Source organism: Sphingomonas asaccharolytica NBRC 15499, assembly GCF_001598355.1.
Lineage (GTDB): Bacteria > Pseudomonadota > Alphaproteobacteria > Sphingomonadales > Sphingomonadaceae > Sphingomonas > Sphingomonas asaccharolytica.
On sequence record NZ_BCYU01000032.1, the window covers coordinates 1 to 50,453 of the forward strand.

39 protein-coding genes and 1 tRNA gene are annotated in these 50,453 nt (G+C 64.7%); 16 read left to right on the plus strand and 24 right to left on the minus strand.

Features of this window, described 5'->3' with window-relative positions; genetic code table 11:
• Positions 1 to 191, minus strand: a 191-nt coding sequence (locus tag SAS01S_RS23055; protein WP_218016285.1) for a hypothetical protein, incomplete at its 3' end; no start/stop codon positions are given.
• Between the two features lie 154 nt (positions 192 to 345).
• Between SAS01S_RS23055 and SAS01S_RS10490 the strand changes: the two genes are divergently transcribed.
• From SAS01S_RS10490 to SAS01S_RS10530, 9 genes are all read left to right on the plus strand, one after another.
• Positions 346 to 810: a hypothetical protein gene (locus SAS01S_RS10490; protein WP_066807637.1), complete on the plus strand. Its 465-nt coding sequence runs from the start codon at positions 346 to 348 to the stop codon at positions 808 to 810.
• 306 nt (positions 811 to 1,116) lie between these two features.
• A complete protein-coding gene (gene rpoB / locus SAS01S_RS10495; RefSeq protein ID WP_066807638.1) occupies positions 1,117 to 5,268 on the plus strand; it encodes a DNA-directed RNA polymerase subunit beta in 4,152 nt (1,383 codons plus the stop codon).
• 181 nt (positions 5,269 to 5,449) lie between these two features.
• Positions 5,450 to 9,727, plus strand: a complete 4,278-nt coding sequence (gene rpoC / locus SAS01S_RS10500; protein ID WP_066807639.1) for a DNA-directed RNA polymerase subunit beta' — start codon at positions 5,450 to 5,452, stop codon at positions 9,725 to 9,727.
• 244 nt (positions 9,728 to 9,971) lie between these two features.
• Positions 9,972 to 12,275 carry a TonB-dependent receptor gene (locus SAS01S_RS10505; protein WP_066807640.1) on the plus strand — a complete coding sequence of 768 codons (2,304 nt, stop codon included), beginning with the start codon at positions 9,972 to 9,974 and terminating at the stop codon, positions 12,273 to 12,275.
• A gap of 154 nt (positions 12,276 to 12,429) precedes the next feature.
• Entirely contained in the window at positions 12,430 to 13,353 is a 924-nt protein-coding gene (locus SAS01S_RS10510; RefSeq protein ID WP_066807641.1) for a metallophosphoesterase family protein, read from the plus strand.
• A gap of 18 nt (positions 13,354 to 13,371) precedes the next feature.
• Positions 13,372 to 13,773, plus strand: a complete 402-nt coding sequence (locus SAS01S_RS10515; protein WP_218016286.1) for a cupredoxin domain-containing protein — start codon at positions 13,372 to 13,374, stop codon at positions 13,771 to 13,773.
• Between the two features lie 16 nt (positions 13,774 to 13,789).
• Positions 13,790 to 14,395, plus strand: a complete 606-nt coding sequence (locus SAS01S_RS10520; RefSeq protein WP_245656835.1) for a sigma-70 family RNA polymerase sigma factor — start codon at positions 13,790 to 13,792, stop codon at positions 14,393 to 14,395.
• Entirely contained in the window at positions 14,392 to 15,126 is a 735-nt protein-coding gene (locus SAS01S_RS10525; RefSeq protein WP_066807643.1) for an anti-sigma factor family protein, read from the plus strand. The genes SAS01S_RS10520 and SAS01S_RS10525 overlap by 4 nt, the downstream gene beginning before the upstream one ends.
• Before the next feature lie 112 nt (positions 15,127 to 15,238).
• Complete coding sequence (locus tag SAS01S_RS10530; protein WP_066807644.1) at positions 15,239 to 15,742, plus strand: DUF1993 domain-containing protein; 504 nt, start codon at positions 15,239 to 15,241, stop codon at positions 15,740 to 15,742.
• Between the two features lie 40 nt (positions 15,743 to 15,782).
• Here the strand turns inward: SAS01S_RS10530 and SAS01S_RS10535 are convergent, their stop codons facing one another.
• The 5 genes from SAS01S_RS10535 to SAS01S_RS10555 all read right to left on the minus strand — a co-directional run bounded on the left by SAS01S_RS10535 (position 15,783) and on the right by SAS01S_RS10555 (position 20,012).
• Complete coding sequence (locus tag SAS01S_RS10535; RefSeq protein ID WP_066807645.1) at positions 15,783 to 17,540, minus strand: phospholipase D-like domain-containing protein; 1,758 nt, start codon at positions 17,538 to 17,540, stop codon at positions 15,783 to 15,785.
• Between the two features lie 62 nt (positions 17,541 to 17,602).
• Positions 17,603 to 18,214: an ATP-binding cassette domain-containing protein gene (locus SAS01S_RS10540; RefSeq protein WP_066807646.1), complete on the minus strand. Its 612-nt coding sequence runs from the start codon at positions 18,212 to 18,214 to the stop codon at positions 17,603 to 17,605.
• Positions 18,204 to 18,878 carry a molybdate ABC transporter permease subunit gene (gene modB / locus SAS01S_RS10545; RefSeq protein ID WP_066807647.1) on the minus strand — a complete coding sequence of 225 codons (675 nt, stop codon included), beginning with the start codon at positions 18,876 to 18,878 and terminating at the stop codon, positions 18,204 to 18,206. The genes SAS01S_RS10540 and modB overlap by 11 nt, the downstream gene beginning before the upstream one ends.
• Positions 18,875 to 19,663: a molybdate ABC transporter substrate-binding protein gene (gene modA, locus SAS01S_RS10550; RefSeq protein WP_084238811.1), complete on the minus strand. Its 789-nt coding sequence runs from the start codon at positions 19,661 to 19,663 to the stop codon at positions 18,875 to 18,877. Before modA ends, modB begins: the two co-directional genes overlap by 4 nt.
• A 31-nt stretch (positions 19,664 to 19,694) precedes the next feature.
• Positions 19,695 to 20,012, minus strand: a complete 318-nt coding sequence (locus SAS01S_RS10555; RefSeq protein WP_066807648.1) for an antibiotic biosynthesis monooxygenase family protein — start codon at positions 20,010 to 20,012, stop codon at positions 19,695 to 19,697.
• A gap of 106 nt (positions 20,013 to 20,118) precedes the next feature.
• Between SAS01S_RS10555 and soxR the strand changes: the two genes are divergently transcribed.
• Positions 20,119 to 20,568, plus strand: a complete 450-nt coding sequence (gene soxR, locus SAS01S_RS10560; RefSeq protein ID WP_066807649.1) for a redox-sensitive transcriptional activator SoxR — start codon at positions 20,119 to 20,121, stop codon at positions 20,566 to 20,568.
• Here soxR and SAS01S_RS10565 read toward each other — a convergent pair.
• The 8 genes from SAS01S_RS10565 to pnuC all read right to left on the minus strand — a co-directional run bounded on the left by SAS01S_RS10565 (position 20,565) and on the right by pnuC (position 30,870).
• Positions 20,565 to 23,948, minus strand: a complete 3,384-nt coding sequence (locus SAS01S_RS10565) for a trifunctional glycoside hydrolase family 18/polysaccharide deacetylase/glycosyltransferase family 2 protein (RefSeq protein ID WP_066807650.1) — start codon at positions 23,946 to 23,948, stop codon at positions 20,565 to 20,567. The genes soxR and SAS01S_RS10565 overlap by 4 nt on opposite strands.
• A 72-nt stretch (positions 23,949 to 24,020) precedes the next feature.
• Complete coding sequence (locus SAS01S_RS10570) at positions 24,021 to 25,190, minus strand: glycosyltransferase (protein ID WP_066807651.1); 1,170 nt, start codon at positions 25,188 to 25,190, stop codon at positions 24,021 to 24,023.
• Positions 25,190 to 26,137 (minus strand): hypothetical protein, encoded by a 948-nt coding sequence (locus SAS01S_RS10575; RefSeq protein WP_157082773.1) that lies wholly within the window; start codon positions 26,135 to 26,137, stop codon positions 25,190 to 25,192. The genes SAS01S_RS10570 and SAS01S_RS10575 overlap by 1 nt, the downstream gene beginning before the upstream one ends.
• Positions 26,138 to 26,184: 47 nt before the next feature.
• Positions 26,185 to 26,943: a DUF2334 domain-containing protein gene (locus SAS01S_RS10580; protein ID WP_066807653.1), complete on the minus strand. Its 759-nt coding sequence runs from the start codon at positions 26,941 to 26,943 to the stop codon at positions 26,185 to 26,187.
• A gap of 109 nt (positions 26,944 to 27,052) precedes the next feature.
• The gene (locus tag SAS01S_RS10585) at positions 27,053 to 27,733 is read right to left on the minus strand and encodes a spermidine synthase (RefSeq protein ID WP_066807654.1); all 681 of its coding nucleotides are present in this window, start codon (positions 27,731 to 27,733) and stop codon (positions 27,053 to 27,055) included.
• A gap of 56 nt (positions 27,734 to 27,789) precedes the next feature.
• On the minus strand, positions 27,790 to 29,601 hold the full coding sequence (gene lepA, locus SAS01S_RS10590; protein ID WP_066807655.1) for a translation elongation factor 4: 1,812 nt from the start codon (positions 29,599 to 29,601) through the stop codon (positions 27,790 to 27,792).
• 67 nt (positions 29,602 to 29,668) lie between these two features.
• Entirely contained in the window at positions 29,669 to 30,202 is a 534-nt protein-coding gene (locus tag SAS01S_RS10595; RefSeq protein ID WP_066807682.1) for an AAA family ATPase, read from the minus strand.
• Positions 30,199 to 30,870 (minus strand): nicotinamide riboside transporter PnuC, encoded by a 672-nt coding sequence (gene pnuC, locus SAS01S_RS10600; protein WP_369405737.1) that lies wholly within the window; start codon positions 30,868 to 30,870, stop codon positions 30,199 to 30,201. Before pnuC ends, SAS01S_RS10595 begins: the two co-directional genes overlap by 4 nt.
• 184 nt (positions 30,871 to 31,054) lie before the next feature.
• Here pnuC and SAS01S_RS10605 point away from each other — a divergent pair, with 184 nt between their 5' ends.
• The 3 genes from SAS01S_RS10605 to SAS01S_RS10615 all read left to right on the plus strand — a co-directional run bounded on the left by SAS01S_RS10605 (position 31,055) and on the right by SAS01S_RS10615 (position 33,561).
• Positions 31,055 to 31,801: a penicillin-binding protein activator LpoB gene (locus SAS01S_RS10605; protein WP_066807656.1), complete on the plus strand. Its 747-nt coding sequence runs from the start codon at positions 31,055 to 31,057 to the stop codon at positions 31,799 to 31,801.
• A 293-nt stretch (positions 31,802 to 32,094) separates the two neighbouring features.
• Positions 32,095 to 33,396 (plus strand): FAD-dependent oxidoreductase, encoded by a 1,302-nt coding sequence (locus SAS01S_RS10610; protein WP_066807657.1) that lies wholly within the window; start codon positions 32,095 to 32,097, stop codon positions 33,394 to 33,396.
• An 88-nt stretch (positions 33,397 to 33,484) separates the two neighbouring features.
• Positions 33,485 to 33,561, plus strand: a tRNA-Pro gene (locus SAS01S_RS10615).
• A 161-nt stretch (positions 33,562 to 33,722) separates the two neighbouring features.
• Here the strand turns inward: SAS01S_RS10615 and SAS01S_RS10620 are convergent.
• Genes SAS01S_RS10620 through SAS01S_RS10640 form a run of 5 tightly spaced genes read right to left on the minus strand, consistent with a single transcriptional unit; the run spans position 33,723 to position 40,998 of the window.
• The gene (locus SAS01S_RS10620; protein WP_066807658.1) at positions 33,723 to 36,224 is read right to left on the minus strand and encodes an ABC transporter permease; all 2,502 of its coding nucleotides are present in this window, start codon (positions 36,222 to 36,224) and stop codon (positions 33,723 to 33,725) included.
• Positions 36,225 to 36,234: 10 nt separating this feature from the next.
• Positions 36,235 to 38,742, minus strand: coding sequence for an ABC transporter permease (locus SAS01S_RS10625; protein WP_066807659.1), 2,508 nt, complete (start codon positions 38,740 to 38,742; stop codon positions 36,235 to 36,237).
• Between the two features lie 26 nt (positions 38,743 to 38,768).
• Positions 38,769 to 39,449, minus strand: coding sequence for an ABC transporter ATP-binding protein (locus SAS01S_RS10630; protein ID WP_066807660.1), 681 nt, complete (start codon positions 39,447 to 39,449; stop codon positions 38,769 to 38,771).
• Between the two features lie 5 nt (positions 39,450 to 39,454).
• Positions 39,455 to 40,777, minus strand: a complete 1,323-nt coding sequence (locus tag SAS01S_RS10635) for an efflux RND transporter periplasmic adaptor subunit (protein WP_066807661.1) — start codon at positions 40,775 to 40,777, stop codon at positions 39,455 to 39,457.
• Positions 40,774 to 40,998 (minus strand): hypothetical protein, encoded by a 225-nt coding sequence (locus SAS01S_RS10640; RefSeq protein WP_066807662.1) that lies wholly within the window; start codon positions 40,996 to 40,998, stop codon positions 40,774 to 40,776. The genes SAS01S_RS10635 and SAS01S_RS10640 overlap by 4 nt, the downstream gene beginning before the upstream one ends.
• Positions 40,999 to 41,141: 143 nt before the next feature.
• Here SAS01S_RS10640 and SAS01S_RS10645 point away from each other — a divergent pair, with 143 nt between their 5' ends.
• Positions 41,142 to 42,521: a sigma-54-dependent transcriptional regulator gene (locus tag SAS01S_RS10645; protein WP_066807663.1), complete on the plus strand. Its 1,380-nt coding sequence runs from the start codon at positions 41,142 to 41,144 to the stop codon at positions 42,519 to 42,521.
• Positions 42,511 to 43,827: a sensor histidine kinase gene (locus SAS01S_RS10650; RefSeq protein ID WP_066807664.1), complete on the plus strand. Its 1,317-nt coding sequence runs from the start codon at positions 42,511 to 42,513 to the stop codon at positions 43,825 to 43,827. The genes SAS01S_RS10645 and SAS01S_RS10650 overlap by 11 nt, the downstream gene beginning before the upstream one ends.
• Before the next feature lie 136 nt (positions 43,828 to 43,963).
• Here the strand turns inward: SAS01S_RS10650 and dinB are convergent, their stop codons facing one another.
• Positions 43,964 to 45,058: a DNA polymerase IV gene (gene dinB / locus SAS01S_RS10655; RefSeq protein ID WP_066807665.1), complete on the minus strand. Its 1,095-nt coding sequence runs from the start codon at positions 45,056 to 45,058 to the stop codon at positions 43,964 to 43,966.
• Between dinB and SAS01S_RS22180 the strand changes: the two genes are divergently transcribed.
• Entirely contained in the window at positions 45,014 to 45,955 is a 942-nt protein-coding gene (locus SAS01S_RS22180; protein ID WP_084238813.1) for an Arm DNA-binding domain-containing protein, read from the plus strand. The genes dinB and SAS01S_RS22180 overlap by 45 nt on opposite strands.
• Positions 45,956 to 45,984: 29 nt before the next feature.
• On the opposite strand, the gene SAS01S_RS23270 is transcribed toward SAS01S_RS22180, so the two are convergent.
• From SAS01S_RS23270 to SAS01S_RS10680, 4 genes are read right to left on the minus strand one after another with little or no spacing between them, the layout of a single operon-like run.
• Complete coding sequence (locus tag SAS01S_RS23270) at positions 45,985 to 46,113, minus strand: hypothetical protein (protein WP_281179318.1); 129 nt, start codon at positions 46,111 to 46,113, stop codon at positions 45,985 to 45,987.
• Position 46,114: 1 nt separating this feature from the next.
• Positions 46,115 to 48,232: an acetate--CoA ligase family protein gene (locus SAS01S_RS10670; RefSeq protein WP_066807672.1), complete on the minus strand. Its 2,118-nt coding sequence runs from the start codon at positions 48,230 to 48,232 to the stop codon at positions 46,115 to 46,117.
• A gap of 10 nt (positions 48,233 to 48,242) precedes the next feature.
• Positions 48,243 to 49,079: a p-hydroxycinnamoyl CoA hydratase/lyase gene (locus SAS01S_RS10675; RefSeq protein ID WP_066807674.1), complete on the minus strand. Its 837-nt coding sequence runs from the start codon at positions 49,077 to 49,079 to the stop codon at positions 48,243 to 48,245.
• Positions 49,080 to 49,106: 27 nt separating this feature from the next.
• Positions 49,107 to 50,444, minus strand: a complete 1,338-nt coding sequence (locus SAS01S_RS10680; RefSeq protein WP_084238815.1) for an aldehyde dehydrogenase — start codon at positions 50,442 to 50,444, stop codon at positions 49,107 to 49,109.
• Between the last annotated feature and the right edge of the window lie 9 nt (positions 50,445 to 50,453).

Consider the following 50,453-nt stretch of genomic DNA (forward strand, 5'->3'; position numbering starts at 1 on the left):
CCGTCGGGCACGGTACGCACTACCGGCGGGATCGGCACCGTCGCAGTCGCCGGCGGCGTGACGATCACCGGTTGGGCGGGCGCGGCCTGCGGCGTCGTATCTTGCGCGAAGACGGGGGTTGAGACGAGCGCAGTGGCGACGAGGAGGGGCGCCAGTGCGCGGGCTTTGCGGGGGGCAAAATGCTGTTTCATGACGGTGTCACAATGAGTGGAACCCGTCCGCGGTTCCTCGTTTCGTCGCCGTCCGACCGACCGGTTTTTCGCGACGAGACGAGCAACCCATTGATTCATTGTTATAAACCAAGGACAATTTTGCACTTACTTTTTTCGGGCATACAGTCCCGAAATGACTATCGGCCTTATTCTGGGCGCCATCATGGCCTCCGGCACCCCTGCCCCGCAGACCGTGTTCACCTGCCGCGCCGATGCCAAGCGCATTGCCGTGACCCTCAGCGGCGATCGCCTGACCTATAGTTTCGGTCCGCCCGGCCGACCCGAGATCAGCCTAAAGGGTGGCCCGCAAGGCGGCGTCTTCTATCACCGCACCATGTACAACCGCGGCGAGGACCAGACGCTCCGCTTCGTCAGCGGGCAGTGGAATTACGTCCTGTTCAACCGCTGGCAGGCGCCGCAGCAATTAAGCAGCGAGCGGATCGAGCCCGAATATAATGTCTCCGGCGTGCTGGTGATGAGAGATGGGAAGCTGGTGCGGCGGATCGACTGCAATAAGGGCAGCGGAAACCTGACCGAATGGCCGATCTTCAAACAGCTCAAGCAGGATGAGGAGAATGTAACCCCAGACGATGCCTGAAGATCGGGCCTGAAGATTGGACTTGAAGATTGGGCCTGAACTTTGGTCCGAAAAAAATGCGTCGGGCGTTTGACACTCTCCAACACGCTACCTATATCGCGCCCCTCACCACAGCTTTCGGGAAATGACACGGCGTCGCGCACCGGGTCGATCGAATTGGAGGCTGTCGGTTCACACGACGCTAGAAGCTGCACCGTCCACGGCCGGAAACGGAAGTAGGATGGAGCGGCTTTTTTGCGTCGCGATGCGTGCCCGCCTCGGGGATCCGGGGCACGAAGTTCTAAGCTGACGAGGCAAAAAACCCACATGGCGACCAAGGCGATCGAAGGCACCGCAAAGCGGCGCATCCGCAAGGTTTTCGGCAATATCCACGAAGTCGTGCAGATGCCGAACCTGATCGAGGTTCAGCGCGAATCCTACGAACAGTTCCTGCGCAGCGATCCATCGATCGGCTACGTGTCCGGCCTGGAAAAGACCCTGCGCTCGGTCTTCCCGATCCGCGACTTCGCCGGCACTGCCGAGCTCGACTTCGTCAATTATGAGCTCGAGCCGCCCAAGTTCGACACCGACGAATGCCGCCAGCGCGGCATCACCTATGCGGCGCCGATGCGCGTTACGTTGCGCCTGATCGTGTTCGAGGTGGATCCCGATACGGAAGCCCGCTCGGTGCTCGATATCAAGGAGCAGGACGTCTACATGGGCGACATGCCGCTCATGACCGAGAACGGCACCTTCATCGTCAACGGTACCGAGCGCGTGATCGTCAGCCAGATGCACCGGTCGCCGGGCGTGCTGTTCGACCATGACCGCGGCAAGACCCACGCCTCGGGCAAGTATCTGTTCGCGGCGCGCGTGATCCCGTATCGCGGCTCGTGGCTCGATTTCGAGTTCGACGCCAAGGACATCGTCAACGTCCGTATCGACCGCAAGCGCAAGCTGCCGGTCACCGCATTGCTCTATGCGCTTGGCCTGACGTCCGAAGACATCCTCAACTATTTCTACAACCGCGTGACCTTCGTCCGCGGTCCCAACGGCTGGCAGATTCCGTTCGCGCCCGAGAATTGGCGCGGCGCCAAGCCGATGTTCGACATCGTCGACGCCAAGTCGGGTGAGATCATCTTCCCGGCCGGCCAGAAGGTTTCCCCGCGCGCTGCCAACAAGGCGCAGAAGGACGGCCTCGAGACGCTGCTGATCCCGACCGAGGAAATCTACGGTCGCTATTCGGCATATGATCTGATCAACGAGAAGACCGGCGAGATCTACATCGAGGCGGGCGACGAGTTCGGGATCGAGAATCTCGAGAAGCTCGACGCCGCCGGTATCGACCGCGTCGAACTGCTCGACATCGATCACGTGTCGACCGGGCCGTGGATCCGCAACACGCTCAAGGCCGACAAGGCCGAAGAGCGCGAGCAGGCGCTGTCGGACATCTATCGCGTCATGCGCCCCGGCGAACCGCCGACGCTCGAGACCGCGGAATCTTTGTTTGCGGGTCTGTTCTTCGACCCCGAGCGCTATGACCTGTCGGCGGTCGGCCGCGTCAAGCTCAACATGCGCCTCGATCTCGATGCCGAGGACACGGTCACGACGCTCCGCACCGAGGACATCCTCGCGGTGGTCAAGACTTTGGTCGACCTCAAGGACGGCAAGGGCGAGATCGACGATATCGACAATCTCGGCAACCGCCGCGTGCGCTCGGTCGGCGAATTGCTCGAGAACCAGTATCGCGTCGGGCTGCTGCGCATGGAGCGTGCGGTCAAGGAGCGGATGAGCTCGGTCGACGTATCGACCGTCATGCCCAACGATCTGATCAACGCCAAGCCCGCGGTCGCCGCGGTGCGTGAGTTCTTCGGCTCGTCGCAGCTGTCGCAGTTCATGGACCAGACCAACCCGCTCTCCGAAGTGACGCACAAGCGTCGCGTCTCGGCGCTCGGGCCGGGCGGCCTCACCCGCGAGCGTGCGGGCTTCGAGGTCCGCGACGTCCATCCGACCCATTATGGCCGTATCTGCCCGATCGAAACGCCGGAAGGCCCGAACATCGGTCTGATCAACAGCCTGGCATCGTTCAGCCGCGTCAATAAGTACGGCTTCATCGAAACGCCGTACCGCAAGGTCATCGACAATAAGGTGACCACCGACGTCGTCTATCTGTCGGCGATGGAAGAGGCCAAGCACACGATCGCGCAGGCCAACGCCGAAACCGATGCCGACGGCAAGCTGACCGAGGAGCTGGTCTCCGCGCGTCAGGCCGGCGAATTCCTGATGGCGCTGCCTGAGAACATCACGCTGATGGACGTGAGCCCCAAGCAGCTCGTGTCGGTCGCGGCGTCGCTCATTCCGTTCCTGGAAAACGACGACGCCAACCGCGCGCTGATGGGATCGAACATGCAGCGCCAGGCGGTGCCGCTGGTCCAGGCCGAGGCGCCGTTCGTCGGCACCGGCATGGAAGAGACGGTGGCGCGGGACTCGGGTGCGGCGATCGCCGCCAAGCGCGCGGGTATCGTCGACCAGGTTGACGCCACCCGTATCGTGATCAGGGCGACCGGAGAGGTCGAGGCCGGCAAGTCGGGCGTCGACATCTACACGCTGATGAAGTTCCAGCGCTCGAACCAGAACACCTGCATCAACCAGCGTCCGCTGGTGAAGGTGGGTGACGTGGTCAACACCGGCGACGTGATCGCCGACGGCCCGTCGACCGAGTTCGGCGAGCTGGCGCTCGGCCGGAATGCGCTCGTCGCGTTCATGCCGTGGAACGGCTATAACTACGAGGATTCGATCCTCATCAGCGAGCGCATCGTCAAGGACGACGTCTTCACCTCGATCCATATCGAGGAATTCGAAGTCATGGCCCGCGACACCAAGCTCGGGCCGGAAGACATCACCCGCGACATCCCGAACGTCGGCGAGGAAGCGCTTCGCAACCTCGACGAGGCGGGCATCGTCTATATCGGTGCTGAGGTCGAGCCGGGCGACATCCTGGTCGGCAAGATCACGCCGAAGGGCGAGAGCCCAATGACGCCGGAAGAAAAGCTGCTCCGCGCGATCTTCGGTGAGAAGGCGTCGGACGTTCGTGACACCTCGCTGCGTCTGCCCCCGGGCGTCGCCGGCACGGTGGTCGAGGTCCGCGTGTTCAATCGCCACGGCATCGACAAGGACGAGCGCGCGATGGCGATCGAGCGCGAGGAGATCGAGCGCCTGAAGAAGGACTCGGACGACGAGCGCACGATCCTCAACCGCGCGACCTGGTCGCGCCTGCGGGAAATGCTGATCGGTCAGGTCGCCACGGCGACGCCGAAGGGTCTCAAGAAGGGCTCGGAGATCGATCAGGACCTGCTCGACAGCGTCGACCGCCACGAATGGTGGAAGTTCGCGGTCCAGGACGACAAGGTCCAGTCGGACCTCGAAGCGGTCAAGGGTCAGTATGATGACGCTGTGAAGCTCATCAAGGACAAGTTCGAGGACCGCCGCGAGAAGCTCGAGCGGGGCGACGAACTGCCGCCGGGCGTGCTCAAGATGGTCAAGGTCTTCGTCGCGGTGAAGCGCAAGCTGCAGCCGGGCGACAAGATGGCCGGCCGTCACGGCAACAAGGGCGTCATCAGCCGCATCCTGCCGGCCGAGGACATGCCGTTCCTGGCGGACGGTACCCCGGTCGATCTGGTGCTCAACCCGCTGGGCGTGCCGTCGCGCATGAACGTCGGGCAGATCTTCGAGACGCATCTGGGCTGGGCCGCGCGCGGCCTGGGCCAGCAGATCACCCAGGCGCTCGAGGATTGGCGCGACGCCAATCCCGATGCCAAGGCGGGTGCGATGCCGGAAGCGGTCAAGGAGCGTCTGAAGACGATCTATGGCGAGCATTACGTGGCCGATATCGACGCCCGCAGCGGCGCCGAGATCGTCGAGCTGGCGCAGAACCTGAAGGCCGGCGTCCCGATGGGCACCCCGGTGTTCGACGGCGCGCACGAAGGGGACGTGACGGCGATGCTCGAACTGGCGGGCCTCGACCCGTCGGGTCAGTCGGACCTGTTCGACGGCCGCACCGGCGATCAATTCGATCGCAAGGTGACGGTGGGCATCATTTACATGCTGAAGCTCCACCATCTGGTCGACGACAAGATCCATGCTCGTTCGATCGGCCCCTACTCGCTCGTCACCCAGCAGCCGCTGGGCGGTAAGGCGCAGTTCGGCGGCCAGCGCTTCGGCGAAATGGAGGTCTGGGCACTGCAAGCGTATGGCGCCGCCTATACGCTGCAGGAGATGCTGACGGTGAAGTCGGACGACGTGGTCGGACGCACCAAGGTCTATGAGGCGATCGTCAAGGGTGACGACACGTTCGAGGCCGGCATCCCGGAGAGCTTCAATGTGCTTGTCAAGGAAATGCGCTCGCTGGGGCTCAACGTCGAACTCAAGAACGACGAGCCCGGCGTGGATTCGGACGGCGTGGTGATCGCGGCCGAGTAAACCATTGGCCCTCTCCCGTTTGCGGGAGAGGGTTGGGTGAGGGTCTTCCTGCTTCTTCTTTCCCGTCGCTGCGATCGAAGAAGGAAGAAGGCCCTCACCCTCCCACCGCCTGACAGCGGCGGGCCCCTCCCTCTCCCGCAAGCGGGCGAGGGGAAAGAATTTCAAGGAAGGGTTCATTCCCATGAACGAACTGACCAATTTCGCGAACCCGGTCGCCAAGCCGGAAACCTTCGACCAGATCCAGATCGGCATCGCGTCGCCAGACCGTATCCGCTCCTGGTCGTTCGGCGAGATCAAGAAGCCCGAGACGATCAATTACCGCACGTTCAAGCCCGAGCGTGATGGCCTGTTCTGCGCGCGCATCTTCGGTCCGATCAAGGATTACGAATGCCTGTGCGGCAAGTACAAGCGCATGAAGTACAAGGGCATTGTCTGCGAGAAGTGCGGCGTCGAGGTTACCGTCTCGAAGGTCCGCCGCGAGCGGATGGGCCATATCGAGCTGGCCGCCCCGGTCGCGCACATCTGGTTCCTGAAGTCGCTGCCGTCGCGCATCGGCCTGCTGCTCGACATGCAGCTCAAGCAGCTCGAGCGCGTGCTGTACTTCGAAGCCTATATCGTGATCGAGCCGGGCGTGACCCCGCTCGAGCGCTTCCAGTTGCTGACCGAGGACGAGCTCCTCGAGGCGCAGGACGAATATGGTGAGGACGCTTTCACTGCCGGCATCGGCGCCGAAGCGGTCCGCATCATGCTCGAGCAGCTCGACCTGGTCGGCGAGCGCGAGCAGTTGCTGCAGGAACTGGCGACGACCAAGTCGGAGCTGAAGCCCAAGAAGATCATCAAGCGGCTGAAGGTCGTCGAGAGCTTCATCGATTCGGGCAACCGCCCGGAGTGGATGATCCTCGAGGTCGTGCCGGTCATCCCGCCCGAGTTGCGCCCGCTGGTGCCGCTGGACGGCGGCCGCTTCGCGACGTCCGATCTCAACGATCTGTATCGCCGCGTGATCAACCGCAACAATCGCCTCAAGCGACTGATGGAACTGCGCGCGCCGGACATCATCGTCCGCAACGAAAAGCGCATGCTGCAGGAAGCCGTCGACGCTTTGTTCGACAACGGCCGCCGCGGCCGCACGATCACGGGTGCCAATAAGCGCCCGCTGAAGTCGCTGTCCGACATGCTCAAGGGCAAGCAGGGCCGCTTCCGCCAGAATCTGCTCGGCAAGCGCGTCGACTATTCGGGCCGTTCGGTCATCGTGACCGGTCCGGAACTCAAGCTGCACCAGTGCGGCCTGCCCAAGAAGATGGCGCTCGAGCTGTTCAAGCCGTTCATCTACGCGCGCCTCGACGCCAAGGGTCTGTCGATGACCCTGAAGCAGGCCAAGAAGTGGGTCGAGAAGGAGCGCAAGGAAGTCTGGGACATCCTGGACGAAGTGATCCGCGAGCATCCGGTTCTGCTGAACCGCGCACCGACGCTCCACCGTCTCGGCATCCAGGCGTTCGAGCCAGTGCTGATCGAGGGCAAGGCGATCCAGCTTCACCCGCTGGTCTGCTCAGCGTTCAACGCCGACTTCGACGGCGACCAGATGGCCGTGCACGTCCCGCTGAGCCTCGAGGCCCAGTTGGAAGCGCGCGTCCTGATGATGTCGACCAACAACATCCTGTCGCCGGCCAACGGCAAGCCGATCATCGTGCCGTCGCAGGACATGGTGCTGGGTCTCTATTACCTGTCGATGCTCAAGGAAAACGAGCCCGGCGAGGGTATGCTGATGTCAGACATGGCCGAAGTGCATCAGGCGCTCGAAGCCGGTGCGGTTACCTTGCACACCAAGGTTATCAGCCGCGTCCCGCAGACCGATGAGGACGGCAAGACGTACCTCAAGCGGTTCGAGACCACGCCGGGCCGCATGCTCCTCGGCGAGTGCCTGCCCAAGTCGCACAAGGTGCCGTTCGACACCGTCAACCGCCTGCTGACCAAGAAGGACGTCGGCGACGTGATCGATGAGGTCTATCGTCACACCGGCCAGAAGGAGACCGTGCTGTTCGCCGACGCGATCATGGCGCTGGGCTTCAAGCACGCGTTCAAGGCCGGCATCTCGTTCGGCAAGGACGACATGATCATCGCGCCGGACAAGGACAAGCTGGTCGACGAGACGCGCGATCAGGTGAAGGACTTCGAGCAGCAGTATCAGGACGGCCTGATCACGCAGCAGGAGAAGTACAACAAGGTGATCGACGCCTGGTCGCGTTGCGGTGACCAGGTCGCCAACTCGATGATGAACGAGATCAAGGCGGTGAAGAAGGATCCGGAGACGGGTCGTGAAATGCCGATCAACTCGATCTACATGATGGCGCACTCGGGTGCCCGCGGTTCGCAGGCGCAGATCAAGCAGCTCGCCGGTATGCGCGGCCTCATGGCCAAGCCGTCGGGCGAGATCATCGAGACCCCGATCATCTCGAACTTCAAGGAAGGCCTGACCGTCCTTGAGTACTTCAATTCGACCCACGGCGCCCGCAAGGGCCTCGCGGACACCGCGTTGAAGACCGCCAACTCGGGCTACCTCACTCGCCGCCTGGTCGACGTGTCGCAGGATTGCGTCGTCATGGAGGAGGATTGCGGTACCGAGCGAGCGCTCGAGATGCGCGCGATCCTGCAGGGCGGCTCGACCATTGCTTCGCTCGGCGAGCGCATCCTGGGTCGCACCACGGCCGAGGACGTGGTCGATGCCAAGACCGGAGAGGTCGTCATCCCGTCGGGCACGTTGCTCGACGAGGCGGCGGTCGCACGGATCGAGGCCACCGGCATCCAGGGGATGAAGATCCGCTCGCCGCTGGTCTGCGAAGCCAAGATCGGCGTCTGCGGCAAGTGCTACGGGCGTGACCTCGCCCGCGGTACTCCGGTGAACATCGGCGAAGCGGTCGGCGTCATCGCGGCGCAGTCGATCGGTGAGCCGGGCACCCAGCTGACCATGCGTACGTTCCACATCGGTGGCGCGGCGCAGCTCAACGAAACGTCCAACCTCGAGGCGCATGCCGACGGTACGGTCGAATTCCGCGACCTGCGTCTGATCGTCGACCAGCGTGGCCGCCGCGTGGTGCTGAGCCGCTCGGGCGAGATCGCGATCAAGGACATGGACGGCCGCGAGCTGTCGGTCGATCGCATCCCGTACGGTGCGTACGTCATGTTCGACGATGGACACATCGTCAGCAAGGGCGACCGTATGGCCGAGTGGGATCCGTTCACCATGCCGCTGATCACCGAGACCGGCGGTACGGTGAAGTATCAGGACCTGATCGAAGGCAAGACGCTTACCGAACAGGCCGACGAAGCGACGGGTATCACCCAGCGCGTCGTCACCGAGTATCGCGCCGCCACCAAGTCGAAGGAGGACCTCCGTCCGCGCATGACGCTGACGGGCGCCGATACCAACGAAGCCGCGCGCTACATGCTGGCGCCGGGTGCGGTGCTGTCGGTCGAGGACAATGCCACCGTCCAGGCCGGTGACGTGCTTGCCCGTGTTGCTCGCGAGTCCGCCAAGACCCGCGACATCACCGGTGGTCTGCCGCGCGTCGCCGAGCTGTTCGAAGCGCGCAAGCCCAAGGAAAACGCGATCATCGCGAAGGTCTCGGGCCGCGTCGTGTTCGGCAAGGACTACAAGGCCAAGCGCAAGATCGGGATCCAGCCCGAGGACGGCGGCGAGGTCGTGGAGTATCTGATCCCGAAGTCGAAGGTGATCGACGTTCAGGAAGGCGACTACGTCAAGCGTGGCGACAATCTGATCGGCGGCTCGCCCGATCCGCACGACATTCTCGAGGTGCTCGGCATCGAGCCGCTCGCGGAATATCTCGTGTCGGAAATCCAGGAAGTCTATCGACTCCAGGGCGTGAAGATCAACGACAAGCACATCGAGGTGATCGTTCGCCAGATGCTGCAAAAGGTCGAGATCACCGACGGCGGCGACACCACCTTGCTCGCCGGCGAGCAGGTCGACCGCACCGAGATGGACGAGACCAACGAGAAGTTGCCCCCCGGCCAGGCCCCTGCACAGGGCAAGCCGGTCCTGCTCGGCATCACCAAGGCGTCGCTGCAGACCCGCAGCTTCATCTCGGCGGCGTCGTTCCAGGAGACCACCCGCGTCCTCACCGAGGCGGCGGTCCAGGGCAAGCAGGACACGCTGATCGGCCTCAAGGAGAACGTCATCGTCGGTCGTCTCATCCCCGCCGGTACCGGTGCGGGCATGAACCGCCTGCGTGTGGCCGCCTCCAGCCGCGACGCCGCGCTCCGCGTCCAGCAGCGTGCGCTGCAGGAAGTGCTGATCGCGCCCAACTCGGCAGCCGAAGAGCGTGCCGCCGAAAAGCTGCGTGACATTGCCGACGATACCGGCAGCGATGCGCTGGCCAGCGTCACCCCGAGCGGCCACGGCACCGACGCCGATGCCGGCGAGTATCTGAACGAGAGCGAATAAGCTCCTCGTTCGGCACTCTCGGCCGAAACGAAACAACCGCCGTCCGGGCAACCGGGCGGCGGTTTTTCGTTGTGGTGGCTGTTGCGCAACAGCATCACCGCGCGGCTTTTCGTCGCGTCGCCCCAGACCTGGCGATCGCTCGGCCTTTTTGAGCCATGACGGTCATGTTACGACTTTGCGCAAGATCCGGGACACACGGAGTCGTCAAACGGCGAGGATGCCGATCTTCGATTCAGGGGGATACATGAACTCGTTGTCCAACCGCTCGCTGGCGCACTGCCTGCTCTTGGGCGCCTCGCCCGCATTGCTCATCCTTGCCGCATCACCCGCCATGGCGCGGGCCGACGAGCCCAAAGCGCCGCCGGCAGCCGACGCGCCCGCCCCGCAGGACGATGCCGCCAAGCCTGCCGACAAGGGCCTGGGCGATATCGTCGTCACCGCGACGCGCGTGTCCGAATCGTCGAAGGACGTGCCGGTCGCGGTGACCTCGATCAGCGGCGAAAAGCTTGCCGTGATCAACTCGGGCGGGCTCGACATCCGTTTCCTGTCGTCGCGCACGCCGAGCCTCCAGGCCGAATCGTCGTTCGGCCGTACCTTCCCGCGCTTCTACATTCGTGGCCTCGGCAACACCGATTTCGATCCCAACGCCGCGCAGCCGGTGTCGGTGGTCTATGACGACGTCGCGCTTGAAAACGCGATGCTCAAGTCGTTCCCGGTGTTTGATCTCAAGTCGGTCGAAGTGCTGCGCGGGCCGCAGGGCACCTTGTTCGGTCGCAACACCCCCGCCGGCGTGATCAAGCTCGATTCGGCGAAACCGACCGACGACAAGATCGGCGGCTATGGCAGCGCGAGTTGGGGCACGTTCAATACCGTCAATGCTGAAGCCGCGCTCAACCTGCCGCTCGGCGGCGGTTTCGCCTTCCGCGCCTCGGGCCTGCTCCAGCGGCGCGACAATTGGGTGACCAACACCTCTGCCACCGGCTTTGCCGACAAGAAGCTGGAAGGGTATCGCGACCTCGCCGGACGCTTCCAGCTCGGTTATTCGAGCGGCAATTTCAACGCGCTGATCAATTTCCACGTCCGCGACCTCGATGGCACGCCGCGCGTGTTCCGCGCCGGCCTGTTCAAGCAGGGCAGCAACGATTTCTCGCCCGGCTTCGAGCCGAGCAAAGTCGCGCTCGACGGCTATACCAGCCAGAGCATGACCCAATGGGGCACCAACCTGCGGCTGGATTACCATTTCGACGGCGCCGGTACGCTTTATTCGGTCACCGCGTACGAGAAGGCCAAGGTCGAGAGCACCGGCGATATCGACGGTGGCAACAACTACGTCTTTCCGGCGCTCGGCCTGAACAACGCTTTGTTTCCGTCGAATACCGGCGGGATCACGCGGCCGGCGGAATTCAGCCAGGAATTGCGGTTCGTCAGCGACGAGTTTAACGGCTTCCGCCTCCAGGGCGGTCTCTATTATTTCCACCAGACGCTCAAATATCACGAATATGACTATAAATTCCCGGCCACCGGCAGCCGCGCCGCCGATCTCGACCAGGATTTGTTCCACGACAACAAGAACGAGAATTGGGGCGCGTTCGCCTCGGTCGAATACAAGCCGGTCGAGAAGCTGACGTTGCGCGCGGGCGGGCGCTATTCGCACGACCACAAGGAAGACCTGATTACGGGCTATTCGCCCAATTTGTTCGGCGCCGTGCTGCCGAGCCTCGCCAAGGTGAGCGGAGGCGATTTCACCTGGGACGTCAGCGCGACCTATGCGGTATCGCCCCAGGTCAATCTATATGCGCGCGCCGCGACGGGCTATCTAGGCCCGGCGATCCAGGACCGCGTGACGTTCGGCAGCCGGCAGACCACCGCGGGCAAGCAGACCACCCTGTCCGGCGAGGCAGGCATCAAGGGCGAGACCGCGGACCGCACTGTCCGTTTCTCGGTCGACGGCTATTGGTGGCGCACCAACGATCTGCAGATCACCGCGGTCGGTGGCTTGTCCAACTCGGCACGTCTGCTCAACGCCAAGCGCGCGATCGGTTACGGCGTCGAGGCCGAGCTCGATATGCGTCCGATCCCGCAGCTGACGCTGACCGCGAGCGGCAGCTACAATTTCACCGAGATCCAGGACCCGAGCATTACCGTCGGCGTGTGCGGGTCGCTTTGCACCGTGACTGATCCGCTGGCGAGCCCGGGGCAGGCGATCATCGACGGCAACCGCCTCCCCCAGGCGCCGCGCTGGGTGGCGAACTGGACCGCGCGTTATTCGATCCCGCTCGGCGACGGCCGCGAAATCTACGCCTATACCGACTGGGCGTACCGCAGCAGCATCAACTACTTCCTCTACGAAGCGAAGGAGTTTCGCGGCAAGGCGCAGCTCGAAGGCGGCCTGAAGATCGCCTATTCGACGCCGCGCTACGAAGTGAGCGCATTTGCGCGCAACATCACGAACCAGTTCCGTGCGATCAGCGCGATCGACTTCAACAATCTGACCGGCATGATCAGCGAGCCGCGGATCATCGGCGGCGCGTTCCGCGTAAAGTTCTGACGCGGCGGATTGTATCCAATATCCAGTATCCAATCGCTGACTGGGCATCCTAGACCGAACGCCGTCCGGAAATTTTCCGGGCGGCGTTTCTTTTTCCGGGAATAATCCGCCGTATCCCTCAGTCCTGATCCTCGAACCGCAATGGAGCGAGGACATGGGACACGAGATCGAGCGCCGCGAGGCGTTGAAATGCATGGCCTGGGCGGGCACCGGCGCACTCTATGCGCTGAGCGGCGGCATCGCCCGCAGCGCGATCCTGGACGGCGCCGGCAGCGGCGTCGCGCCAGCGGCTGGCTTCACTTTCCTTCAACTCAGCGACAGCCATATCGGCTTCGACAAGGCGGCCAATCCCGACGCGCGGGCGACCTATCGCGAGGCGATCGCCAAGGTGAAGGCGCTGGCGGTCAAGCCCGACTTCATCATCCACACCGGCGACATCACCCAATTGTCGCGCGACAACGAATTCGACGACGCCGACCAGATCCTGCGCGAGACGGGCATTCCCGCTTTCTTCGTGCCGGGCGAGCACGACATGGTCGACGAAGGCGGCGGCAAAGCGTTCCTCGATCGCCACGGCAAGGGCAGCAAGGGCGCCGGCTGGTTCAGCTTCGACCATCAAGGGGTGCATTTCGTCGGGCTGGTCAACGTCGCCGACCTCAAGCCCGGCGGCATGGGCAATCTCGGTGCCGCGCAACTCGCCTGGCTCAAGGCTGACCTGGCAGGCCGCGGCGCGTCGACGCCGATCGTGGTGTTCGCGCACATTCCGCTCTGGACGGTCTACGAACAATGGGGTTGGGGCACCGGCGACGCGCAGGCGGCGCTGGCGCTGCTCAAGCGGTTCGGCTCTGTGACCATCCTCAACGGCCATATCCATCAGATCGTGCAGAAGGTCGAAGGCCGGATGACCTTCCACACCGCGCGCTCGACCGCCTTTCCGCAGCCGGCGCCGGGCACCGCCCCCTCGCCAGGCCCGCAAGTCGTTCCGCCCGGCCAGCTTCGCTCGATGCTCGGCATCACCGACGTGACCGTCCGCAGCGGTGACCAGCGGATCGCGCTGATCGATTCCACGCTCGCTTAGAACCTTTGGAGAAACCAGATGCACTCCCGTTTGATGATTGCCGTGCTCATTCCTGTCGCGGCGGTCATGACCTCACTTGCCTCGGGCCGTGCCCATCCCCCTGTCACGGCATCGGCCCGGGGCAAGACCTTGTCGGCCCGCCCCGCGGCACCGGCAGCTGCCGCCGGTCCGGTTGCGGTTCACATCTCCAACTTCACCTTCGGCCCGAAAATGGTGACGGTGAAGATCGGCCAGACCGTCACCTGGACCAATGACGACGACATCCCGCACACGGTGGTCGCGACCGACAAGAGCTTTCGGTCGAAGGTGCTCGACACCGGTCAGTCGTTCAGCTTCACCTTCGCCAAGCCGGGCCAAATCGCCTATTTCTGCTCGCTCCATCCGATGATGACGGGCAAAGTGACCGTCGTGGCGCGCTGAGGCGGGGAGCGGAGAAGTGATCGGCGGCTTTCGCCCAAGACTGGTCGGCGGTCGGGACGTGAAACCCGGCCCCGAGCTGCGCTTTCGCGAACTGATGCTGCCGCATCTCGACGCCGCCTATAATCTGGCGCGCTATCTGACCAATGATGCGACCATCGCCGAGGACGTGGTGCAGGAAGCTTTCCTGCGCGCATTCCGCGCGTTCGAGACCTATCGCGGCGGGCCGCCTCGCGCGTGGTTGTTCGCGATCCTGCGCAATTGCTGGCGCGATCGCGTCGGCGAGCAGATCCGCCGCGAGCGGGTCGTCGTGTCGGACGCGAGCTTGTCCGAAGCGCAGTCCGAAGCGGTTGCCGCAACTCCGGCGGATAGCGACACGCCGGAGGAATCGCTGGCCCGCGCGCGCGAGGTCGATACGGTGCGCGGGGTGATCGCCGCCCTGCCCGAACCGTTTCGAGAAACCCTGATCCTGCGCGAGATGGAAGACATGTCCTATCGCGAGATCGCCTCGGTGACCGGCGTGCCGATCGGCACGGTGATGTCGCGGCTGGCGCGCGCCCGCGAGATGCTGGCGAAGCTGCTGCTTCCGGCACGAGCCACCGGGCAACAGGAGCGCCAGGCATGAGCTGTCCCGATCCGATGCTGCTCCACGCCTTGCTCGACGACGAGCTCGACGCCGCCAATGTCGCGGCGGTCGAAGCGCATTTGCGCGCCTGCCTCAATTGCGCCGCCGAATTCGAGCAATTGAAGCAGCTCCACCAGATCATCGCCGATCCGGCGCTGCGCCATGCCGCGCCCGCTGGCGTGCGCGATCGCATCGATGGCGCGCTGCCCACCACTCAGCGCACCACCAATCCCTGGCCCGCGCGGCTCGGCTGGGGCGCCGGCGGGGCGATCGCCGCGGGCCTGGCGCTGACGCTCGGCATTCCGCAGCAATCGGCGACAACCGGGCTCGAACAGCAGATGGTTGCGAGCCATGTTCGCTCGCTGCTCGCCGACCATCTTGTCGACATCCCGACCTCGGACCGCCATGTCGTCAAGCCGTGGTTCAACGGCAAGATCGACTTCTCGCCGCCCACCCCCGACCTCAAGGCGGCCGGATTTCCGCTGGTCGGCGGGCGGCTCGATTATATCGGCGGCCGCGTCGTTCCAGCAATCGTCTATCGCCGCAATCTCCACACGATCAACGTCTTCGCCTGGCCGGCGGGCAGGGCGCCGACAGGCGAGACGATGGCGACCGATGGCTACACGCTCATCCATTGGCGCCAGGGTGACCTCGATTTCTGGGCAGTGTCGGATGTCGCCGGCGGCGATCTCGGCCAGTTTCGTACGGCGTTCATCGCCGCCACGCGCTGAATTTTAGCGAAACGGTAAAAAACTGACCGAGACGGGTTTTCATTCGCAACCCGAGTCTTATGTCCTGCTCGCGGGCGCCGATCGGCCGCCCGTTTCTCTAGGGGAGAATCCAGTGGCTACCGAACTTTACGCCCTCACCGCGCCTGTCTTCGTGCGCGCGCTGATCAATCTCGACAAGATCATCGACAAGGCCCGCGCCTTTGCCGCCGACAAGGGAATCGACGAGCAGGAACTGCTCGACGCGCGGCTGATCGAGGACATGGGCAATTTCATCTCGCAGATCCAGCGCGCGAGCGATTCGGCCAAGGGTTGCATGGTGCGCCTCGGCGGGGTCGAGAACGTCGTGATGGAAGACAATGAGGCGAGCTTCGACGACGTCAAGGCGCGCATCGCCAAGACGATCGACTTCGTGAAGTCGGTTCCGGCCGACGCGATCAACGGCAAGGAAGATGCCGAAGTCGTGCTCAAATTCCCGAATGGCGAGTTCAAGTTCCCCGGGCGCGATTTCCTGCTCGGCTTCGTCCATCCCAATTTCTATTTCCACGTCACGACTGCTTATGCGCTGTTGCGCATGAAAGGCGTACCGATCGGCAAGATGGACTTCCTGGGCGGCTGACCGCCGCGGAACGCGGCCGGCCCCTGCTTGGCGCCGGCCGTTAGTGCCCGAACAACAACCGGTCGCGTAGATATTGGCTATCCGCCCGGTAATAACGTTCGAACCAGGCTGGCTTGCCGCTCAGCGCGGTCGGCTTGCCGAGGGTCAAGGGTGTCGCCTCGGCGGGCTTGGCACCTTTCGGCTTGACCTTCGCGTCCTTCATTTTCGAGCGGAAGTGCAGATGGTCGAAAAGGCGCACCGCCTCGATCGCATAAGCGGTGGCGACGATCGGGTCCTGGATCATCACCAGGTGATCGCCGTTACCGCCCTCGCCGCTCGGTGACAGGTTGGACGACCCGGTGAACACCTTGGCGGTCGGCAGGCCGAAATCGGTGACGACGAACTTGTTGTGCAGGTTGATGCCTTTGCCGCCCTGCCACTCGGCGCCGAACGGCGGGGGCGCGTTCTTGGCGAGATAGCCGAAATCGACCACGCCGATCGTGCCGTCGGGCTTGTAGACGTCGAGCCTGCTCGGCTTGGCCTCTGCTCCAGGCTTGGGCTCCGCGCTCGCTTTGTCGACCACGCCGTAGCTGAACAAGGGCCGCGTTGCGAGGCGATCGATTGCGGTGCGCACCGATCCGCTCTTGGTCTGGTTGAGAAAGGCGATCGAGAAGAACACCGACGAAGTCGCCTGATCGATCGCCGCGCCGACAGGGGACAGCCCGATCTCTTTATCGGAATGCGGTGACAGCGCTATTTGAACGATCGGCTTGCCCGGCGTTGTGAAGGCATACCATTTGCGGGCCATCTCCGATGCCGAGAATGTCTCCGGCTGGTGGAACGCCGCGTCGAAATAATCGCCGAACAGCCCGGCGATATCGGGATCGCTGAACAGCAGCGCGTTGTTCGCCTGGATGTAGAAGCCACGGTAGCTGAAGTTGGTCGACCCCAGCAGCACACGCTGGGCCACTCCATTGCGCCGCAGGATGATCACCTTGTTGTGCTGTAATCCCTTGAAATGCATCCGGACGACCTGGCCGCCAGTACTCGCCAGCAGCCGCACGGATGCCTCCCCTTCGGCGCCGTCGGGCTGATTATGGTCCTTGGGGCTGTCGTCGATCACCGCGCGTAGCCGCGGCCCGAGTTTTTCGAGACGGTCGACCAGCCAGCCGAGATTGAGGTCATAGGCGAAGAAATCCACGGTCAGCGTCGGGTCCGCGACTGCCTCGTCGACCAGTGATTGCACCATCGCCGCCGCCTCGAAGCCGAGCCAGGTATAGGGATTGGCGTCGCTCGCCGCTGACGGATCGAAGGGCGGCGAGAAATTGAGACCGACCGCGTTGGTTGCCGGCAGGATGTCGGCACGGTTCCCGAACTTGTCGCGATAGGCTTGCGACGACGCGAATGCGCGAGTGAAGCCGATGTCGAGGAAACCCGGATGCGTGACGGGATTGAGGTTGATGGTGGCGACGAGTTGCGTGCCGGCGACCAGCGGCCCCTCTGCCGGCATATGCATCTTGGTCACGCGATAGGAATAGAGCCCGTCGATCGGATCGTAAGGGAAATGCACCCAGCGGAATTTCTGAAAGGGCGCCTCGGTCGAGGGGAATTGGACGTCGCCGTTGACCTTGCTTCCTGCCGGATAGGAAAAGGCCAGGCGGTTGCGCAGCGGCGCGAACTCGGTCCCACCCGGATGGAGGACCTCGATCGCGAAACCGACGAAATCTGGTTCCGGCGCGTCGACGTCCATGCCGATCAAACACATGCGCTCGCCGCGCCACAATTTCAGGTGAAATCCGTCCTTGCTGGCGCTGTCCATCGCGTTGCCCCTGCCCAAGTGAGATAGCTTTTATCGCATCGCACGATGACAAACCCGCGAATTCACGTCCGCATCGGATCGATCTCGACCATTGTCGTCGCCAGCCGCTCCGCCTGGCTACGATCATGCGTCACCATCAGGATCGGCAGCTTGAGCCGATCACGGATGTCGAGAACGGCGTGCTCCACCTCGGTGGCTCGACCACGATCAAGCGACGCGGTTGGTTCGTCGAGCAATAGAAAGGCGGGATCGCTGAGCAAGGCGCGGCCGATCGCGACGCGTTTCGCCTCTCCACCCGATAAGGTCCGCGGCCAGCGGTCGAGCAAATGCCCGATGTCGAGCAATTGGACGGCGTCGTCGATCGCCGCACTCCGCCCCGCGCCGTAGCGCAGGTTCGCCGCAACTTTCAGGTGAGGAAACAGCCGCGATTCCTGGAAGACGTATCCCGCGCGCCGGCGTTCGGGCGGTACGTCGATGTCCTCGCCGAACAGTTCGACGCCGCCAACCCGGATATGACCGCGATCGGGCCGCAGCAGCCCCGCCACCATATGGAGCACGCTAGTCTTGCCCGCGCCGGATGGGCCGAACAGCACGGTCAGGCCTTCGCCTGCCTCCAGCCGCAGTGCGATCTCGGCATCGCCGAGCCGCTTCGAGACCTGGAGATCAAACGCCATGGACCATCGCCGCGCGCATCCGCCGCGCGAGCAGTTCGGAGGCGACCAATGCCGCCAGCGCCACCGCGACCGACAGCGCCGATAGCCTGAGCGCGATCGCATCGCCGTCGGGGCGTTGCAGCGCGGCGTAGATCGCCAGCGGCAAAGTCTGGGTCTGACCCGGCACGTTCGAGACGAAGGTGATCGTGGCGCCGAATTCGCCGAGCGACCGCGCGAAGCCAAGCACGGTGCCGGCCAACAGGCCAGGCAGGCTCAACGGCAAGGTGATCGTCCAGAAGACGCGCCATGGCCCCGCGCCTAACGTCCGCGCAGCGCCCTCGAGCCGGCGGTCGACCGCCTCGATCGACAGCCGGATCGCGCGCACCATCAGCGGCAGCGCCATGATTCCGGCGGCGATCGCTGCACCGGTCCAGCGAAACAGCACGCCATCGCTCAAGAAACCGAGCGGCCCGCCCGGTGCGAAGGCCAGCAGCAGGACCCAGCCGGTGACCACCGGGGGTACGACCAGCGGCAGATAGACGATGGCCTCGATCAGGATCTTGCCGGGGAAACGTCCGCGGGCGAGCAGCCAGGCGATGGCGAAGGCGACCGGCAATGCCGCTATCGTCGCGACAAGCCCGACGCGTAGCGACAGCGCGACGATTCCCCATTCTTCGGGGGTCAGCGCTGCCTCCCCGGCGCAGTGAAACCGAACCGCGCGAAGATCGCGCGGCCGCGCGGCGAGAGCAGGAAGCGGCGGAAACCCTCGGCCTCAGGATTGGTCGATCGCGCCAGCCGGGCGATCGGATACAGGATTGGCGGATGGCTGGTCGGCGGGAATACGCCCGCCACGCGCACTTTGGACGATGCCTTGGCGTCGGTCAGATAGACGATCCCGAACGGCGCCGCGCCGCGCTCGACCAGTGCCAAGGCCGCGCGGACATTCTCCGCGCGCGCCACCTTCGGGGCGACCGCGGTCCAGGCGCCGAGCTTCTCGAGCGCGGTCTTGCCGTATTTGCCCGCTGGCACGCTATCAGGGTCGGCCATCGCCAAGGGCCCCGCGCTCAATATCCGCGCCAACCGGACCCCGCCTGCCGGTATCGCCGAATGCCGGCCGCCGGGCTCGACCACGACCAGCCGATTGCCGACCAGATCGGCGCGCGTCCCTGTCGCAAGCAGAGCCTTGGCGGCGAGCGCATCCATCCAGTCCTCGTCGGCCGAGGCAAACAAATCGCCCGGCGCCCCCGCTTCAACCTGGCGCGCTAACGTGGACGACGCGGCGAACGAGATCACCGGACGTGGATGCCCCGCCTTTGCCCAGGCATCCGCCGCGGCGGTCAAGGACTCCTGCAGGCTCGCCGCAGCCAGCACGATCGGCGCCTGGGCGGACGGCGCCGCGCCAATCAACAGCGCAGCAAATCCGGCGAGGACAAGGCCCAATACCGGGCGGCGCGTGAACGACTGGATCATGCCGCCGCGCATACACCGCGCGGCGAGCGCCTCAAAGCGCGCGATAGGTCGCGATGTCGGCGCGGATGCCGTGCGCGGCGAGAAAGGCGTTGCGGTCGAACCGCCGCTTCGCCTGGTGGCGCGCGATGGCGGCGGCGACGATCGGGATCACCTCGTCGCTTTCCCATTCGGCGACGGTAACGAAATTATACTCGCCCGGCCCACCAACCTGTTCGAGCAGATCGTGGCGGACGAAGCCGGGCTGCTTGCGCATCACGGCGTCGGTTTCGTCGACCGCATCGATGAACGCCTGGCGCGCCGCATCGGGCACGATGAACTTGTCGACGCGATAGAAGGGGGCGGTAGCCATGGATGATGTCTCCTGAGGGTCGTGAACCCGGCGCCGGAGCGATTGCCGGCGCCGCGAGACACGCCTATGCAACCTCAAGCTTGGTTCAGGTCAAGGGACTTTTCGCATGCAAAATATTCCCGCGATGCTGTCGGTCGGTGAGGTCGCGCGGCGCAGCGGCGTCGCGGTGTCGACGCTCCATTTCTATGAGGCGAAGGGTCTGATCAGCGCCGAGCGCTCGGGCGGCAACCAGCGCCGGTTCCGCCGCGGCGTGCTGCGCCGGGTAGCGGTGATCAAGGTAGCGCAACGTACCGGCATTCCGCTCGGCGAAATCAAAGCGGCGCTCGACATGCTCCCAGCCGATCGCCCGGTGTCGGGGGAGGATTGGCGGCGCATGTCGGCGGCATGGCGCGACGATCTCGACCATCGCATCGCGCAGCTGACGGCGCTGCGCGATCAACTTGGCAGCTGTATCGGCTGCGGATGTCTGTCGATGGAGGACTGTCCGCTGCGCAACCCGGCCGACCGGCTGGGCAAGGATGCGAGCGGCGCGCGGCTGATCGCGCAGGACTCCTAACCTGACGCTTGCACCCGTCCCGTGCGCTGCAATTTGCCCCAGCCGACCAGCGGGCCGCGCAGCGCCTGGGTGATCGCTTTCAGCACGACATAATACATCACTTGGCGGTACCCGATCCGCTGCGGGATCAGCAGCCACAGCAACGACCATTTCTCGCGGCGTTCGAGCGCGAAACCGACGATCGCCGAAAGCAGATCGATCGCGGTAAAGATCAGCCAATAAGCCAGCATCTTCTCGATACTGTGCTGGGTCTGGTCCCAGCCATGCTGTTCGACCGCGAGCCAGGTCAGCGCGAAGCTGACGATCAGCGCAAGGTCGATGATCGGGCTGATCGCCGCGAGCACGATCTGGAACACGATCGCCTGGGGCAGGCCGATCCAGGCGAGGCCACGCGGCTTGCCGCGGCCGATGATCGTGCCGTGCTTCCACAGACATTGCAGCGTGCCATAGGCCCAGCGGAAGCGCTGTTTGGCGAGGCCCTTGAAATTCTCCGGGCTCTCGGTCCAGGCGACGGCGAATTGATCGTAATGGACTTTCCATCCGGCGCGCTGGATCGCGATCGTCAGATCCTGATCCTCGGCCAGCGTGTCGTCGGGATAGCCGCCGACCGACCGAACCGCTTCGAGCCGCCATGCCCCGACCGCGCCCGGCACCACGGTCATCGCATTGAGGCTGGCAAGCGCGCGGCGCTCGAGGTTCTGCGCGGTGATATATTCGAGCGCCTGCCATCTGGTGACCAGATTGACCCGGTTACCGACCTTGGCATTGCCCGCCACCGCGCCCAATTTCGGATCGCCGAACCAGCGAGCCAGCCGCGCGATGGTGGTCGGTTCGAACTGGGTATCCGCGTCGAGCGCGATGACGATCTCGCCGGTCGCGAGCTCCAAACCCCGGTTGAGAGCGCGTGCCTTGCCACCATTTTCGAGCGTCAGCAATCGGACGCGGGGGTCGCCGGCGAAAGCGTTGCGCACGATCTCGCTGGTCCGGTCCTTCGACCCGTCGTCGATCACGATCACTTCGATCCTGACATCGGTCGAGGCGAGCACAGTCCGGATCGACCGCTCGATCACCGCTTCCTCGTTATAGGCGGGGATCATCACCGTCACGAAGCGATCGGGATCGATCGCCGGGAACACCGTCCGCCCCTCGCGCCGCGCCTGGATCAGCGCGAGCGCCGACAGGACCACCGCGCGCAGGATGCCGATCGAGATCGCGAAGAAGAAAATCCAGCCGAGCGCGGTGACCACCGCGCCGATCGTGCCGAACAGGAAGAGATCGACCTCCGCCGCGGCACGGTCGCCGGGCGAGATCAGCGGCATCGTCTGGTCGCGCGACAGGCCGGCGAGCGACGATACCGGCACCAACGTGAACCCCATGGCGCGCAGTTTTTCGATGATCGTCGGCAGCGCCTCGACCGTCTGCTGACGGTTGCCGCCCGCATCGTGGAGCAGCACGATATTGTGGCTGCACTGCAAATCGTCGCCCGACGCGCAGCCGGTGCCGCGCTTGGCAACGCCGTCGATGACATTGTCGATGATCGCCTGGACGCCCGGCCGCTGCCAGTCCTCGGCATCGACATGGAGACCAACCGAAATATAGCCGCGTAGTTGAGCCTGATAAACGGGCCCGAGTTCGTCCGCCGTGGTCGGCTCGGCGTCGCCGAAATAGGGCGCGCGGAACAGGCGCAGCGAGCGCCCGGTGAAGGCCTGGAACAGCCGCTGGTTGGCGTTGAGTTCGATATCCGTGTCGGTCGCCGAGGCGCCGGCGAGATTGGGATGGGTATAAGTGTGGCTGCCGACCTCGTGACCCTCGCGCACGATCCGTTCGAGCAGGCCGCGTTCGGTCAGGCCGTTCTCCCCGACCATGAAGAAGGTCGCGGGCACGTTGTAGCGCTTCAGGATGTCGAGGATCTGCGGCGTCCATTGCGGATCGGGGCCGTCGTCGAAGGTCAGTGCAACTTGGTTCGGACTATAGCCGGTCCGCTGAACCTGATATTGGCTGGGCAGCCGATCGAACGTGACTCCCGCTATGTCGCCGCTCCGCGTCGTGGCGACGCGGCGCTGACCCGATGCCGGAGTCGCACCGATCTTGAGTATCTCCCCCCTGCCTTCGATATCGACGTCGGTACCATTGGGAATTGTCTCGATGACATTGGCCGGCGGCAGCGTCGGATGCGACTTGCCGAAAATCGACCAGATGCCCGGATCTTCGGCACCCAGCCGCCACAAGGCGATGCCGCCCAGGCCGGCGCGACGCAGGAAATTGATCTGGTTGTAGGCCGACGCCGCATCGAGGAACCAGACGACGTGTTTTTTGCCGTCCTCTTCATAGGAGAAGCCCGAATTGCCGCTGGCGCGATCGAACGTCGGCATGGCGTCCGATTCGCGCGCGACCTGCCACGCTTCTTCGACCGTGATCGGATCGGCGCCGCCGGGATACCAGTTATAGCCATAGCTTCCGATCGTCACGACCAGTTTCGACGCCGAAACTCCGCGCGCCGCATCAGCGACCGCTCGTGCGAACCAGGCCTGAGACGCGACCGGCCCGGGAGCGCTCGACGTCTCGTGCTCGTCGTACGACATCAAGAAGATGCGATCGACGATCTTGGCATAAGCCGGCAGGTTCCACGATTTGTCCCCGACCGGGACTGCCATGGTAATCAGCCAGCCGTGCCGGTCGAACCGGGTATTCGCCTCGTTGAGGAACGCAAGGTAATCGCGTTGTGCCGACGGCGGCAGCGCCTCGAAATCGAACATCGCACCTGCCGCGTGATTGGCGACCAGCCAAGGCTCGAGCTTGTCGAGAAATTGCTTGCGTAGCTTCGGGTCGTGCAGCAGCGCGGCCATACCGGGGCCGTCGAATTGCCCCTGAATGGCGTTCTGGATCATCGGCAGGATCAAGGGACGATGGGCCGCCCCATTGATTACGGCGCGCCCCGCAGTGTCGCTGAACGTGGTGATCGTATGCCTGGGGCCAGTTACTGACACCCATCCGGGAATCACCCAGTCGAGATCGTTGATGTGCCGGCGCAGCGATTCGGCGCTCTGCCCGTCCCACGGCACGTGGAAGGCGATCGCCAGCGGCACATTGCCGACGGTCTTGGCTTCCTTCGAACGCGTCTCGCCGGTCAGCTTACGCCCATACCAGTCGATCGTGCGGCCGGTGGTTTTGAGCAGGGTGTCGTGCGGCGGCGCCAGCCGGTGCAGCGGCCGTTCGGTGTTGATCGGCAGCAACGGTTGCGACGGCACGATCCCGATCGAGGCGCCGAACACCACCACGGACAACAGCAACAGCGCGATGAACGCCGCGACGCCGAGCGCGAAGCGCCGCCGCCGCCGGCCCGAGGGATCATAGAAGATTGGGGCGCCGGCTGCGGTCATTGGATGCGCGTCGTGGCACTGCCCGCGTCCGCCTTCAAGTGGGTCCGTTCGATCGGCGCGATCGGCCGCGTATCAAGCCGCCGCACGCGCGACCGATCGCTCATACACCGCGAACAGATCGCTGAAATGCGCGTCCATCATCCGCACTTGCGGTGCAAGTGCCGCGGCTCGCCGGCGGTCCTCCCGGAGGTCGCAGCCAAGATAATCCGTCAGCCGCTCGCCGAGATCGCGCGCATCGCACGCGGCATAGCGGATACCGCATCCCGCCCGGTGGTGGTCGGCGGCGCCGCCGCGATTGGGCAGGATCAACGGCAGGCCGCTTGCCGCGCCCTCTGCCGCGACCATGCAGAACGTCTCCGCCTCGCAGCCGTGGATCAGCGCGTCGGCGCTGGCCAGCATCCGTGCCAGCCGGGCACGATCGGTGATCGCCGGCGCGACAATGATATGCGGCGACCCTCGCGTCGCGCGAATCACGCGCGCGCGATCGCGCCCGGCGCCGAACAGGACCAGCCCGACAGCGTGGTGCGATCCCGCCGCCAGCACTGCCTCGCAGATCATCGGCCAGCGCTTCTCGGGCGCCATGCGGCCGAGCCCGACCAGCAACGTCGCCTCGGGCGGCAGGCCGCATTGTTCGAGCATCTCGCGCCGTAGGTCCTCGTCGCGCAGGTCGGGCGAGAAGACGTCCGGCTGCACGCCCATCGGAATGGTCTGGGCCTTGGCCACGCCACCGGCACGCAATCGCTGCGTGAGGTCGTCGCTCGCGCTCACCACGAAATCGAACTGGCGATCGAGCTTGCGCAAATGCCGCCAATACCATTCGAGTCGGCGGTCGATCGTCGGGATCGAGAACATCCCCTGCAGCCAGCGATAGGGATAGGCCGATAGGAAATCGCAATGCATGATCAGCGCGCGTGGGGCGTCGCCGCGCCACTGCCCGACCATCGACGCGCTGGTCCAGGGTGAGGCGACCTCGACCAGATCGGGCCGCCACTGGTCGAGCGCGGCGTGGAGCCGGTCCTGATCGTCGAAATAATGATAATTGCGGTCGAGCGGAAACGGCGCCGCGGCGATCGTCGCGAGGATCGCGCCCGGGGCTACTTCCTCGATCCGGTCCTCGTCCCCCGGCGCCAGGATGATCATTTCGTGCCCCGCCGCTGGCGCCGCCTGCAGCTTGCGCTCGACATAGGTTTTCACGCCGCCGCCAGCGGGAGTGTAGAAGGCGCAGACGTCGACGATACGCATCAGCGTGCCTCGACGTGCAGGGCTTCGCGCGCCAGGTCGGCGACGGCAAGCGCTGCGCCGATCACGACCTGCCCGGCAAAGAGCACGCCCGCGACCAGAGCGACCGTATCGGCGACGTTCGGCACGTCGTGCAGCATGCCGGCGGCGAGCCCGGCGAATACCAAATCCTTATTGGGCAGGAACGGCAGGCGAGTGACGAATTGGCGCGCCGCCGACAGTAGCAGCCACCAGCCGAGCGACACGCCCGGCATGACCATTGCCCATAGCAATCCGAACATCACCGTCACCGCGATCGACCGCGCCGTGTGGATCGCAGCGATCCGCCAGAATTGCGCACGTGACAGCGCGAACAGGCGATGGCGGAACAGCATCACGGCCATCGACGAGGCGACCAGGAGCACGCCCGACCATAATATGTGCGCGTTCATCGCGCCGAATTCGAGCGGCCCCGGCACCGCGATCGCCGCCAGCAGCAGGGCCAGGGTGACGATATTGCCGGCCAGCGCCGACAGCACCGCGACGTCGCGCACTGCCCCGAATGGCGAGCCGGGGATCGATGCGTTGCGGCGCGCCCAGAGATAGAATTGCAGCTCGCCCGAATAGCCGAACAGCAATTCGTTCGATGCCGATTTGCGAAGCAAGGCGACGAGTCCGCCGCCCAGCGGCAACGGCCACAGCCCGCGGAAAATAATATAGTCGGCGATCGGCTGGATCGCGAGCAGCAACGCCATGCCCACCCAGAAGCCGGCCGATACCGGCAGCAGCTGATCGAGCGTGATCAGGTCGGCCCGACCCAGAACGCGTGCAACGACGAAAATGATCGCGATCGAGAGGATGGGCCCCGTCCAACGGAGCCAGGGGGCAGCGGCGCGATCCCCCGCGCTTCGTGCCCAATCGGCAACCGTGGCGGCCTCCATTCCGCGTACGGCCCGTGACATGTCGTTCATTCGATCGCTACCTTATCCGTCCCTTTCCCGTGTTGGTTCTTGACCGTCTACGCCCCCGCGGCCGGCAAAAGTTCGCTATATCGGGCAAAACGCGCCCCGCGCGACAGACTGGCAACCGTGCGCGCGATACTGTCCGTCAGTGCCGGTACGTTGGTGTCTCCAGGATGAACGGCGAGGCGCATCCATGGACGACGCGGCAAAGCAGCGCGTGCCACAGCCGCGACGGCGAGCGACGACGCGATCCGCCAGCGGCTGCGGCTGGCCCAGGTGATCACCGGTCCCTTGGCGACTACCTCACCTGTCGCGGGGCGCCACACCTTGATATGATCCTCGGCGAGCGCGAAGCCTTCCTCACCCAGCGCCCGCATCGCGTCATCGCCGTAGAGCCAGGCCGGGGCGATGAATCCCACCGCGGGCCGCCCGATAATGTCTTCGATCAGCTTGCGCCCATCGGCCATTCGCGCGCGCGCGGTATCGTGATCGAGACCCAAGAACTCCCCCTCGCCGGCCGTCATCCGCTTCGCCTTGAATTTGGCGAGCGCACCGTCATGCTCGCTGCGGTCGAGGTGGAACCAGCCATGGACGAACATGTCGACCCCGGCGTCCGACCAGGCTCGCAGCCGCGAGGCGAACGGTGTGCCGGCGCGGATAGGCGAATCCCCCCAATGATCGGGCACGACCAGCATCGCGTAATGCGGCGCCGGCATGTCGCGCGATACAAGGTCGGCGAGGCGATCGACTTTCCCCTCGAACTTCGGAGAAACGTCGTGGATTGAAACCAGCAGGGAGGGTTCTTGGCGGGGCATAGGGAATGGGCAACAGCGTCGCGTCGGGTTGCGCGCCGCTAGGCCCGTTCCGGACGGACCGCAAGTGCAGGAATGTCGCAATCTGTCGCCGTCATTTGCACGCGGAAAGCTAGGCGGCGCTGCGCGTCCCGAACCAGAGCACGTGCCGCGGCCCCTTGCCGTTGCTGCGGGCGCGAGTCACGATCTCATCCACCGTGAAGCCGCACGAGGCGAATTTGCGGGCAAAGCGCGGGTCGGGCGCCGCCGACCAGATCGCCAGGATGCCGCCCGGGCGTAGCGCGCGCCACGCCGATTCCAGCCCGCGCTCCGAATAGAGCCGGCCGTTGCTCGCGCGAGTCAGCCCGTCGGGGCCGTTGTCGACGTCGAGCAGGATCGCGTCATATTGGCCTTGCCCGGTGTCGATCAGTGCCGCCACGTCGTCGCCGACGACGCTGACCCGCGGATCGTCGAGACAGCCGGCGGCGAGCTCGGCCATCGGGCCGCGCGCCCAGTCGATGATCTCTGGCACGAGTTCGGCCACCGTCAGCTTTGCGTCGGCGCCCAGCGAGCGAAGCGCGGCGCGCAAGGTGAAGCCCATGCCATAGCCGCCGATCAGCAGATGCGGCGCCTTGCGGGCACCGAGGCGTTCGCAGGTCGCGGTCGCCAACACTTCCTCCGACCCGCTCATCCGACTGTTCATCAGTTCGTTGCGGTCGAGCACGATCATGAAGTCGGCACCTCGGCGGAACAGGCGCAGTTCGTCGTTAGTGCCCGGGATGCGCGCGACGTCGATCAGTTCGCGGGGGATCATGTGGTGTTTTCCTCGTGACCCCGACCTTGACGGCCGGACGTATGCACAACCAGGCCTCAGCTCTCGTCGCCCATCCTGAGCGCGGCGATGAAGGCTTCCTGCGGAATCTGGACGCTGCCATATTCGCGCATGCGCTTCTTGCCTTCCTTCTGCTTGTCCAGCAGCTTGCGCTTGCGACTTATATCGCCGCCATAACATTTGGCCGTAACGTCCTTGCGCATTGCGGCAATCGTCTCGCGCGCGATGACCTTGCCGCCGATCGCGGCCTGGATCGGGATCTTGAACAGATGACGCGGGATCAGGTCCTTCAGGCGCTCGCACATGCCGCGACCGCGGCTCTCCGCGGTGCCGCGATGGACGATCATGCTGAGCGCATCGACCGGCTCGTTATTGACCAGGATCGACATCTTGACGAGGTCGCCTTCGCGATAGCCGATCTGATGATAGTCGAAGCTGGCATAGCCGCGGCTGATCGATTTCAGGCGATCGTAAAAGTCGAACACGACTTCGTTGAGCGGCAATTCGTAAGTCACCTGCGCGCGGCCGCCAACATAGGTCAGGTTCTTCTGGATGCCGCGCCGGTCCTGGCAGAGCTTGAGGATCGAGCCGAGATATTCGTCGGGGCAATAGATCGTCGCCTCGATCCACGGTTCGCTGATCAGCGCGATCTTGTTGGGATCGGGCATGTCGGCCGGGTTGTGCAGTTCGATATGGCCCTGCCCGTGGGTCAGCTCGATCTGGTAGACGACCGACGGCGCGGTGGTGATCAGGTCGAGGTCGTATTCGCGCGTCAGGCGCTCCTGGATGATCTCCAGATGCAGCAGGCCGAGGAAACCGCAACGGAAGCCGAAGCCAAGCGCGGCTGAAGTCTCCATCTCGAACGAGAAGCTGGCGTCGTTGAGGCGCAACCTCGAAATGCTCTCCCGAAGCTTCTCGAAGTCGTTGGCATCGACCGGAAACAGCCCGCAGAACACCACCGGTTGGACTTCCTTGAAGCCCGGCAGCGGCGCAGTCGCGGGGCGCTTGGTATCGGTCAGCGTGTCGCCGACGCGTGCTTGGGCGACATCCTTGATCTGCGCGGTGATGAAGCCGATTTCGCCGGTACCGAGTTCGGTCAACTGTTCGATCTTGGGCCGGAAACAGCCGACGCGGTCGACCAGATGCTGAGTGCCGGCCTGCATGAACGTGACCTGCTGGCCCTTCTTGAGCACGCCGTCGATCACGCGGACCAGAATGACGACGCCGAGATACGAATCGTACCAGCTGTCGACCAGCATCGCCTTGAGCGGCGCGGATGCGTCGCCCTTGGGATGTGGGATGCGCTGGACCACCGCCTCAAGCACTTCGGCGATGCCGATCCCCGATTTGGCCGAGGTCAGGACCGCGTTGGAAGCGTCGAGACCGATCACTTCCTCAATTTCGGCCTTCACCTTTTCCGGCTCGGCGGCGGGCAAGTCGATCTTGTTGATCACCGGCACGATCTCATGGTCGTGCTCGATCGACTGATAGACATTGGCGAGCGTCTGCGCTTCGACCCCTTGCGCCGCGTCGACCACCAGCAGCGCGCCTTCGCACGCCGCCAGGCTGCGCGAGACTTCATAAGCGAAGTCGACGTGCCCCGGCGTGTCCATCAAGTTGAGCGTATAGGTCTCGCCGTCCTGCGCCTTGTAGGACAGGCGGACGGTCTGCGCCTTGATGGTGATGCCGCGCTCGCGTTCGATATCCATATTGTCGAGCACCTGCTCGGACATTTCGCGCTCGGACAGCCCGCCAGTCGCCTGGATCAGGCGGTCGGCGAGCGTCGACTTGCCATGGTCGATATGGGCGATGATCGAGAAATTGCGGATTTTGTCGAGCGGCGTGGACACGATGATCTTTGCAATGAAGAGGGATTTGCCGCGCCGATAGCAGGCATGCGGCCAAACGCCAAAGACCCTAAGCGCCAGCCAGCGACTTCTCGGTTCCCAAGATTGCCCGGAGCGCGGTCAGGTAGCGTTGCTCGCCGTCTCCGCTGACCATCGTCCAGCGCACACCGCGGCGCTCGAGCACTTCCATCGACAGATCGTAGAAGCGCCGGCGCTTGTCAGGCGTGCCGAACATCCGCGTGCCGTCGTCTACCCAGGGGAGGTCCACGTCGAACAGCAAATAGAGGTCGGCAAAGCCGTCCCACGAGTCGAACCATTTGTCGTGGCGGCCGAACAGCATCTCCGCCCAGACCTCGGTCATCAGTGGATCGGTGTCGAGGATCACCGGCGTCCGCCCGCTGGCGATCGCCTGGCGCGTCTGGGCGTCGTGCGCCTGGGCGATCGCAACCAGATCGGCCATCGTCCAATTGGTGCCGAATGCCTCGGTATAGGTGCGGCCATATTCGACCACGCAGGCCGAACCGAAATGGCGTGCCAGTTCAGGCGCCATCGTGGACTTCCCGGTGCTTTCGGGACCGTGGAGACAGATCGAGCGGAGCTTCATGCCGCCGCCCCTTGCCGCGCGGCTCGCCAACGCGCCAGTCCCCAGATCGAAATGCCCAGCAACAGGACGTAAAGCGCCGCGGTGATCCACAGACCCTTGGTCGCATAGAGCCCGATCGAGAGGATATTGGCGGCTATCCACAGCCACCAATTTTCCAGCTTGCGCACCGACATCAGGATCTGCGCGGCGACACTGGTCATCGCCACCGAGGCGTCCCACCAGGGCAGCGCCGCGTCGGTGAAGCGGTGCATCAGCCAGCCCCAGCCGGCGACCGCGACCACGATACCGGCGAGCCAACCGAGCCGCGCGCTCGTGGTCAGGCGCTCGACCACGACGTCGCCGGAGTCGATCTGAGAGCGGCGCCATTGCCGCCAGCCATAAAGCTGAACGACCAGGAAAAAGGCCTGAAGCAGCATGTCGCTGTAAAGCTTGGCGCGAAAGAAGACCGCGCCATAAATCACGACCCCGGCGATCCCGAACGCGTAGTTCCAGATGCTCCGGCGTGCGACCAGCCAGACATTGGCAAGGATCAACAGCGCGGCGACGCCTTCTAACGGCGACATCTCGCTCAGGAATTCGCGGACGATATCGAGCGATGCCATCGCCTCCGACGATAACGCGACCTGCGCGGTCGGCAAGGATTTCCATGCGGCCTTGCCCGTCGGCATGGCCAAGCCAATGGCGCAAAACGCCTATTTCAGGTCATTACGCTCTGTTAAATATCGGCCAGGATGCGGGGCAGATGGCAACTCCCGCATCGTCATGCGTACGTCACGGCTATGCCGGATACGTGCGAATTGGGTCATCCGTCGCCGGACCGATTGTGGGGCATCGGCGCTTGGGGAGGTTTAGATGCGTAAGTTGATGATAGCGGCCGCTGCTGCCGCGATGGCGTTTTCTGTTTCGCCGGCGTTCGCCGGACCCGACAGATCGTCGGGCCGCAAGGATCAGGATCGCGGCATGCGCGAAATGCCGCATTGCGCGAGGCCGCTCGGCACGATCGCAATGGTCGAGCCCGAAAATCAATGGTGGCGGCAATACAGCCTGGGCAGCCCGGAGGCGATCATCAAGGTGTTCGTCCAGGAATCGCATTGCTTCACGTTGGTCAATCGCGGCCGCTCGATGCAAAGCCGCGCTATGGAACGCGCGCTGGCCGATAATGGCGAACTTCAGCGCGGGTCGAACATGGGCAAGGGCCAGGTCCGCGCGGCCGACTACCTGCTCGAACCGAATATCGTCACGACGAACGACAATTCCGGCGGCAGCAATGTCGGCGGCGCGATCGGCGGCGTGCTGAGCCACTTCGGCGGCGGTGGCGCGCGCGCGATCGGCTCGCTCGCCGGCGGCATAAACATCAAGAAGGGTGAAGCCAACGTCACCCTGTCGGTGGTCGATTCGCGTACCACCGAAGAGAATGTGGTCGAAGGCTATTATCGCAAGACGGATGTCGGCTTCAGCGCGTCGACCGGCGCCAGCTGGTGGGGCGGGTTCGCCTCGGCCGGCGGTGGTGGCTATCAGAACACGCAGATCGGCCAGGTCATCGTGCTCGCCTATCTCGACGCGTATATCAAGCTGGTCGACCAACTCGGCGGTCGGTAGCTACTGACTCCTCTCCCGCCTGCGGGAGAGGGCTTTGGCAATGCCGATAAGCAAGCCCGTAGCGCTTGGAACCCCTCTCCCGCCCGCGGGAGAGGGAGGGACCCGCCGCCGAAGGCGGGGGGGAGGGTGAGGGTCTTCTTCTGTTTTCGGCACACGCTTGGAAGAAGAAAGAAGACCCTCACCCAACCCTCTCCTGTAAACGGGAGAGGGTTAGCGCCCCCACCGCAATCCAAGCCGTTGCCGATGGCGGATACACGCCCTAAGCATCCCCTCCTGACCTATCAGGAGGGACCATGCGTCACGTTGCGATCGTCGGATCGGGTCCTGCCGGCTATTACACTGCAGAAGCGTGCCAGAAGCAGTTCGGCGACCAGGTCCGCGTCGATATCATCGACCGCCTCCCCGTTCCCTATGGCCTGATCCGCACCGGCGTCGCGCCCGACCATCAGTCGATCAAGGGCGTGTCGCGCCGCTACGAAGCGACCGCACTGTCGGACAATGTCCGCTTCGTCGGCAATGTGACCGTCGGCATCGACGTCACCATCGCCGAGCTCGTCGGCTTGTACGACGCCGTCGTCCTCGCAACAGGTGCCCCGGCCGATCGGCCGCTCGGGATTCCCGGCGACGATCTGCCCGGCGTGGTCGGATCGGCGGCGTTCGTCGGCTGGTATAACGGCCATCCCGATTTCGCCGGCCTCGCCCCTGTGCTGAGCGGCCCCGGCGCGGTGATCGTCGGCGCAGGCAATGTCGCGCTCGACGTCGCGCGCGTGCTGGCCAAGACCGGCGCGGAATTCACCGGGTCGGACATTGTCGGCCACGCGCTCGATTCGCTCGGCGCGGCGTCGCATGAGAACATCACCATCCTGGCACGGCGCGGACCCCACCAGATCGCGATGACGCCAAAGGAGCTTGGCGAGCTCGGCCATCTTGAACGCGCGATACCGCATGTCGATCCGGCCGACTTGCCACCCGAAGCCGAGGACGCCGCGCTCGAGCCGGGATTGCGCAAGTCGGTGACGCATTTGCGCAATTTTGCGACGCTCGATGCGGCGGACAAGCCGATCACCATCGCGTTCGATTTCTACGCGATGCCGGTCGCGGTCGAAGGCGATGGCAAGGTCGAGCGCGTGATCGTCGAACGTACCGCGATCGACGCCGAGGGCCGCGCCAATGGCACCGGCGAAACCTATGTGATCCCTGCCGCTCTAGTGGTGAGCTGCATCGGCTACCGCACCCCGCCGATCGACGGTGTGCCGTATGACGCCAAGCTCGGCCGCTTCGCCAATGACGAGGGTCGGATTTCCCCCGGCCTCTACGCTGTCGGCTGGGCACGGCGCGGGCCGACCGGAACGATTGGTACCAACCGACCGGACGGCTTCATGATCGCCGAACAGATCGCCGTCGACACGCCAGACGATTACGGCAAGCAAGGACGCGCCGGGCTCGACCTGCTGCTGCGCGACCGCAATGTCGACGTCGTCACCTTCCGCGACTGGCAGAAGATCGAAGCGGCAGAGATCGCCGCTGCCCGCGACGGATCCCCACGCGAGAAGTTCACCAGCATCGACGCGATGCTGGCGGCCCGCGGCAACTGAGCCCTCGGCCCGGGCCGGCCACTCCGTCGGCAATTTTAGACTTGATAGCGGTGCATCGCCAAGCTAGGCGCACCTCCCTGCAATGTGTCGGGGCGTGGCGCAGTCTGGTAGCGCACTGGTCTCGGGGTCCAGGGGTCGTAGGTTCGAATCCTATCGCCCCGACCATTGCGGCGATCTTCATGCGATAGCGCTGGAGTGGCCCGATTAGCTTTCGATCCGCGGTGATCGGATAACGGCGAGGGTTGAGACACCTCCCCTGCCCACCCAAAAGCAACGCCGGAACGTATCCGTCCCGGCGCCGCAGTTTTCAGGCCGTCCCCTGAACTCTATTCGTAACGCAACGCCTTGATCGGGCTTGCCTGCGCCACCCGGACAGCGTGGCCGGCGATCGTCCCCGCCGCGATGATCACCGCCAGCAAACCCGCCTCGACGAACGGCAGCGGCGTCAGCGTCACACGCGTGTCGAAGCCGTTGAGCCAGCCGCGCATCAACCACCAGGCGATCGGCCAGGCGACAAGGTTGGCGATCAGCACCGGCCGGCTGAACTGCCAGACGAGCAACCGCACGATGTCGCGCGTGCGCGCGCCGAGCACCTTGCGGATGCCGATCTCCTTGGTGCGGCGTTCCGCGGTGAACGCTGCAAGCCCGAACAGGCCGAGACAGCCGATCACCACCGCGAGGATCGCGAACATCCCGAACAACTGCGCGCTCTTCTCATCAATATTGTAAAGGTCGTGGATGATATCCTCGACGAAGCGCGAATTAAGCGGCAGTCCGGGGACCGAGCGCTTCCATACACGCTCTACCGTCGCTTGCGCGGTCTGCGGATCGCCGTTGAAGCGCACCATCAGCTGGTTGAACGCGCCGTTGGTGATGAAATAGTAGATGATCGGCTGCACCGGATCGCGCGCCGAACGATAGCGCACGTCGCTTACCACACCGACGACATTGGCGGTGACGAAGCCCGCTTCGTTGCTGGCGATGATGTACTGGACCTGCTTGCCGACCGCCGCGGCTGGAGAAGCGAAGCCGAGGCGCCTGGCGGCCGACTCTGACAGAACGACGTTGAGGCCGCGAGAGACCAAAGCCTTTTCGGCGTTGAGATCGGGCGGGTTGGGCAGGGTCGAATCGTCCATCGCGACCGCTTCGGAGAAATTGCGCCCCGCCAGCATGCGCATGCCCAATGTGTCGAAGGCATGGGTATCGACGCCATAGACGCCCAGGGTAACCGGTTTGCCGCCGGGCACGTTGACGTCGGTGGTCGAATTGTTGCCCGACGCGATGCCGAGCGACACGCGCGCGGCGTCGACGATGTCGGGCTGCTTGCGCAATTCCTGCAGCAATGTCGGCGCGGCCGCCTCTACCGGCGCGCGCGCGATGCCGTTGAGCTGGAGCAGCCCGTCGCGCTTGTACCCTGCGTCGAGGTGCCGCGAATATTCGGTCTGGGCATAGATCACCGACGTGCAGATGATCAGTCCGATCGAGACGGCGAACTGGGTGATGACCAGCAGGCTACGGAGCCGCCCACTCCCTTCCGCATCGGCCGCCGACTTGTTGGCCTTGAGGATCCGCGCCGGCTCGAACCGCGACAGATAGAAAGCGGGATAGAGACCGCCCGCCAGCCCGACCAGCACGGTCAGCGCGATGACGGGCAACAGGATGCCTGACAGGCCGAAATAGCTGAACGTCATGTCGGCATCGAGAAAGGCATTGAGCGGCCTGATGGCGAGTTCCGCCAGCGCCAGCGCGATCAGCATCGCAATCGCCGAGACCAGCATCGATTCACCGACGAACTGTGTGATGAGCTGCTGCCGGCTCGCCCCCAGCACCTTGCGCAACGCCACTTCGCGGGCGCGCTGCGACGCGCGGGCGGTGGCGAGGTTGGTGAAGTTCATGCACGCCATCGCCAGGATCAGCAGTGCGACCACAGCAAAGGTCAGCACCGCCTGGCGATTGCCGTTGGGCCGCCCTTGCCCCTGCCCCTTGCTCAGGTGCAGGTCGCGGACGTTGATCAGGTGGAAGTCCTCGAACTGGCCGGGATTGGTCACCGGATTGCTGCCGACATCGTCGGGGATGTTGCGCTTTTTCCAGGCGGGGAATTGCGCCTCGATCGCCTTGGCGTCGCTGCCTGGCTTCAGCCGCACGTACATTTCGCCATTCGACCACGTCCAGGACGTCACCACGTCGGGCGTCTTGCGGAAATAGTCGGTCGGATCGATCCGCACGACCGTGGTCATGTCGAAATGGCTGTTCTTGGGCAGATCCTTGAACACGCCGGTCACGCGATAGTCGGCGGTCATGTCACCCGCCGCGATGGTAAGGGTCTTGCCCAAAGGGTCGGTATTACCGAACCGCGCACCGGCCTCGCTCTCGCTCAGCACGATCGAATGCGGATCATCGAGCGCGGTCGCGCCATTGCCGCGCACGAAAGGCACGCGCACGATGTCGAACAATGGGCCATCAGTGATCAGCGCCTTCTTGGCGGCGGTCGGCGTACCGTCTTGGAGGAAGGTCACGTTCTGCGACGACGCCCAGACCACGCGGTCGATCTGCGGGAAGTCCTTTTTGAGCGCGCCGCCCGCGACATAGGCGGTGGTCAGCGACGTGCCGGGCTGTTGCCCGCCTGGCGACGGCAGATATTCGGTCGCCAGCTCATAAGTGTTTCCGGCCTCCGGCAGCCAATTGTCATAGCTGAACTCGTATCGGACATAGGTCAGAATCAGCAGACACGCGGCCAGGCCGATCGCCAGTCCGGCGATGTTGATCACGGCATAAACCCGGTTCTTGAGCAGGGCACGGATGCCGACCGTCAGGTAATTGCGCCACATCGGGGCTCTCCTATTCGTACCGCAAAGCGTTGATCGGGTTGGTGCGCGCGACGCGGATGGCGTGACCCGCGACGGTCGCCAGCGCGATGCCGAGCGTCAGCGCGCCGGCGACGGCAAACGGTGTCGGGCCGAGCGCGATCCGCGTATCGAAGCCGTTGAGCCAGTCCCGCATCAGCCACCAGGCGACCGGCCAGGCGATCAGATTGGCGATCAGCACCGGCCGGCTGAACTGCCAGACCAGCAACCGCACGATGTCGAGGGTGCGCGCGCCCAGCACCTTGCGGATGCCGATCTCCTTCGTCCGCCGCGCAGCGGTGAACACAGCAAGCCCGAACAGGCCCAGGCACCCGATCACCACCGCGAGGATTGCGAACGCCGCGAACAATTGGCCGCGCGCCGCCTCTCGCTCATATTGCTGGCGCACCAGGTCGTCGGCGAAGCTCGCCTTGAACGGCACGTCGGGGATTTGGCGTCGCCACACCTGCTCGACCGCGTCGCGTATCGCCGCTGGCGCCACGCCGGCATAGCGAACCGCGATCTGGCTGAAGCCGTTGCGCTGCATGACATAGACGATCGGCTGCAACGGCTCGCGCAGCGACCGGAAGCGGGCGTCCGACACCACGCCGACGATCGTGCATGGCACCTGGCCGAATTCGGGCAGCGTGAGCTTTCCCACCATCTGCTTGCCGATGGCGGCTTTGACGTCGGTGAAGCCCAGGCGATGCGCGGCGCTTTCGCTGACGACGACGTTGAGGCCGCGGGCAACGAGTGCTCGTTCGGCGTCCGGATTGACCGGATGCGGTGTCGTTCCATCGTCCCGGCCATAGTTCAGCGAGAAGTCGCGACCCGCCAGGATCCGCATTCCCATCGCCTGGAAAAAGCCCTCCTGCACGCCGTAAGTGCCGAGATCGATCGTGGTCGAACTGCCGGCCAGGAAGAATGAGGTGATCGAATTATTGCCCGGCGCGACCGCGATCTGCGTTCCCGCCGCGGCGCGCACGCCCGGCAGCTTGCGGATCTGCGCCACCAGCGACCAGGCCTGGTCATCCGTCACCCCGCGAAAGGAGAGGTTCGCGACCTGGAGCAGGCCATCGCGGCGATAGCCGGCATCGATCGTGCGGGCGTAGACCGTCTGGGCGTAGATCACGCTGGTGCACACGATCAGCGCGATCGACACCGCGAATTGCCCGATCACCAGCACGTTGCGCAGCCTGCCCGAGCCTTGCGAGTCCGCAGCCGATTTATTGGCCTTGAGGATTTTCGCCGGCTCGAAGCGCGACAGATAGACCGCGGGATAAAGGCCGCCGATCACCCCGACCAGCAGCACCAATGCGATGCCCGGCAGCAGGACGCCGCCAAGCCCGAAATAGTGCAACTGGATGTTGGCATCGAGGAAGCGGTTGAAGGACGGCAGGATCAGTTCGACAGCGGTGAACGCAACCAGCAGCGAGATCAGCGAGACCAATATCGATTCACCGACGAACTGGACGATCAACTGGCGCGGGCTGGCGCCGAGCACCTTGCGCAGCGCCACTTCGCGGGCGCGCTGCGACGCGCGGGCTGTGGCCAGGTTGACGAAGTTGACGCAGGCCATGCCGAGCACGAGCATCGCGATGATGGCGAAGGTCGTCACCGTGGCATTGTCGTTGCCCGGCGTCATCGCGCCATTCTGCGCCTTGCCGAGGTGGATGTCGCGCAGATTGACGAGCTTGTAATCCTGCCCGTCGCCAGGATTGTAGCGCTGGCCGTTGGTCACCGTGTCGGGGATGTTGCGCTTCTTCCACGCCGGCATCTGCGCCCTGATCGCATCGATATCGGCGCCTGGCCGCAGCTTGAAATAGTGCCAGCCTTCCTGGTCGTCCCAATTGGTCAGGACCTGGGTCCGGTCGGCGAACTGAACGTCCATGTCGAACCGGGCGACCATCGCCGCGCTGAAACTGCTGTTCTTGGGGATGTCCTTGAATATGCCGGTGACGCGGTAATCGACGTTGCCATTATTATCGACGACGGTCAGCGTCTTGCCGATCGGATCGGCATTGCCGAACCGCCGTTTAGCCTCGCTTTCGCTCAGCACCATCGAATGCGTGTCGTTGAGCGCATTATGCGCATCGCCCTTCACGAACGGCACCTGGATGATATCGAAGATGTTGCCGTCGACCATCCGGAGCAGGCCCTGCGACGGTTCGCCGTCCTGGATCACAATCGGAGAGAAGCCCCGGACGAACACGACCTTCTCGATCTGGGGAAAGTCCTTCGCCAGCGCCCGTCCCGCGGCGAGCGAACTCATCTGCAGGTACATCTCCTCCCCGCCTTGCGGCGTGGGGTGATAATAGGTCTGCAGCTGGTAGGCCTGATCGGTGCCCTTCGGCCACCCGTCATAGCTCTCCTCGTAGCGGACGTAGAGCAGGATCAGCACGCACGCCGCCAACCCGATGGCGAGGCCGAGGACGTTGATCGCCGCATAGACGCGGCTCTTGAGCAGCGAGCGGATGCCGACAATGAGATAGTTGCGCCACATCGCAATGTCTCCGAGGAGATTGAGGGTCAGGCCGCGCGGCGCCGTTCCTGGAGGATACGACCGTCGAGCATGTTGACGACGCGGCTGGCGTAATCGGCATGCGACGGCGAGTGCGTGACCATGACGATGGTCGAGCCCTGGGCATTCAGCGTCTGGAGCATCTTCATCACTTCCTCGCCGTGATTGGTGTCGAGGTTGCCGGTCGGTTCGTCCGCCAGGATCAATTTGGGTTCGGCGACCAGTGCGCGGGCGACCGCGACGCGCTGCTGCTGGCCGCCCGACAACTGGCTGGGGAAATGGCGGGCGCGGTGGGCGATGCCGACGCGGTCCATCACTTCCTCGGTGCGGCGGCGGCGCTCGGCGGCGGGCACCGAATGATACAGCAGCGCCAGTTCGACATTCTCGCGCACCGACAATTCGTCGACCAGGTTGAAGCTCTGGAAAATGAAGCCGATCGATGCTTTGCGGACGTCGGCGAGCTTGGCTTCGGACAGGCCGGCGACTTCCTTGCCGTCGAACACATAGCTGCCGCTGGTCGGGCTATCGAGCATGCCCATCAGGTTGAGCAGGGTCGACTTGCCGCAGCCCGACGGGCCCATGATCGCGACGAATTCGCCGGGCATGATGTCGAGATCGATCGCGTCGAGCGCGGTGGTCTCGACGGTATCGGTGCGGTAGGTCCGCGACAGCGCGCGCATGTGCAGCATAAGATTCACTCCTTCGCGTTCGAAAGGTCGAGCCGATCCTTGTCGGCAAAACCGGTATAGGGACTGGTGATCACACGCTCGCCGGCATCGAGCCCGTCGAGCACTTCGATAAAATCGGGATTGCGGCGGCCAAGTCGGACCTGCCGCTTCACCGCGCTGTTGCCGTCGGGAGCGACGACGAAGACATAGGCGCCGCCGCTCTCGTTATAGAAGGCACCGTTCGGGATCAGCTTGGCCGGCGCGGGATCGCCCAGCGTCAGCTTCGCCTGCAGCGTCTGGCCGCGCTGCACGCCTTGCGGCTCGTCGCCGAGGAATTGCAGATCGACCTGGAACTGGCCGTTCTGCACCTGCGGATAGATTTTCATCACGCGCGCGCGGAAGGTCTTGCCGTTCCAATCGACGCTCGCCGACTGATTGACCTGAACGCGGCCGAGATAGAATTCATCGACGCCGGCCTGGAGCTTGTTCTTGCCCGGCGAGTCGATCTGGCCGATCCGCTCGCCACGCTGGAGCGACTGGCCAATCTGGATCGAGAAGCCCGACAATTTGCCGGTCACCGGCGCCTTGAGATTAAGTGCATCGAGGTTGGTGCGCGCGATGCCCAGACCCGCCGACATCGACTTCATCGACGCCTTCTGCTGATCGAGCTGGCCCGACTGCAGCCGCTCATCGCTTGACTGGCTGCGCTGGAGAACTGCGAGGCGGCGCTGCTGATATTGGTAATTGTCGGTCGTGTCGTTGAATTGCTTGCCCGACACATAACCCTTCGCCGCCAGCGGCGCCTCGCGCTCATATTGGCGGCGCGCGGTGGTGAGCGCGAGCTGGGCATCGAGGATCGCGCGTTCATTGGCCAAGCGGGTCTGCGACAGCGCCAGCTCCTGGCTGCGCATATTGTTGATCTGCTGCTCGACCTCGGTCTGGCGGGCGAGCGTCGAGAGCTGAAGCTCGGCGTTGGAGAGCATCGCGATCGGCTGACCGGCAACGACATCGGTGCCATCCTCGACCAGCACCTTGTCGACCCGCCCGCCCTCGATCGAATCGATATAGACGGTGAGCAAAGGCGTGACCTTGGCGCGCAACGGGATGAAATCCTCGAACCGGCCGGTCTGCACGGTCGAGATCGTCAGGCGATTCTTGGTCACCGTCTGCGATCCCGCGCCGGGCATGAACCACCAGAACAGCAAGGCGAGCACCAGCACTGCGCCGGCGCCGATCGCGATCTTGACGTTGCGCGACAGGCCGCGGCGCTCGACCACCTTGTCCATCTGGCTGCCGCTGACCGCCCGGTCAGTGGTGGCCGACGCCGCCTTCAACGACGCGATATTCACGACCGCTCGCTCCCGATTTGCAGCAGGAATAAAGAGTGTCCGTTTCCGGACACGGGTGTCCGGAAACGGACAGTGTCACTCTGGAGCGAGAAGGCGATCCTGACCGAGGAAATCTGGATCGCGCCGCTCCAGTGCGACGCCGGCTGAAAGAACAGCACCCAGCTCACGCCGAGTAACACGAGCACCGTGAGGAGTTTGCGGTTGGCTGTCGTGTCTTTCATCGGTTCTGTCCACTTGATTAGGTTGTCCCTCCCTCAGCACGATGCGTGCCAAAAGCCTTTTCGCCTCCGAACCAACTCAGTGCTCGACACTGGCACGGAAATTGATTGTCCGTATTCGGACAGTAGCTGTACGGAAGCGGGCAATGGCAGCACCGGAATTCGATCTCTGCATCATCGTCGATGACGACGAGGATATCCTGGTGGCGGCGCGGCTCGCGCTACGCGGGCTGTTTCGCGAGCTGATCACCGTGTCGTCGCCCGAGCGCGCGATCGCCGCCACCGCCGGGCGCCAACCCGACGTCATCCTGCTCGACGCCAATTTCGCCCGTGGCGCGACCGATGCGCGCGAGGGGCTGGCGCTGCTCGACCGGCTGCTGACCAACGATCCCGAGGCGATCGTGGTGATGATCACCGCGCATGCCGGGGTGAATGTCGCGGTCGAGGCGATGAAGCGCGGCGCGACGGACTTCGTCTCCAAGCCGTGGGAGAATGAGCGGCTGGTCCAGACGGTGCGCACCGCCGCCGCTTTGCGCCGGTCGCGCACGGCCGCCGACGCGCCGTCGCCGACGCCGGCATTGTCGAGCGCGGCGCGCGGGCCATCGCCGCTGATCGGCAGTGCCCCCTCGATGGCGCGCGTCCATTCGCTGATCGCGCGCGCCGCGCCGACCGAAGCGAATGTCCTGGTGCTCGGGGAAAACGGCACCGGCAAGGAACTGGTCGCACGCGCGCTGCATCAGCAATCGCACCGCGCCGATCGCGAGATGGTGACCGTCGACCTCGGCGCGGTCGCGACCGAGCTGATCGACTCCGAATTGTTCGGTCATGTCAAAGGCGCGTTCACCGACGCGCGCAGCGACCGCGTCGGCCGCATCCAGGCGGCCGATGGCGGTACCTTGTTCCTCGACGAGATCGGCAATCTGCCGCTCCATCTGCAGCCCAAATTGCTGACCGTGCTCGAACAGCGCAAGGTCACGCCGGTCGGGGCGAACCAGCCGATCCCGGTCGATATCCGGGTGATCGCGGCAACCAACATGACCCCGGCGATGTTGCGCGATGAGCGTCAGTTCCGCCAGGATCTGCTGTTCCGGCTCAATACGGTGGAGATCGACCTGCCGCCGCTGCGCGACCGCCGCGAGGATGTGCCGGCGCTGATCGACCATTATCTCAGCCTTTATGCCGAGCGGTACAAGCGACCGCGCCCCGAATTGTCGCCACAAGCGCTGGGAGCGTTGGTCGCGCATGACTGGCCGGGCAATGTCCGCGCGTTGCGTCATGCTGTCGAACGCGCGGTGATCCTGGCCGGCGATGGGCCGCTCGAGAGCGACGCCTTCGCGCTCGCCCCGGCGGCGACGCCGCGCGTCACCGCCGAGCCGGCAATGTCGGACCTCAATCTCGATCGCGTCGAGCGGCGGTTGGTCGAGGAAGCGCTGAAGAAGCACGGCTATAACATCTCGTCCGCCGCGCACGAGCTCGGCCTGTCGCGGGCCGCGCTCTATCGCCGAATGGAGAAGCATGGGCTTTGACCGCCGTTTCGCGCTGACCCTGGTCGGCTGGCTGGTCGCCTGCCTGCTCGCGCTGATCGCGCTGACGGTGGCGATCGCGACCCCGGGCCTTGCCGCGGTGAGAATCGTCGCCGGCCTGCTGGTGCTCGGCATGGTGGGCGGCCTGCTTCATCATATCGACCGCACCAACCGCACCGTCGCGCGCTTTGTCGAAGCCTTGCGCTATGGCGATTTCTCGACGCGGTTCGACGGCCGCGGCGGCGCCGGGTTCGACACGTTGGGCGGCGCGCTCGATGCGGCGATGCGCGGGCTGCAAGCACAGCGCGATCGCACGGTCGAGGAGTTAAGGTTCCTCGAAGCCTTGACGGACGATGTTCCGGTGGCGCTGCTGACGGTCGATGCCGATCATGGCGTGACATTGGTCAACAAGGCCGCACGGCGCCTGTTCGCCGCACATCAGGGCACGCGGCCGGAGGATTTCACCGTCTATGGCGAAACCTTCGCGGCGCGCCTGGCCGATGGCGCCGCGCCTGCCGCCGAACTGCTGTTGCTGCGATCGGCAACCGGACCGCAGCGCGCGATCGTGCGCAATGCCTCGCTCGAACGGCTCGGGCTGATGACGCGCGCGATCACGGTCGAACCCGTGCAAGGTACGCTCGACGCGATCGAGATGGCGGCGCAAACCGACCTGGTCCGCGTGCTCACTCACGAAATCCTCAATTCGCTGACGCCCGTGACCTCGCTTGCATCGAGCACCGCGGAGGTCCTGGCCGAGCCGGAGCCCGATCTCGACCTAGCGCGTACCGCCGCCGGGACGCTCGCGCGACGGGCCGAGGGGCTCGAATATTTCATCCGCTCCTACCGTGCGGTGGCGCATGTTCCCGACCCGCGCCGCCAGCGGTTCAAGGCGGCGTCCTTCGTGCGCGACCTCGAACGCCTGTTCGCCGCCGAATGGCCCGACATCGCGCTCGAGAGCGAGGTGACACCCGATCTCGAGCTCGATGCCGATCCCGATCTGCTCGCCCAGGCGCTGATCAACCTGTTGCGCAACGCCGCCCAGGCGACGCGCGAGCGGGACGAGCATCTGCTGGTCGAATTGCGGTTGCTCGGCGACGGCGCGGGGACGCGTATCCTGGTGTCGGACCGCGGTCCTGGCGTGCCGGAGGCAATGCGCAACGATATCTTCCTGCCGTTCTTCACGACGCGGGCCAAGGGCACGGGCGTCGGCCTCAACCTGGTGCGCCAGATCGTGATCGCGCATGGCTGGACGATCGAGGTCGGCGAAGGGCCCGAAGGCGGCGCGGAGTTCAGGGTGTTCGTTCGGTAAGCACGGCTTGGATCCAGAACCCACCGCTTCCCCGGCGAAGGCCGGGGCCTAGTCGCCGCGAACAATGTTTGAGAGCGATTAGTGCGCCAATAGACGGCACGAAGCTGGGCCCCGGCCTTCGCCGGGGAAGCGTTTATTAGGTGTTGGAAAGCAGATTCAGCTCCGGCTCCCCTGCCCCCTCTTCCTCCAGCGTCGCCAGGGTCACCCCCACCAGCCTGATCCCTGCCCGCAACGGAAACAACGTCGCCACCAGCCGCTCGGCCACCACGATCAGATCGGCATGGCTGGCGATAGCACCGCTCAGCGTCTTGCTCCGCGTGACGATGCGGAAATCGGCGTAACGCACCTTCACCACCACGGTCTTGCCCGTCGTCCGGGTTCGCTCGCACCATGCCCAGACCTGGTCGGCCATCCGCCGGACTTGCTCGATTACCTGGTCCGGCGTGGTCAGATCCTGTTCGAAAGTGGTTTCCGATCCTGACGATTTGCGGGGTCGGTCTGGGGTGACCTCGCGATCGTCCTCGCCGCGCGCGATCTTGTGGTACCACAAGCCAGATTTGCCGAAATGCGCCTGGAGGAACGCAGGATCCCGCTCGCGCAGATCGGCGCCGGTGACGATCCCCAGCCGGTTGAGCTTTTCCGCGGTGCGCGGTCCGATGCCGTGGAACCGTCCGACCTCCAGTCCGGCGACGAACTCCGCGCCGGTCCCCGGCGGGATGACGAATTGCCCATTGGGCTTGTTGTGATCCGAAGCCAGCTTGGCAAGGAACTTATTGTACGAAATCCCCGCCGATGCGGTCAGCGCGGTCGCGTCGAAAATGCGCGCGCGAATCTCGCGCGCGGTAGCGGTGGCGGAAGGGAGTTCGCGCAGATTGGCCGTGACGTCGAGATAGGCTTCGTCGAGCGACAGCGGCTCGACCAGCGGGGTGTACTCCTCGAAGATATCGCGGATCTGGCGCGAGGCGCTGCGATAGACGTCGAACCGGTGCGGCACGAAGATCAGATCGGGACATCGGCGCAAAGCGACGACCGAGGGCATCGCCGACCGCACGCCGAATGTGCGCGCTTCATAGCTCGCCGCCGCGACCACGCCTCGGCCGGTCGCCGATCCCACCGCCACCGGCCGCCCGCGCAACGCCGGGTCGTCGCGCTGTTCGACCGAGGCGAAAAAGGCATCCATGTCGATATGGATGATCTTGCGATTGGCTGTTGGCTGATTGCGTTGGAACATCAACGGCTTCGCTCGAACTCAAGTTGGCTACAGTGGGGCGAAAACTCCCCCCGCTTCCGGCACCGAGATTACCTCGGGATTGCTCGCAGAGCCAGCGTGAAAAGGAACAGAACCAGAAAACCGCCAATCGGAATCACGATCACTACCGTCCGTGCTCTACCTCTATCGGAACCCGGCAAAAAGCATTTTCAGTGGGATCGTGAGGTCAGGGGATTCGGCGCCTACCGGACTTCCGGAGGCCAAGTCATGTTTGTTTATCACTATCGCATGCCGTACCAACGCGCGAGACGGGTAAAGGTCGGTCAACTTGGCGAGATGACCCCAGCGCAGGCTCGCGAAATCGCTCGAACTTGGGCCTATGAACGACGCCAAGGCGTAGATCCAATTGAGAAGCGACGGGCCGCTGCCCGAGAGGCAGAGGCCGACGAGAAGCTCAAGCTGGGCAAATATACACCAGATTATCTTGAACGTGTCGTCCGAATTGACGTGGCAGGCTTGCTCGCCGACATTCGTATAGATCAGCTGCGTGTCGACGACGTCGACCAATTTCTACAGGACCTCTCGAAGCGATCAAAATCCGCCCAGAACATGGGTCTCATCTACCTCAAGGTTTTGATTAACGACGCCAAGCGGCGGGGCACGATAACCAGCTCGGAAGCTTTCAGCATGTTCCTGCCACCCCAAGTGGTCAATATTATGGAACGTCAACAACCCGACTTGAGGCGACGCATTGGCTTCGTGTTCACCTTCGACAGTACCCGGTCGACGGTGGTCAGCACCCAGGCGAAGAATACGCTCGATGCCAATATACACCGTCGCATGGAGCTTGCGATGGCGCTGGGGTCGGTCATCGCGCTGCTGGCGTTGGTCGCTTTTGCCAGGATGAGGCGGGTTTAGGGACTGCCCTCGGCCCGCCGAAACCAGGTCTATTCGAACAGCAATTTCGCCGCATCATCCCTGCAGATCGGCTGCCTGAGCTCGGGCTTGCAGCTATGTTCGGGGTCGCCGTGGACATCGATCGCGATCAGATCGGTAACATCCGCGACACTGCGCATCTCAGCTCTCCGCCAGGATCAGTGCATCGAGCGCGACCGCGCCCTCCCCCTTGGGATAAATGACGACCGGGTTGAGATCGACCTCGCGGATCGCCGGCGTGCCGAGCAGCGCGCGGCCGAGCGTCGCGACAAGCTCGGCAACAGCGTCGACATCGAGCGCCGGGCTACCGCGCCAGCCGTCCAGCAGCGCGCCGCTCTTGAGCTTGCGCAACTCGCTCGCGACTGCCGAAGCGGACAGCCCGGCCGGCAACAGGCGAACGTCTTTCAATATCTCGGCCTGGACGCCGCCGAATCCGACAAGGACGACCGGACCCCATTCGGGATCGTTGCGTGCGCCCACGATCAACTCAACGCCGCGCGCGCCCATCTTCTCAACCAGCACTCCGTCCAGCCGCGCGCCGGGCGCATGAGCGGCAAGATTCGCCTGCAGTTGCAGCCAACCTGCGGCGAGCTCATCGGCGTCGCCGAGCCCGAGCACCACGCCCCCGACGTCGCTCTTGTGCGAAAGTTCGCGCGCCTGCGCCTTGAGCACGACTGGGTAGCCGATGCGGTCGGCGATCGCGCGTGCTTCGTCCGCGGTTCGTGCCAGTGCCCCTTGCGGGAAACGCACGCCGGTCGGCGCGAGCGCGGCCTTCGCGGCGTGTTCGGGGATCACCCCGCCGTGCGGCAGGTCGAGCGCGATGGGCGCGGCCGTCGTACCGCCCTCCCCGCGCGCCGCGGCCAGCCGGGCGATCGCGCGAAAGGCGCGGTCGGGCGAGGGAAAATAGCAGACGCCGAGGTCGCGCAGCCCGGCGATATACTCGGCCGGTACCGGCGCCCCGTCGTCGAGGCCGGCGAAGATGACTGGTTTTTGCGGCGCCAGCGCGCGGATCGCGGCGATGATCGGCTCGAACTTCAACTTCGATGTCGCGACATCGGTCTGGATGATGCCGAGCACGATGCTGCCATAGGCGTCGTCGGCGAGCAGCGGCGCCAGCGTGCGACGATAAAGGTCCGGATCGACCAACGCCTGCGCGGTCAGGTCCATCGGGTTGCTGACCGGGATGAAATCGGGGATCGCAGCGCGCAAGGCGGAATAGGTATCGGGAGACGGCGGCGGAAGCGGCAGGCCGATCGCCTCGCACAGATCCAGCGTGAGCGCCTTGAAGGCGCCCGATTCGGTCAGCACCGCGGTACCGCCGGCCTCGATCGAGCCGGCACGGATGGCCAGGTCGACGACGTCGCCGAGTTCCTCCAGCCCATCGACCAATACGACGCCGGCATGCTCGACCAATGTCTTCATGACTTGCCAGTCGCCCGCCATCGCGCCGGTGTGCGTGGCGGCGGAGTCGCGCGCTGCGCTCGACTTGCCGGGATGAAGCAGGACGATCGTCTTGCCCGCGGCACGGGCCTTTTCGGCCAATGCCAGGAACCGCTTGGGCCGGCGGAACTGCTCGACGATCATCGCGATCACGCGGGTGTGATCGGCATCGATCAGATACTCGACATAATCCTCCGCGCCCGATGCCGCTTCGTTGCCGGTCGAGACCGAAATCGAGATGCCCAGCCCCTTCGACATCAGGGTCGTGCCGAGCACGACCGCCATTGCCCCCGATTGCGACACGATGCCGACCCCGGGCCTGTCGCCGAGCCGCTCGGCGGGCGTTTCGACGAAGGTCAGCGCGATCCCGTCGACATAATTGGTCATGCCCAGGCAATTGGGGCCTTCGACCACCATCCCGCTTTGTTCGGCGATCGCCGCGAGCTCGCGTTGCGCGGCGAGCCCTTCCTCGCCCCCCTCGGCAAATCCCGCGGCGAAGATCACCACAGCGCCTACTCCACGCGCGGCCAGCCCGCGCACCGTGTCGAGTACCGCGGCGCCGGGAATCGCGAGTACCGCGGCGTCGACATCGTCGGGCAGATCGGCGACGGAGCGCAAGCACGGGCGTCCGGCGAGTTGATCGTGCTTGGGATTGATCAGGTGGATGTCGCCGCCAAAGCCGTGAAGCTCCAGATTGGCGAGCACCTGGTTACCCAGCGCGCCGGCGCGCTCGGATACGCCGAGGATGGCGACCGATCGTGCACGCAACAGCCGGTCGAGCGGACGCACCGCCGGGTGCGCGAGTATGTCGGTCGCCATGTCCCTTGCCTCAGGCCGATTGCTTGCTCCTGTCGTACGCGCCCAGCCCCGGCTTGAACGTCTTGTCGTCGATGAACTGCTTGATGCCTTCCTTGCGGCCCTCATTGTCGTAGCTGTTGGCCGCTTCCTGCGCGCGGATCAGGTAATCCTCGGCATCGTCATAGCTCATCGGCCCGACGCGGCGCATGGCGTCCTTGGTCGCCTTCAGCGCGACGGGATTCTTCTTGAGCAGCACGGTCGCGACTTCGGTCACGCGCGCTTTCAGCGCATCGAGCGGCAACGCCTCGTTGACCAGGCCCCAGTCTGCGGCGGTCTTGCCATCGATATTCTCGCCCATCATCGCGTGGTACATCGCCTTGCGGAACGGCAGCAATTCCTGCGCGACCTTGGTCGCGCCGCCACCGGGCAGAATCCCCCAGTTGATCTCGCTGAGACCGAACTGCGCCTCCTCGGCGGCGAAGGCGAGATCGCAGGCGAACAGCGGTCCATAACCCCCGCCGAAGCACCAGCCGTTGACCATCGCGATCGTCGGCTTCTGATACCAGCGCAGGCGCCGCCACCAGCCATAAGCCTCACGCTGCGCCTTGCGGGTCGCGGGCAGACCCAGCGCTTCGGTCTCACGGAAATATTCCTTGAGGTCCATGCCGGCCGACCATGCGCTGCCTTCGCCGGTGAGCACCAGGACGCCGACATCGTCGCGATATTCGAGCGCGTCCAGAACGTCCATCATCTCGCGATTGAGGGTGGGCGACATGCAGTTGCGCTTGTCCGGACGATTGAATTTCACCCAGGCGATATTGTCGATCACGTCGTAGGCAACGGTGCCCTGTGGGCTGGTAATGGTCATTGCATTTTCCCTGTTCGGATGATCTGGTCAGATGGGGTAGTGGCCGGGCAACGTCTCGATCGTGACCCAACGCAATTCGGTGAAACTGTCGATGCCCGCCTTGCCGCCGAAACGGCCATAGCCCGAGGCCTTGGTGCCCCCGAACGGCATCTGCGCCTCATCATGCACGGTCGGACCATTGACGTGGCAGATGCCCGACTTGATCTGGCGGGCGACACGCAGGCCACGCGCGGTGTCGCGCGTGAATACGGCCGCCGACAGGCCGTATTCTGTGTCGTTGGCCAGCGCGATCGCATCGGCTTCATCCTTCGCCCGGATGATGCCGACGACCGGACCGAAGCTTTCGTCGCGGAACAGCTTCATCGCCGGCGTCACCTTGTCGATGACATGCGCGGGCATCAATACCCCGTCCGCATCTCCGCCGACCAGTGTTTCGGCGCCGGCGGCGACGGCATCGTCGATCAGGCTTTTCACATGCGCGACGGTCTTCGCGTCGACCACCGCGCCCAGCGGCGTCTTGCCCTCGCGCGGATCGCCGACCGGCATCGATCCGACCTTTTCCCTGAACTTGGCCGCGAACGCGTCGGCCACCGCGTCGACGACGATGATCCGCTCGGTCGACATGCAAATCTGGCCGGAATTCATGAAAGCGCCGAACGCAGCGGCCTTCACCGCTTCATCGAGATCGGCGTCGTCGAGCACGATGAACGGCGCCTTGCCACCGAGTTCGAGCAACACGGGCTTCAGATGTTCGGCGGCGCGTTTGGCGATGATTCGGCCGACCGCGGTCGATCCGGTGAAGTTGATACGGCGCACCGCGGGATGATCGATCAACGCCCCGACCACCTCGCCGGCATCGGCGGGGGCGTTGGTGACCAGATTGACCGCGCCCTTTGGCAGCCCGGCTTCGTTGAATGCCTCGACGATCAGCGCGTGGGTGCGCGGGCATTGCTCGCTGGCCTTGAGCACCACGGTGTTGCCACAGGCGAGCGGCACGGCGATCGCGCGGACGCCCAGAATGATCGGCGCGTTCCATGGCGCGATTCCCAGGATCACGCCGACCGGCTCGCGCAGCGCCATCGCGATGCAGCCGGGCTTGTCGGACGGAATGACCTCTCCGCCGATCTGCGTCGTCAGTGCCGCTGCCTCGCGCACCATCCCGGCGGCGAGCACCAGGTTGAATCGCGCCCAGCCCTCGGTGGCGCCGATCTCACCCATCATCGCGTCGACGAAAGCGTCGGCCTTCGCCTCAAGCGCGTCGGCCGCCTTGTTGAGCAGCGCGCGGCGAGCATTGGGGCCGAGCGCCGACCAGGCCGGGAACGCAGTCTCGGCGGCATCGGCGGCGGCCGCTGCGTCGGCCGCGATCGCGGCAGC

Coding starts and splice junctions, on each gene's coding strand:
- SAS01S_RS10490 (WP_066807637.1), top strand. CDS start 346: ATGACTATCGGCCTTATTCTGGGCGCCATCATGGCCTCCGGCACCCCT.
- rpoB (WP_066807638.1), top strand. CDS start 1,117: ATGGCGACCAAGGCGATCGAAGGCACCGCAAAGCGGCGCATCCGCAAG.
- rpoC (WP_066807639.1), top strand. CDS start 5,450: ATGAACGAACTGACCAATTTCGCGAACCCGGTCGCCAAGCCGGAAACC.
- SAS01S_RS10505 (WP_066807640.1), top strand. CDS start 9,972: ATGAACTCGTTGTCCAACCGCTCGCTGGCGCACTGCCTGCTCTTGGGC.
- SAS01S_RS10510 (WP_066807641.1), top strand. CDS start 12,430: ATGGGACACGAGATCGAGCGCCGCGAGGCGTTGAAATGCATGGCCTGG.
- SAS01S_RS10515 (WP_218016286.1), top strand. CDS start 13,372: ATGCACTCCCGTTTGATGATTGCCGTGCTCATTCCTGTCGCGGCGGTC.
- SAS01S_RS10525 (WP_066807643.1), top strand. CDS start 14,392: ATGAGCTGTCCCGATCCGATGCTGCTCCACGCCTTGCTCGACGACGAG.
- SAS01S_RS10535 (WP_066807645.1), bottom strand. CDS start 17,540: ATGGACAGCGCCAGCAAGGACGGATTTCACCTGAAATTGTGGCGCGGC.
- SAS01S_RS10540 (WP_066807646.1), bottom strand. CDS start 18,214: ATGGCGTTTGATCTCCAGGTCTCGAAGCGGCTCGGCGATGCCGAGATC.
- modA (WP_084238811.1), bottom strand. CDS start 19,663: ATGATCCAGTCGTTCACGCGCCGCCCGGTATTGGGCCTTGTCCTCGCC.
- SAS01S_RS10555 (WP_066807648.1), bottom strand. CDS start 20,012: ATGGCTACCGCCCCCTTCTATCGCGTCGACAAGTTCATCGTGCCCGAT.
- soxR (WP_066807649.1), top strand. CDS start 20,119: ATGCAAAATATTCCCGCGATGCTGTCGGTCGGTGAGGTCGCGCGGCGC.
- SAS01S_RS10565 (WP_066807650.1), bottom strand. CDS start 23,948: ATGACCGCAGCCGGCGCCCCAATCTTCTATGATCCCTCGGGCCGGCGG.
- SAS01S_RS10570 (WP_066807651.1), bottom strand. CDS start 25,190: ATGCGTATCGTCGACGTCTGCGCCTTCTACACTCCCGCTGGCGGCGGC.
- SAS01S_RS10575 (WP_157082773.1), bottom strand. CDS start 26,137: ATGAACGACATGTCACGGGCCGTACGCGGAATGGAGGCCGCCACGGTT.
- SAS01S_RS10580 (WP_066807653.1), bottom strand. CDS start 26,943: ATGCCCCGCCAAGAACCCTCCCTGCTGGTTTCAATCCACGACGTTTCT.
- SAS01S_RS10585 (WP_066807654.1), bottom strand. CDS start 27,733: ATGATCCCCCGCGAACTGATCGACGTCGCGCGCATCCCGGGCACTAAC.
- SAS01S_RS10595 (WP_066807682.1), bottom strand. CDS start 30,202: ATGAAGCTCCGCTCGATCTGTCTCCACGGTCCCGAAAGCACCGGGAAG.
- pnuC (WP_369405737.1), bottom strand. CDS start 30,870: ATGCCGACGGGCAAGGCCGCATGGAAATCCTTGCCGACCGCGCAGGTC.
- SAS01S_RS10605 (WP_066807656.1), top strand. CDS start 31,055: ATGCGTAAGTTGATGATAGCGGCCGCTGCTGCCGCGATGGCGTTTTCT.
- SAS01S_RS10610 (WP_066807657.1), top strand. CDS start 32,095: ATGCGTCACGTTGCGATCGTCGGATCGGGTCCTGCCGGCTATTACACT.
- SAS01S_RS10620 (WP_066807658.1), bottom strand. CDS start 36,224: ATGTGGCGCAATTACCTGACGGTCGGCATCCGTGCCCTGCTCAAGAAC.
- SAS01S_RS10625 (WP_066807659.1), bottom strand. CDS start 38,742: ATGTGGCGCAACTATCTCATTGTCGGCATCCGCTCGCTGCTCAAGAGC.
- SAS01S_RS10630 (WP_066807660.1), bottom strand. CDS start 39,449: ATGCTGCACATGCGCGCGCTGTCGCGGACCTACCGCACCGATACCGTC.
- SAS01S_RS10640 (WP_066807662.1), bottom strand. CDS start 40,998: ATGAAAGACACGACAGCCAACCGCAAACTCCTCACGGTGCTCGTGTTA.
- SAS01S_RS10645 (WP_066807663.1), top strand. CDS start 41,142: ATGGCAGCACCGGAATTCGATCTCTGCATCATCGTCGATGACGACGAG.
- SAS01S_RS10650 (WP_066807664.1), top strand. CDS start 42,511: ATGGGCTTTGACCGCCGTTTCGCGCTGACCCTGGTCGGCTGGCTGGTC.
- SAS01S_RS22180 (WP_084238813.1), top strand. CDS start 45,014: ATGGATGATCTTGCGATTGGCTGTTGGCTGATTGCGTTGGAACATCAA.
- dinB (WP_066807665.1), bottom strand. CDS start 45,058: ATGTTCCAACGCAATCAGCCAACAGCCAATCGCAAGATCATCCATATC.
- SAS01S_RS23270 (WP_281179318.1), bottom strand. CDS start 46,113: ATGCGCAGTGTCGCGGATGTTACCGATCTGATCGCGATCGATGTCCAC.
- SAS01S_RS10670 (WP_066807672.1), bottom strand. CDS start 48,232: ATGGCGACCGACATACTCGCGCACCCGGCGGTGCGTCCGCTCGACCGG.
- SAS01S_RS10675 (WP_066807674.1), bottom strand. CDS start 49,079: ATGACCATTACCAGCCCACAGGGCACCGTTGCCTACGACGTGATCGAC.